The organism is Periweissella fabalis, from assembly GCF_012396505.1.
GTDB classification, from domain to species: Bacteria; Bacillota; Bacilli; order Lactobacillales; family Lactobacillaceae; genus Periweissella; species Periweissella fabalis.
The window spans coordinates 57,672-109,975 of sequence record NZ_JAAXPN010000008.1 but is presented as its reverse complement, the minus strand read 5'-3'; the positions used below and the strand labels follow the sequence as shown (position 1 = coordinate 109,975).

Annotated in this window: 46 protein-coding genes and 1 pseudogene (1 of these 47 only partly in view); 5 read left to right on the top strand and 42 right to left on the bottom strand. The window is 36.7% G+C overall.

Translation table 11 applies throughout. From position 1 onward, the window contains the following. The 14 genes and pseudogenes from HF964_RS07750 to HF964_RS07685 all read right to left on the bottom strand — a co-directional run. Positions 1-314: pseudogene (locus HF964_RS07750) on the bottom strand (hypothetical protein); the annotation flags it as partial. A gap of 15 nt (positions 315-329) precedes the next feature. Continuing rightward, complete coding sequence (smc, locus tag HF964_RS07745) at positions 330-3,881, bottom strand: chromosome segregation protein SMC (RefSeq protein ID WP_168722476.1); 3,552 nt, start codon at positions 3,879-3,881, stop codon at positions 330-332. Positions 3,882-3,888: 7 nt separating this feature from the next. Then, the gene (gene rnc, locus HF964_RS07740; RefSeq protein ID WP_168722475.1) at positions 3,889-4,590 is read right to left on the bottom strand and encodes a ribonuclease III; all 702 of its coding nucleotides are present in this window, start codon (positions 4,588-4,590) and stop codon (positions 3,889-3,891) included. A 387-nt stretch (positions 4,591-4,977) separates the two neighbouring features. Continuing rightward, a complete protein-coding gene (gene acpP / locus HF964_RS07735) occupies positions 4,978-5,229 on the bottom strand; it encodes an acyl carrier protein (protein ID WP_168722474.1) in 252 nt (83 codons plus the stop codon). A gap of 4 nt (positions 5,230-5,233) precedes the next feature. Beyond that, a complete protein-coding gene (gene plsX, locus HF964_RS07730) occupies positions 5,234-6,271 on the bottom strand; it encodes a phosphate acyltransferase PlsX (protein WP_168722473.1) in 1,038 nt (345 codons plus the stop codon). A gap of 28 nt (positions 6,272-6,299) precedes the next feature. Next, on the bottom strand, positions 6,300-8,354 hold the full coding sequence (recG, locus tag HF964_RS07725) for an ATP-dependent DNA helicase RecG (protein WP_168722472.1): 2,055 nt from the start codon (positions 8,352-8,354) through the stop codon (positions 6,300-6,302). 209 nt (positions 8,355-8,563) lie between these two features. Then, positions 8,564-10,240, bottom strand: coding sequence for a DAK2 domain-containing protein (locus HF964_RS07720; RefSeq protein WP_168722471.1), 1,677 nt, complete (start codon positions 10,238-10,240; stop codon positions 8,564-8,566). A gap of 30 nt (positions 10,241-10,270) precedes the next feature. After that, a complete protein-coding gene (locus HF964_RS07715) occupies positions 10,271-10,633 on the bottom strand; it encodes an Asp23/Gls24 family envelope stress response protein (protein WP_168722470.1) in 363 nt (120 codons plus the stop codon). A gap of 202 nt (positions 10,634-10,835) precedes the next feature. Beyond that, entirely contained in the window at positions 10,836-11,036 is a 201-nt protein-coding gene (rpmB, locus tag HF964_RS07710; protein ID WP_168722469.1) for a 50S ribosomal protein L28, read from the bottom strand. 201 nt (positions 11,037-11,237) lie between these two features. Further along, a complete protein-coding gene (locus tag HF964_RS07705; protein WP_168722468.1) occupies positions 11,238-11,900 on the bottom strand; it encodes a thiamine diphosphokinase in 663 nt (220 codons plus the stop codon). Positions 11,901-11,987: 87 nt separating this feature from the next. Then, positions 11,988-12,644 (bottom strand): ribulose-phosphate 3-epimerase, encoded by a 657-nt coding sequence (gene rpe / locus HF964_RS07700; RefSeq protein WP_168722467.1) that lies wholly within the window; start codon positions 12,642-12,644, stop codon positions 11,988-11,990. Between the two features lie 15 nt (positions 12,645-12,659). After that, on the bottom strand, positions 12,660-13,562 hold the full coding sequence (gene rsgA, locus HF964_RS07695) for a ribosome small subunit-dependent GTPase A (RefSeq protein WP_168722466.1): 903 nt from the start codon (positions 13,560-13,562) through the stop codon (positions 12,660-12,662). A gap of 202 nt (positions 13,563-13,764) precedes the next feature. Next, positions 13,765-14,208 carry a GatB/YqeY domain-containing protein gene (locus HF964_RS07690; RefSeq protein ID WP_168722465.1) on the bottom strand — a complete coding sequence of 148 codons (444 nt, stop codon included), beginning with the start codon at positions 14,206-14,208 and terminating at the stop codon, positions 13,765-13,767. Between the two features lie 63 nt (positions 14,209-14,271). Further along, complete coding sequence (locus HF964_RS07685) at positions 14,272-16,098, bottom strand: DUF2207 domain-containing protein (RefSeq protein ID WP_168722464.1); 1,827 nt, start codon at positions 16,096-16,098, stop codon at positions 14,272-14,274. 152 nt (positions 16,099-16,250) lie between these two features. Between HF964_RS07685 and HF964_RS07680 the strand changes: the two genes are divergently transcribed. Continuing rightward, entirely contained in the window at positions 16,251-17,066 is an 816-nt protein-coding gene (locus HF964_RS07680; protein ID WP_168722463.1) for a hypothetical protein, read from the top strand. Between the two features lie 179 nt (positions 17,067-17,245). Here HF964_RS07680 and HF964_RS07675 read toward each other — a convergent pair whose 3' ends face one another. From HF964_RS07675 to zapA, 3 genes are read right to left on the bottom strand one after another with little or no spacing between them, the layout of a single operon-like run. Beyond that, on the bottom strand, positions 17,246-19,621 hold the full coding sequence (locus tag HF964_RS07675; protein WP_168722462.1) for an endonuclease MutS2: 2,376 nt from the start codon (positions 19,619-19,621) through the stop codon (positions 17,246-17,248). Between the two features lie 20 nt (positions 19,622-19,641). Then, on the bottom strand, positions 19,642-20,187 hold the full coding sequence (locus tag HF964_RS07670; RefSeq protein ID WP_168722461.1) for a CvpA family protein: 546 nt from the start codon (positions 20,185-20,187) through the stop codon (positions 19,642-19,644). A 3-nt stretch (positions 20,188-20,190) separates the two neighbouring features. After that, positions 20,191-20,457, bottom strand: a complete 267-nt coding sequence (zapA, locus tag HF964_RS07665; RefSeq protein WP_168722460.1) for a cell division protein ZapA — start codon at positions 20,455-20,457, stop codon at positions 20,191-20,193. A gap of 176 nt (positions 20,458-20,633) precedes the next feature. Here zapA and rnhC point away from each other — a divergent pair, with 176 nt between their 5' ends. Then, complete coding sequence (rnhC, locus tag HF964_RS07660; protein WP_168722459.1) at positions 20,634-21,569, top strand: ribonuclease HIII; 936 nt, start codon at positions 20,634-20,636, stop codon at positions 21,567-21,569. A 170-nt stretch (positions 21,570-21,739) separates the two neighbouring features. Here rnhC and HF964_RS07655 read toward each other — a convergent pair whose 3' ends face one another. From HF964_RS07655 to HF964_RS07640, 4 genes are all read right to left on the bottom strand, one after another. Continuing rightward, entirely contained in the window at positions 21,740-22,189 is a 450-nt protein-coding gene (locus HF964_RS07655) for a universal stress protein (RefSeq protein WP_168722458.1), read from the bottom strand. 18 nt (positions 22,190-22,207) lie between these two features. Further along, entirely contained in the window at positions 22,208-23,575 is a 1,368-nt protein-coding gene (locus HF964_RS07650; protein ID WP_168722457.1) for an Nramp family divalent metal transporter, read from the bottom strand. 230 nt (positions 23,576-23,805) lie between these two features. After that, positions 23,806-24,480 (bottom strand): VIT1/CCC1 transporter family protein, encoded by a 675-nt coding sequence (locus HF964_RS07645; RefSeq protein WP_168722456.1) that lies wholly within the window; start codon positions 24,478-24,480, stop codon positions 23,806-23,808. A 12-nt stretch (positions 24,481-24,492) separates the two neighbouring features. After that, positions 24,493-25,200, bottom strand: coding sequence for a VIT1/CCC1 transporter family protein (locus HF964_RS07640; RefSeq protein ID WP_246220267.1), 708 nt, complete (start codon positions 25,198-25,200; stop codon positions 24,493-24,495). A gap of 102 nt (positions 25,201-25,302) precedes the next feature. On the opposite strand from HF964_RS07640, the gene HF964_RS07635 reads away from it, so the two are divergent. Next, on the top strand, positions 25,303-25,785 hold the full coding sequence (locus HF964_RS07635; protein WP_168722455.1) for a Fur family transcriptional regulator: 483 nt from the start codon (positions 25,303-25,305) through the stop codon (positions 25,783-25,785). Between the two features lie 47 nt (positions 25,786-25,832). Here the strand turns inward: HF964_RS07635 and pyk are convergent, their stop codons facing one another. Both pyk and dnaE read right to left on the bottom strand, forming a co-directional pair. Beyond that, positions 25,833-27,269 carry a pyruvate kinase gene (gene pyk, locus HF964_RS07630; protein ID WP_168722454.1) on the bottom strand — a complete coding sequence of 479 codons (1,437 nt, stop codon included), beginning with the start codon at positions 27,267-27,269 and terminating at the stop codon, positions 25,833-25,835. Positions 27,270-27,371: 102 nt separating this feature from the next. After that, positions 27,372-30,719: a DNA polymerase III subunit alpha gene (gene dnaE, locus HF964_RS07625; protein WP_168722453.1), complete on the bottom strand. Its 3,348-nt coding sequence runs from the start codon at positions 30,717-30,719 to the stop codon at positions 27,372-27,374. A 136-nt stretch (positions 30,720-30,855) separates the two neighbouring features. Here dnaE and HF964_RS07620 point away from each other — a divergent pair, with 136 nt between their 5' ends. Next, positions 30,856-31,038 (top strand): DUF2929 family protein, encoded by a 183-nt coding sequence (locus tag HF964_RS07620; protein WP_168722452.1) that lies wholly within the window; start codon positions 30,856-30,858, stop codon positions 31,036-31,038. Between the two features lie 42 nt (positions 31,039-31,080). Here HF964_RS07620 and pepT read toward each other — a convergent pair whose 3' ends face one another. From pepT to trxA, 10 genes are all read right to left on the bottom strand, one after another. Continuing rightward, on the bottom strand, positions 31,081-32,310 hold the full coding sequence (gene pepT / locus HF964_RS07615; protein WP_168722451.1) for a peptidase T: 1,230 nt from the start codon (positions 32,308-32,310) through the stop codon (positions 31,081-31,083). Between the two features lie 23 nt (positions 32,311-32,333). Further along, the gene (locus HF964_RS07610) at positions 32,334-33,140 is read right to left on the bottom strand and encodes a Nif3-like dinuclear metal center hexameric protein (RefSeq protein ID WP_168722450.1); all 807 of its coding nucleotides are present in this window, start codon (positions 33,138-33,140) and stop codon (positions 32,334-32,336) included. Then, positions 33,137-33,814: a tRNA (adenine(22)-N(1))-methyltransferase gene (locus HF964_RS07605; RefSeq protein ID WP_168722449.1), complete on the bottom strand. Its 678-nt coding sequence runs from the start codon at positions 33,812-33,814 to the stop codon at positions 33,137-33,139. The genes HF964_RS07610 and HF964_RS07605 overlap by 4 nt, the downstream gene beginning before the upstream one ends. A gap of 151 nt (positions 33,815-33,965) precedes the next feature. Further along, positions 33,966-34,220, bottom strand: a complete 255-nt coding sequence (rpsT, locus tag HF964_RS07600) for a 30S ribosomal protein S20 (RefSeq protein WP_168722448.1) — start codon at positions 34,218-34,220, stop codon at positions 33,966-33,968. Between the two features lie 63 nt (positions 34,221-34,283). Beyond that, positions 34,284-34,553, bottom strand: a complete 270-nt coding sequence (gene rpsO, locus HF964_RS07595) for a 30S ribosomal protein S15 (protein ID WP_168722447.1) — start codon at positions 34,551-34,553, stop codon at positions 34,284-34,286. 134 nt (positions 34,554-34,687) lie between these two features. Next, on the bottom strand, positions 34,688-35,704 hold the full coding sequence (holA, locus tag HF964_RS07590; protein ID WP_168722446.1) for a DNA polymerase III subunit delta: 1,017 nt from the start codon (positions 35,702-35,704) through the stop codon (positions 34,688-34,690). A gap of 6 nt (positions 35,705-35,710) precedes the next feature. Further along, positions 35,711-37,957, bottom strand: coding sequence for a DNA internalization-related competence protein ComEC/Rec2 (locus HF964_RS07585; RefSeq protein ID WP_168722445.1), 2,247 nt, complete (start codon positions 37,955-37,957; stop codon positions 35,711-35,713). Next, positions 37,957-38,430, bottom strand: coding sequence for a ComE operon protein 2 (locus tag HF964_RS07580; protein WP_168722444.1), 474 nt, complete (start codon positions 38,428-38,430; stop codon positions 37,957-37,959). The genes HF964_RS07585 and HF964_RS07580 overlap by 1 nt, the downstream gene beginning before the upstream one ends. 76 nt (positions 38,431-38,506) lie before the next feature. Further along, complete coding sequence (locus HF964_RS07575; RefSeq protein WP_168722443.1) at positions 38,507-39,211, bottom strand: ComEA family DNA-binding protein; 705 nt, start codon at positions 39,209-39,211, stop codon at positions 38,507-38,509. Positions 39,212-39,321: 110 nt separating this feature from the next. Further along, the gene (trxA, locus tag HF964_RS07570) at positions 39,322-39,639 is read right to left on the bottom strand and encodes a thioredoxin (RefSeq protein ID WP_168722442.1); all 318 of its coding nucleotides are present in this window, start codon (positions 39,637-39,639) and stop codon (positions 39,322-39,324) included. 181 nt (positions 39,640-39,820) lie between these two features. Here trxA and HF964_RS07565 point away from each other — a divergent pair, with 181 nt between their 5' ends. Further along, a complete protein-coding gene (locus tag HF964_RS07565; RefSeq protein WP_168722441.1) occupies positions 39,821-39,973 on the top strand; it encodes an SPJ_0845 family protein in 153 nt (50 codons plus the stop codon). Between the two features lie 177 nt (positions 39,974-40,150). Here HF964_RS07565 and HF964_RS07560 read toward each other — a convergent pair whose 3' ends face one another. The 9 genes from HF964_RS07560 to pheT all read right to left on the bottom strand — a co-directional run. Then, positions 40,151-40,444 carry a nucleoside triphosphate pyrophosphohydrolase family protein gene (locus HF964_RS07560; protein ID WP_168722440.1) on the bottom strand — a complete coding sequence of 98 codons (294 nt, stop codon included), beginning with the start codon at positions 40,442-40,444 and terminating at the stop codon, positions 40,151-40,153. Between the two features lie 2 nt (positions 40,445-40,446). After that, the gene (gene yihA / locus HF964_RS07555; RefSeq protein ID WP_168722439.1) at positions 40,447-41,073 is read right to left on the bottom strand and encodes a ribosome biogenesis GTP-binding protein YihA/YsxC; all 627 of its coding nucleotides are present in this window, start codon (positions 41,071-41,073) and stop codon (positions 40,447-40,449) included. 169 nt (positions 41,074-41,242) lie between these two features. Next, positions 41,243-42,496, bottom strand: coding sequence for an ATP-dependent Clp protease ATP-binding subunit ClpX (gene clpX, locus HF964_RS07550; RefSeq protein ID WP_168722438.1), 1,254 nt, complete (start codon positions 42,494-42,496; stop codon positions 41,243-41,245). 184 nt (positions 42,497-42,680) lie between these two features. Beyond that, on the bottom strand, positions 42,681-43,982 hold the full coding sequence (gene tig / locus HF964_RS07545) for a trigger factor (RefSeq protein WP_168722437.1): 1,302 nt from the start codon (positions 43,980-43,982) through the stop codon (positions 42,681-42,683). A 233-nt stretch (positions 43,983-44,215) separates the two neighbouring features. Continuing rightward, on the bottom strand, positions 44,216-45,403 hold the full coding sequence (gene tuf, locus HF964_RS07540) for an elongation factor Tu (RefSeq protein ID WP_168722436.1): 1,188 nt from the start codon (positions 45,401-45,403) through the stop codon (positions 44,216-44,218). A 204-nt stretch (positions 45,404-45,607) separates the two neighbouring features. Further along, the gene (locus tag HF964_RS07535) at positions 45,608-46,519 is read right to left on the bottom strand and encodes a hypothetical protein (RefSeq protein ID WP_168722435.1); all 912 of its coding nucleotides are present in this window, start codon (positions 46,517-46,519) and stop codon (positions 45,608-45,610) included. A 69-nt stretch (positions 46,520-46,588) separates the two neighbouring features. Then, on the bottom strand, positions 46,589-48,466 hold the full coding sequence (locus HF964_RS07530; RefSeq protein ID WP_168722434.1) for a ribonuclease J: 1,878 nt from the start codon (positions 48,464-48,466) through the stop codon (positions 46,589-46,591). A 246-nt stretch (positions 48,467-48,712) separates the two neighbouring features. Beyond that, on the bottom strand, positions 48,713-49,870 hold the full coding sequence (mltG, locus tag HF964_RS07525) for an endolytic transglycosylase MltG (RefSeq protein WP_168722433.1): 1,158 nt from the start codon (positions 49,868-49,870) through the stop codon (positions 48,713-48,715). A 12-nt stretch (positions 49,871-49,882) separates the two neighbouring features. Continuing rightward, positions 49,883-52,304: the 3' portion of a phenylalanine--tRNA ligase subunit beta gene (pheT, locus tag HF964_RS07520; RefSeq protein WP_168722432.1), read on the bottom strand. 2 nt of this gene lie beyond the right edge of the window; 2,422 of the gene's 2,424 nt are visible here — the last part of the coding sequence; the start codon is cut by the window's right edge — 1 of its three bases falls inside, at position 52,304; the stop codon is at positions 49,883-49,885.

Here is a 52,304-nt window from a genome sequence, read left to right as displayed (position 1 = left end):
GTTGTGTCTGATTCCACTTCTGGTGTTGTTTCAGTAACCGTTGTGTCTGATTCCACTTCTGGTGTTGTTTCAGTAACCGTTGTGTCTGATTCCACTTCTGGTGTTGTTTCAGTAACTGGCGTGTCTGCAATCGGAATCTTAATTCCCTTTGTAACCTTAACTACTGGTTCTTTATTAAGAATTGCATCCTCTTGAGCTGGTTCACTATTAACTGGTGCGTTATTTACATCAGGTGTTGTCTTTTGAATAGTTTCATCAACTTGTTCAGGATGTTTTTCTGTATCTTTTTTACGGAAAATATCAAATAATCCCATTTTATGTCCTCACTTTTATTGCTTAATATCAGCTAAATTAACGGCGACAAGCTTTGAAATTCCAGATTCTTGCATTGTAATACCATATAACATATCAGCATTAACCATAGTTCCTTTACGGTGGGTAATTACAATAAATTGCGTATCATTTTCAAATGTGTGTAAATATTGTGCAAAACGAGTAACGTTAGCATCGTCTAATGCTGCTTCAGTTTCATCTAGAATAGCAAATGGAACTGGCCGAACTGCTAAAATTGAGAAAAGTAATGTAATAGCTGTCAAAGCTTTTTCACCACCTGAAAGTAATGACATTTGTTGAAATTTCTTGCCAGGTGGTTGTGCCATAATATCAATGCCTGTGGTTAACAAATTACTTGGATCAGTCAAACGTAATTCTGCTTTACCACCACCAAACATCCGCCCAAAAATATCATTAAATTGGCCTGCAACCGCATTAAACGTTGTTTCAAAACGCTTTGAAACCTCATTATCCATCTCAGCCATGGTCGTAAACAAATTATCTCGTGCGGCAATTAAGTCCGCTTGTTGCTTACTTAAAAATTCATGGCGATTAGATACCTCTTGATATTCAGTAATTGAATTAAGATTTACATCGCCTAATTCATCTAATCCTCGTTTAATAAGTTTAAGCTGTGTCTTAATTTCGTCAATTGGCATATTGACTAATTCCAACTTAGCCGCCTCTATTGTCAAATCATACTCTTCGGTTAACTGTTGTTGAGCTTGTTCTAATAGTGCACTATTACGTGCAAGTTGCGAGTTAAGCGTACTTAATTCCTGTTGACTTAAGCTTTGAGTACTTTGAAGATGTTCTAATTGCTGTTCTAAACTTTGAATAGCAATCTCAATTTGGCCTAATTCATCTTTAATAGTCGCTAAGTCGCGAGTTGCCTGTTGATAATCTTGCTGTGCCACAACAAGTTCACGTTGCGCACGTTCACGAGCTTGCTCTAGTTCATCGCCACCCGCAGAAAATAATGCTAAGCGTTGCTCAAGCTGTTGTTGATTTTTATATAATTGTGCCACTTGCTGTTTTAATGAAGTAATATCATTCATCAAAGCAGTCCCTGTAGCTCGCTGACCCGCTAACCATTCTCGCTTAGCAAATATTTGCTCGCTCAAAGCATTTTGGCTTTGAGACAACTTATTTATTTCGTCCTTTGCTAATACAATTTTGGTTTGTAATTTACTGATATTTTCTTCGATAGTTGTTAACCTAACTTTATTATCAGTACCTGTTTGCGTCAAATTATTTATATTATCATCAAAACTTTGTTGCTGCTGTAATAATTGATGCACTTGTTGTTGTAAGTGTTGCTCGTTTTCGTTAGCTAGTTTAACTTTTGAAATTAAAATCTGTGCATTTTCGTTGCAAATGGCTAATTCAGACCGTTTAGCAGTCCCCATTTCCGTCAATTCACCTACTTGTCGCTCAAAGTCTTGTACCGTAGCTTCAGACTTGGCTAGCTCAACTTTCATTGTAGCAACCGCTTGGGTTAATTGTTCAATTTCTGTTTTCTGTTGCAAAACACCATTATTATCATTACGTTGAGCTCCACCTGTAATTGAACCACCTGGATTAATTATTTGCCCGTCAATTGTCACAATTTTAAAATGATGCTGTCCGGCTTGAGCAATAGTTGTTGCACTATCTAAATCGCTTGCAATCACTGTAGTTCCTAGTAAATGGGTCAAAATCTTACTATACTTGTTACCACATGTTACTAAGTCACTTGCAACGCCTTGGAATCCTTCAATATTTGTAATTAATCCCAACTGTTGTGCCGACAAACTACGGCCTTTGATTACATTTATCGGTAAGAATGTTACCCGTCCTAGCCGTTGCTTAGTTAGAAATTGCACTGCATTTTTAGCAACTTGTTCATTTGCGACAACAACTTGCTGTAGTGCACTTCCAAGTGCAACTTCAATTGCTTTACTAAATTCAGCTGGAACATTTAATAAATCAGCAACAGTTCCTGCAATTTCAGGAAACTTTTCTCGATGTCGCATTAAATTACGGACACCTTGATAGTAACCGGTATACTCATTATCCATTGCCTGTAATGATTCTAATCGGGCTTGTGCTTGTTTGGCAACCGCTAGACCATCTAACCATGCTTGGCGATGTTGTTTTTGTTGATTGTGGGCAACTTGATATGCTGCTGTTACATTCTCAAATTCAGTTTGGACTTTTTGTTGCTCAGTTTGTGCGTGTACTAATTGTTGTTCTAATGTTTTTTGTTCCGCTTGTGCATGTGCTAATTTATCTTTAATAGCGGTTAATTGAGCCTGAACATCCGTTCCGTTATTGGTCACTTGCTTTAAATTGTTGACTGCATTTTGTACTTCATTTTGTACTGTTACTTGTAATTTTAATTCTGCCAAATGTGCCGCTTCAGTTTTAGCTACTTCTGCTTGTAATTGCTCAATTCGACTAGTTACAGTTTGTTCACTTAAATCAGCTAACTCAGTTTCAACTTGCTTAATCTTAGCTTGCTGATTACTCAATTCTGCTTTTTTATTCTTTAAATCATTCTCAGCCTGTTTTAAACTAAGTGCCGTTTCTTGTAAACTATTCGTCAATTCTTTTATACTACTAGTTCTAGTTTGTTCACGTTCAGCTGTAATATTTTGCAAGCCGTTTAAACGTTCAGTTGTCTGTGCCAACGTAACTAATTTTGCTTGTATTTGGTCACGCCGTTGATGTAGTAGTTGCTGACTTTGCTTGAGTTGTTTTAATTGTTGAAGTTTATGATTAACATCTTTTTGTTGTTTATCAATAATTGTTTTTAATTGGTCTGCTTTATTTGCATTATTTGCTTGAACTGTCGAATACTCATCAATCTCGATTACTAATCGTGATTTCTCTAGGGCATCATAACGCTGTTTTTGTCCTAAATAATCTTGAGCAATTGCTGCTTGCTGACTAAGTGGTTCAATCCGGCTAGCAACTTCTTGTAAAATATCTTCAACTCGATCAAGGTTTTCTTGGGTTTGCTTAAGTTCCTTTTGTGCACGTTCTTTGTTTTGCTTATATTTATAAACACCTGCAACTTCTTCAATAATTGTGCGACGATCTTCTGCTTTTGAGTTAAAAATTGCTTCAACTCGCCCTTGAGAAATAATTGAAAAGCTTTCACGTCCCAAACCAGTATCCATGAACAATTCAACAATATCGCGCAATCGAACATCTTGTCCATTAATTAGATAATTTGATTCTCCTGAGCGATATAAACGCCGACTAATCCTAATTTCGGTAAAATCTGTTTTTAAGTAGTGATCACTATTATCAAAGACAATCGTAACTTCAGCCCGATTTAATGGACTCCGTTTACTAGTACCACCAAAGATGACATCTTGCATTTTTTCGCCACGTAGGCCTTTGGCTGATTGTTCACCCATTACCCAGCGAATAGCTTCAATAACATTTGATTTACCAGAGCCATTGGGTCCTACAATTCCTGTCATACCTGGCTTAAATTCAATTTTTGTTTTGTCAGCAAATGATTTAAATCCACTGATTTCCAAAGATTTGAGCTTCATATCGTTCCTACTTTTGCGTTAATTGTTGATAAGCTGCTCGTGCAGCTGCTTTTTCAGCGTTCTTTAAAGAACTACCATTACCAGTTGATAAAACTTTACCTTGTACTTCAACAGCTACTGTAAACTGCTGTTGATTATGCTCATCAAGTTCTGATTGACTAAGCTTTTGATATTTAATTTGCACTGCACCATTTTTTTGTAAAAATTCTTGTAACTTACTCTTATAATCGATAAATTGATCATAAAAGCCTGTTTTAATCTTATTAAACATGTGCTGTGTTAAAAAGTTAGTGACAGTTTCTGCACCTTGGTCTAAATATAAAGCCCCAATAAAAGCTTCCCAAACATCTTCAAGTAACGAATCCCGATTACGAGCACCGTTTAATTCTTCACCGTGACCTAATAAAATGTATTCATTAAACGATAATTGCTTAGCTAGCGATGCAAATGAACGCGTTTGAACCATCGCAATTCGAAGTTCAGTAAGTTGGCCTTCGTCCCATGACGGATAATTTTTGTATAGATATTGCGCCGTTTGTAATTGCATCACAGCATCACCCAAAAATTCAAGGCGCTGATAATCATGTCCTTTAAAATTTGGATGTTCATTTAAATAATTTCCTTGTGTAAAAGCTTCAACGAGTAATTTTGAATCGTTGAACTTAATCCCAAATTGTTTTTCTAATTGTGTTTGTAATTTATCTAACACGTACTTAATTCCTCCCTCATTAGGCAGTAAAAATGCAAATAAATGCCATAATAAATTATAACATTAATTACACCCTAATTTCTTGTTAATTAGCTAGTTATCACTAGATATACCTGAACTTGTATCTGTTTTTTAATCGTAATTTGATTCTTTAATATCCACCAAAAGTTCAGTATGTTTAAAAGATAATATGCCAAAATTTGGCTGCTATTGAGAAATGCTAGCAAAAATCCCAGGGGAATTAATTTTCCCTGGGATTTATGTATATTATTTTAAATATATCGGCCTTTTGGAACTATTTTTAGTTACCAATTATTACTAAAAAGTAATTAGACCACAACTCTTGTATATATTTCCGCTAATATGGTAGCTTGTCACAACTTTAACTTAAGCCGTAATCCCTTTTTTGTCAGCAATATAGTCAACCGTATTTTGTAAAGTAACTAATTTTTCAGCATCTTCATCTGGAATTTCAACATCAAAATGATCTTCCAAGTCTAGTACTAATTCCACAAAATCAATTGAGTCTGCATCGATATCATTTAAAAAATTTAACTCAGGTTTAATTTTGTCAGCACTTAAATTGAATTGTTCCATAATTGAGGCACTAATTGTGTTGTAAATATCTTGTTTAGTCATAAAATTATCCTTTACTTTCTTCATTTGCTGTTACTTTAATCACATCAGCATGATTAGCAATATAATCTTGAATTGCTGGAACCAGTCCATTTTGCACCATCGTATGAATTTGGGCGAATGTATTGGCAACTTCTCGTTCTTTAGCAGAACCATGCGTTTTAACAACTGGGGCATTTACACCAAGTAATACTGCACCACCTGCCTTTGTATAATCTAATTTATCACGCATACCACGTAATGCATCTTTGATTAATAGACCACCTAGTTTTGCTTTAATACCACCACCAAGAATTGATTCTTTCAATAAATTAATAATGGTTAGTGCTGTTCCTTCAATAGCTTTTAAAGCCGTATTACCATTTGAACCATCCGTTACTACAACATCAGCAGCTCCATTAAGTAACTCACGAGCTTCAACGTTCCCGATATAGTTTAATTTTGGTGCTTTATTTAGTAATTGCCAGGCTTCTTTATGAACTTCATCACCTTTATCTTCTTCAGTTCCTAAATTCAAAAGACCAACACGGGGGTTTTCAAAGCCAAGGACTTTTTCAGCATAAAAATCACCTAAGAAACCATATTGGTATAAATGTGCTGCTTTAGATTCAGCATTAGCTCCCATATCCATCATTACAAATGAATCATGTGGGCCATCAACTGATGGTAAAACCGTTGCTAAAGCTGGTCGATCAATTCCTTTAATCCGACCAACAATAAAGATTCCTGCGGCCAAGATTGCACCTGTGTTACCAGCTGAAAAGAAAGCATCTGCTTCACCGTTTTTAACCGCGGTGGCCGCTAAAACCATTGATGAATTTTTTTTGCGCCGGATCGCACGTACTGGTTCTTCACCCATTTCAATCATATCATCAGTATGGTGAATTGTTACCCGTGTTGTATCTTTCAAGACCGCTTTAATTTTAGCTTCGTCCCCAAATAAAATAAATTCAATATCACTAAACTGGTCACGAGATTTTTCAACCCCTTTAACAATTTCCAATGGGGCATAATCGCCACCCATTGCATCAACTGCAATTTTCATCGTTTTCTCTTCTCCATTTAACTTAGCACTAATCTAAATTACGATAGCGTGCCATTCTGTTTGATAAATATTGTACCAAAGCTGCGTTCATTTGAACACTATCCCAGTTAGGTTGAGTGATAATTGTAATTGCTTCTTGCTGTGCAATTTCTAACATCTTTAAGTCAGCCACTGGATCACCCACTTTAAAATCAGGCATTCCTGATTGCTTTTGTCCTAGAATATCACCTTGTCCGCGTAACTCCAAATCTTTTTGTGCTAAGACAAAACCATTGGTCGTTTTGGTCATGATATCCATCCGGTCTTTACCATACTGAGTCTTAGGATCTGCAAGCAATAGCGTGTATGATTGCTTATCCCCTCGACCAACCCGCCCACGTAATTGGTGGAGTTGAGCCAGCCCAAATCGATCAGCATCCAAAATTAACATAACCGTCGCATTAGGGACATCAACACCAACTTCAATCACAGTTGTGGCGACTAAGACTTGAAATTCATTGGCCTTAAACTTTTGCATCACAGCATCTTTTTCATCATTTTTCATCCGCCCATGTAATAGACCAACTTTAATATCCGGCGCCAAAAAGTCGGCTAATTCTTCATAAATTGCCGTGGCATTTTGGACATCAAGGGCTTCGGATTCTTCAATCAGTGGTGTGACAATATAGGCTTGTGCCCCAGCTTTAATTTGTTGGCGCATAAAATCAATTGCTTGGTCATACGCATCCGTTTTTAACCATCTAGTTTCAATCGGTTTTCGTCCCGCAGGCAATTGATCAATAATTGACACATCCATTTCACCATATGCCGTAATCGCCAAAGTCCGAGGAATGGGCGTCGCCGTCATGGCTAAAATATCCGGGTTCATCCCCTTTTCACGTAAGACTGCTCGTTGTTTAACCCCAAAACGGTGTTGTTCATCAATAATAGCCAAACCAAGATTATGAAACTCAATCCCATCTTGAATCAATGCATGGGTACCAATAATCATATCAATCTCACCATTAACTAAATCTGCTAGCACTTGGCGTCGAGCAGCTGCCTTTGTCGCACCAGTTATTAATTCCACGCGAATATCGGGTATTGCCGCAAAAAACTTGCCAAAACTTTTGGCGTGTTGTTGTGCTAAAATTTCGGTTGGCGCCATGATGGCCGTTTGCATCCCTGCAGTGGCAGCTGCATACGCTTCAATTGCTGCAACCACGGTCTTACCCGAACCAACATCTCCTTGTAATAAGCGATTCATATGTAAGGGGCGTTTCATATCAAAAGCAATTTCATTAACCACCTTTTTTTGTGCGGCGGTCAATTCAAATGGTAAGGTTTTAATAAACGCTTGCACTTGCTGATTATCAAATTCAATACTACGCCCATGATTCTTTGTATCAGCCATCTTAACAAGTTGTAAATTCATTTGAAATAGGAAAAATTCTTCAAACGCCGCACTCCGACGAGCAGCATGTGCAGCTGTCATATCATTAGGAAAATGCATATCACGAATCATCGTTTGCCGATTAAGTAAACGATATTTTTCTTGTAATGGTATCGGTATTAAATCTTCAATTAGTTGATGATATTTTCCATAAGCTTGTTCAATTAATCCTTGAATTGTTTTAGCTTGCACCGCCTTTGAGGCCGGATAAATTCCTGCCAAACTATCTGTAGTTTGTTGAATAAGTTTCATAGCAGCTAAACTTTGATGGATAGCATCATATGTTCCATAGACTGCAATTTCATTTTCAAGTTTAATTTGTTCTTTTAGCCATGGTTGATTAAAAAAACTAACTTTAATATTTTCTTGGCCAATCAGAATATTAAAAGTTAAGCGTGACTTTTTATATCCCATCCTAATCATAATTGGTTCTGAAGAAACTATACCTTTGAAAGTTACTTTTTCCCCGTCTTGGGTTGCCGTGGGCATTTTTGCTGCTAAATCGTCGTAACGAAAAGGAAAATATTCCAATAAGTCGGCAATCGTAAAGATGCCCAAAGCATTTAATGCTTGTGCTCTTTTTTCACCAACTCCACTTAAAACCGTAATACTATCTTCAAGAGATTCGGGTTTTTTAGCTGACTCACTCATCAATTTCCCTCCTGTTTATGTGTATTTATATTATAACAAACGAACATGCGTTTGAATATTGAACTTCTCAGCTTAAAGCCTAACACATTCAAAATATGACAATAGGTCCCTTGAAGAAAACCTTCAAGGGACCTATTGTCATATTTTTTAGTAGCGTCTGACTTATGTCACAACACTATTTTTAATAATATTTATATAAACTATTAAGCTTATTCAACTGCCACTAAAAATGGGTATACTGGTTGACCACCTTGATGAATTTCAACTTCTAAATCTTCATCAAGTTCAGCAATTGCTTCTGCAAATGTTTCGGCATCAGCTTTAGTTGCATTGTCACCATAAAGAATCGTAATAATTTCTGAATCTTCATCGAGCATCTTTTGGACCATTTGAATACTTGCTGCTTGTAGATCAGCAGCTGAAATTTTTAACTTACCATCAATAATACCAATGAAGTCACCTTCATGGATTTCAAGACCATCAATTGTCGTTTCACGTACAGCGGTTGTTACTTGACCAGATTTAACGGTTAGTTTATTTTCTTCCATAGCAGTAACGTTAGCATCTAAATCATTTAATGGATTATAAGCTAACAATGCTGTTAGTCCTTGTTGTAACGTTTTAGTGTGTACCACTTGAACTGGAATTTCAGCTACTTCTACTGCTTGTTCAGCAGCCATAAAGATATTACCATTGTTAGGTAGTATAATTGCTTGTTTAGCTCCACTAGCTTTAATAGCTGCTAAAATATCAGCAGTTGATGGATTATTAGTTTGACCACCATCAATAATACCAGTTGCTCCAGATGCTAAATACAAATCAGATAGCCCTTCACCAGCCGAAACAGCTAAAATCGCCGTTTCAGGAGCATTTTTAATTTCTTTAGTATCTTCAGTATGTTGTGCATCAATAACTGCTTGTTGTTGATCACGCATATTGTCTACTTTAACTTTTACTAATGAGCCATAATGGGTTCCCCATGATATAACAGCCCCAGGGTCTTCAGTATGGACGTGGATTTTAACAATTTCATCATCATTAATAACTAGTAATGAATCACCCAAATCAGCTAAGTGTGCATAAAATTCATCATAGTCAAAATTATGATCAAACGTTGTTCCCTTACCAATTTGGACCATTACTTCAGTACAGTAACCATATTCAATATCTGCTGGATCAAGTTTAGCTTGGGCGCCTGCATGCAATCCTTTAACCATTTCTTCTAATTCAGCATTATCTGGGATATGAATATCGCTAGCTGTGATCTCACCTGATAAAGCCTCATAAAAAGCTTGCAAAACAAATGCTAATCCTTGGCCACCAGAGTCAACGACTCCTACTTCCTTAAGAACTGGCAATAAATCAGGAGTTGATGCTAATGCTCTTTCCGATGCATCGACTGTTTGTCCCATGACAACTACAGCGTCATCTGAATTTTTAGCTGCATGATTTGCAGCACTAGCAGCTTCACGAATAACTGTTAAAATTGTTCCTTCAGTTGGCTTCATAACTGCTTTATAAGCAGTCTCAGCTCCAGACATAAGCGCATCAGCTAAATCACGAGCTGTTAGTGTTTCTTTACCATCAACTGACTTGGCAAAGCCACGAAAAATTTGCGACAAAATAACTCCTGAATTACCACGAGCTCCCATGAGTAAACCTTTAGCAGTTGCCTGTGCTAATGCACCAACAGTTGTATCAACTGCATCACGTTCATATTGGGCACCACTATTCATAGAAAGTGACATATTTGTTCCGGTATCACCATCTGGCACAGGGAAAACGTTCAATTTATTAATTTTTTCGGCGTTCTCGGTTAACTTTTGTGCGGCAGCATTAACCATTGACCCGAATTCGATATTCGTAATCTTTGTTACAACTTCCAACCTATTATCCTCCTAGAGGGTAAACGAATATTAATCAGCTAATACTCGCACTCCTTGTACAATTACATTCACTTCATTTGCGTCAATTCCAAGCATTGCATTTAAGTTATATTTAACCTTAGCTTGTACACTCTTTGATACTTCTGAGATTTTGGTACCATAGCCAACAACAATATAAACATCAACTGAGATGCCATTTGTTTCTTGGCGCACTACCACTCCACGTGTATAATCAGCACGCTTCAAAATTTGGTTAAACCCATCACGTAAGGCTTTTTTTGAAGCCATCCCAACAACACCGTACTGTTCAGTTGCTGAACCTCCAACAACCGTAGCAATGACATCATTATTAATATCAATTGTTCCGTGTTGTGACTTAATTTTTACCGCCATCTGAATTCCTCCTCAGTTAGCCCGTGTTGATATTAGTTATTTAATATTAACCGCTCAGCATGTAATTTTTCTATTATTGTATATCTATTAAATTTTACCACATTCTTGAAAAATCGACTAACTTGCAGTTAGAAAATATCTATCTATTTATTTTTAAACAACAAAAAAGCCACCAAGATGGTGGCCATTTGCTAAAAAATTATTAAACACGTTCGATTGAACCGTTCTTCAAACCAGCCTTCAAAGTACGTGCTGAAAGGTAAACCTTCTTAGGAGCTGCTCCGTTAATACGAACAGTAACCTTTTGTAAGTTTGGCTTCCAACTACGTGTGCTTGAGTTAAGGGCGTGTGAACGTTTGTTACCGAAGCGAGTACGCTTACCAGTAATTGCATCAACTGCCATGAGTATAACCCTCCTTGTCTATTCTATCGATTCTAGAAATCTAACTTGTTAAATTTCATTACTGGATAATATTATCAGACCTCGAGCAACATTGCAATAAAAAAGTGTAAAGTAAAATAACTTTACAGCTAAATTTTAAAAATTATATTGCTATTGTCCGCTTAAAGGCGATAAATTTAGATATTAAATAAAAAATTTATATTAAAATATTTTTTGTATATCTCGACACTGTATCACCAGCATAATGCCACTTTCGAACTTAAAGTGATTTACATCAGCCGTAAATTCATTAGAGGTCCATGCTTTAGGTGCTACTGAACTCCAATTTGTTAACGGATATAGTTCATCAATTAGGGTTAAATTAGTAACTGGCGTCAAATTCATAAATGCTAGATATTTCTTCCCAGCTTCACGTACAATAGCGTGTTCACCAGGTAAATAAAAACGTAATGAATTACCATTATCAATCATATGCACACGTTCGACAATATTTCTAAATCGTGATTCTGTAACTGTCCAAACATTAGCTAAAAAATGATCAATTCGACCACCAGTTGCCCCATAAATATATATTTCTTGAGCATCAAATTCGTCCATAGCGATGGTTAAAGCTAACTGGGTATCTGTATCATCTTTTTCTGGTCGAGCAATCCGAATATCACGTAATTGCTGATTAATTAGATTTTTTTCATCATTATTTATTGAATCGAAATCTCCAATTGCAATTAATGGTGTTATTCCATGCTCTAACAAACGAATTGCTCCACGATCAACACCTAACCAATCACCTGGAATTTGCTTATCAATTAATTCTTGTGGCCACAGCTCAGTTGGACCACCTACCAAGATATTTAAGCGCTGCATATACCTATTTCCTCCAGGTTTTATGTTAATAAAAAAGGATTGTGGTAAATTTTTTTCTTACCATAACCCCTTTGAATTTATAACGCATTATTTTGTTAAATCTTTCATTGCGGCAATTTTAGCAGCGGGATCAACTTTGTCATAAACATATGAACCTGCAACCGCTACAGTAGCACCTGCTTCATAGGCAGCTTTAACAGTATCTCCATTGACACCACCATCAATTTCAATATCAAAATCAAGACCCATTTCAGCTTTAATTGTAGCTAATTGCTTAATTTTAGCGATTGATTCTGGTAGAAACTTTTGGCCACCAAAGCCGGGATTGACTGTCATAATCAATACTTGGTCAACCATGTGTAAAACTGGCTTAATCAATTCAACTGCTGTCCCCGGATTAATAACTACTTCAGCTTTTACCCCTTTAGCTTTAATCATTTGCAAAGCACGATGAATATGTGGAGTCGCTTCATAATGAACTCCGATAATATCTGAACCTGCATCTGCAAATTCATTAATATACCGTTCTGGATTAACAACCATTAAGTGGACATCTAAAACCATGTTAGTTACTGGTTTTAGTGCTTTTACCCAAGCTGAACCATATGAAATAGATGGCACAAACATTCCATCCATTACATCAATATGAACGTATTCTGCTCCTGCTTGCTCAACAATTTCAACATCACGTTGTAAATTAACATAATCGGCAGAAAGAATTGAAGGTGCTACTTTGATTGACATAATAATGACTCCTATTTATTTTTTATTTTTGCGATAATCTGGTTTTTGGTTAACAATTAAATCATAAAAGGCGCGATAATTAGTATACCGTGACTGCATGAAATCGCCATGTTCCAAACCTGTTTTAACCGCACAGCCTGGTTCATTAATATGCACGCATCCTCGAAAACGGCACTCCACACTAGCAGCTAAAAATTCAGGGAAAAAATGACTTAATTCATTGGCTGGCATTTTAAAGACTTCATAAGATGAAAAACCTGGTGTATCTGCGACCAAACCACCATTTATTTCGTGTAAGCCGACCATCCGAGTTGTATGCCGGCCACGACTAAGTGCTTGCGAAATTTCACCCGTTGCCAAATTCAAATCTGGTAGAATATGATTTAATAACGTACTTTTACCAGCCCCGGTTTGACCCATAAAAACTGCTAGGTGATTCGTAAATTCAGCACTTAATTCGGTTAATGCCTCTGGTGCAAAAGCATCATTAGGTACTAACGTTTGATACCCGATTTTACGATAGCCAGCAGCGACTGTATGTAAATGATCCAATTGTTCAGCTGACAATAAATCAGTTTTGGTAAAATAAATCACTGGTTCGATATTCATTTCTTCAACCGCTACTAATTGGCGATCAAGTAAATTATCTGAGAAATCCGGTTCAGCAGCAGCTGTCACAACAATTGCACGATCAATGTTTGCAACTGGTGGCCGTACGAGACTATTTTTACGGGGATGAACTTCAAGGATATAACCTTCTTCTTGATTGTCACTTTGAAAATCAACATAATCACCAACTAAAGGTGTAATACCACGTTTACGGAAATTTCCACGCGCACGTGTCCGATAAATCGTCCCATCACTAGTTGCGACATCATAATATCCTGCTAATAATTGTCGAATCTGTCCTGTTGCCAAATACTTGCCCCCTTTAAGGTGTTTAATTATTAATACAAAGTTTATTGTACTTTAATTAGTCCTAAATTTCTAGCAAACACCGTACCCAAAAAAACAAAATCATATATCATAATTTTATATTTTATGAAATCAACAAAAGGCCTGAAGAAAAACTTCAAGCCTTTTGTTAGTTATTTAGCTAGTGTCATAAATCTATTAAATATTAACCAAGTAATGCTTTAACAGTTTCATTAACGATTTTACCATCAGCCTTACCCTTAACTTTAGGCATCAAAGCACCCATTACTTTACCAAAATCAGCTTTTGAAGTTGCGCCAACCTCAGCAATTGTATCAGCTACAATTTGTTTAATTTCAGCTTCTGACATTTGAGCAGGCATGTATTTAGTGACAACGGCAATTTCAGCTTCAAGTTGTGCTACTAAATCTTCACGACCAGCAGCTTTAAATTCAGCCATTGAATCACGACGTTGCTTCATTTCGCGAGCAATAATAGTTAATTCCTCTTCATCATTCAAATCATGACCAGCATTGATTTGTTCATTTTGAATTGCAGATTTAAGCATCCGGACAGTTGATAAAGTTTCTTTATCCTTTGCTTTCATTGCTGTTTTCATATCTTCTGTTAATTGTGCTAAGACACTCATTATGCCACCTCATTTTTTAATTATACTTTTAGTTTAGACCAAAATATTGTGATTAGCAAGCATCTAGAAAGCACCACCACCGCTACTAGCACCACCGCCACCAGATGACATCCCACCACCTAAACCACCACTGCTACTTGATCCACTACTTGCAAGGGCTGAACCGACATAAGCATTATTGGTATTAATGGCATTAAATGCTAAATACATTGGTACTAAGTTATCATTCGTCGTATCAGCTGGCACATATTTCGCCAACGCATGCATCACTTCTGCTCCGGCACCTAACACCACCGCATACCCCATGTAGCGATCCCATAAGGTCACATCAGGAACTTGCTTAATATCAAATTCACCGACGTTTTTGAGCATTGAACCAAAATCAAACCAATCTTGGGCAGTTCGCCAATGAGGTGCTTGGTAAATCAGTGTGCGCCGGGCTGCAAAAATAATTAGCCCAATCGCAATTATTACAAAAATCCCCCCACTAATAATAGTAGCCAAATTTACGGTCATATTGGCACTAAATAATAGCAAACCAACATAAAGTACAGCGCCAATTGTTGTTAAAACCGCTGCAAAACCTTTCATACTCTGATAAAAAACATTAGCCTGGGTATCCACAATTTTATTAAGCTGTGCATCTTTACGCATTGTGACACTTAATTCATTTAAAAACTTACCGTAACGTTTAACGACCGAACTATGTGCATGTTTAAAGTCTTTGACCGCAACCTTTGCCCCAATTTGATTGGCATAATCTTCACTAAACAAAATTTTTATGACTAATAATTCAAACGGTAGTAAATGATTATCAAGCTTTAACAATGTAAATTCTAAATTATTAGTGGCTTTACGAGAATTAATAAACTTCCCCATAGCAACTTTTTGGCCAACTGAAAGATAATGTCGAGCCGTTAGGTCCATCATGGTAGCATTAAATGCCCCATTAACATCCACACCACTATCATACAATTGATTAGCAACAATCGCTGGTGCTAGCTGACTGGGCAATTCATAGTTGTGTAATGGAACATAACTACCTAAAGCACGATTGCGACGTTTAACCCAGTATTGCCGTGCATAAATTGCACAGATAATTCCTAACACCACAAAAATTCCCGCCACCCATTGAATAAAAAAGGCGACTCGTTGAGCACGCTTATTATTAGCCATAATTTTAGCTTCAACAGCCTTAAAATGAGTTAACTGAGCACGCTTATTTTGTGGTGCTTGTGCGAGCGTTTGTTGATCAAAATAACTGTGTAACTCAACAGCTTCTCCTGCATTAATTTGGGCCGCTGTTAATTTATAAAGCCCCGTTTGTGCATTGCCAACAAATTTACCAGCACTATTTGTATGCGTATAGGTGCCAAATAACTTTTGTTGCCCACGTGGTAATTGCACCGTAATAGCAACATTATTTAAATCAACCGCCCAATTTTCACCAATCACAAAATTATTAATTTCACCAATATCAGTATACCGTTGAGCAAAATTTGCCAATTGATATTGCACATTTAATTGATATGTTTGCCCAGCTTTAATTGGATAATGGACTTTAAAGGTTTGTGATGTATCCCCATTTATGATTTCTAAACCTTGATTACCACCAATATATTTTCCAATATCTTGGTTATTAACTTTAGCTACTACTGGGCCTTTAAGTTGTAGGCCTTTTTCTAACCCCTGTTTAATTAAAAAGCCATGCATCGCATCATCAAATTTATATGTTAATTGATAATTTAAATTAGCACTACCATCTGAGTTAACGTTAATATGTTCATTAAAATGTGTAATTTGATAATTATCATCGGCATATGCGGTTTTCAAATGAAACATAAACAAACTGACAAGCATGCTACATAATATTAATAACCATTTTTTCATTAACTAACCTCCTTTATGTGTTCTTACTAATATCATACCTAATTTTGTGCTATTAGGCACATGTTATCCTTGCAACAGCGTATCATTTTAAATAAAAAGGTGACCAGCGTATAATGCAAGGTATCAAATATTAGTACACGCAAGGGGGCATCATGCACAAATTTTTACCACTTACGGCAGTCGTCACCGGCTCATTATTTTTATTAGCAAGTTGCGGCACTGCAAATTCAGCAAATAATCAAAGTAGCACCACTAGTAACTCAGCAAGTAGTTCAAAAAGCAAACCCATTCATACGCATAGTTCTTCAGTCACAACGGCAAGAAATAGTTCCCAACAAGCAAATTCTCCTTCAAGCACGACGAGTTCATCACAAACTAATCATCAGGTAGTAGCTAATAACTCAAATACGCCAACCATTAGTCACCAAAGCGTTGCCTTATCTGAAGCCCAACAAGAACAAATTACAGCGCAATTTTTAGCTTGGGCCGGTCAACGTGCTCGAATTGGTGGTATGGCTGTCACTGATTATTATATGGATCATGGGACTGCTGGTTTCGGTGACTTTTTCGTAGCCACTCCTGATGGACTCGTTCAAGTTCAAAACCAAGATAAGCCCGGACCTAGTCATTTCAAAATCCATGCCATTGGTGGAGTGACGTTTTATACTCCATTAGATGGTAATTTGGGAATTCAAAAGGATCTTAAAGGACCATTTGCAGCCGGTTATAGTGCTGTCGCGCGCCCTGATAAACCCATTTCAAAATATTTACTTGGCGACAACGGGACGGTCTATGAATTACAAAAAAACGGTGATCAAGTCGGTCTTTCAACTGGTTTAGGTGAATTTAACGATGATGGTTCATATACCAGTGATAATTCCGTAGCACCTGAAGATCAATTTTCAATTTCTGGTGATACTGCTGCCCAACAAGAACTCCAAAAATTACTCATACCCTATCGCAAGTGAAAACAGTATCGTGATATAGCTCATTTTTAGTAGTACTTCGTTGTTAGCGTGCTTACCGGAAAGCTACTATACTCGATAACACTAAATAACCCCTCGAAGGATATTTCTTCAAGGGATTATTTAGCATGTTTCTTGGTAGCAGCCGACTTCTGCCATGTTTCGTTTTTATTTACTATTAATTATTTCAACGTGACAATCGTAGCTCCATCCCCACCAGCATTGGCATTGGCGTAGTTAAATGTCTTAACTCGTGGATGTGAACGTAATAATTCTTGAACCCCTTTACGAAGTGCTCCGGTTCCCTTACCGTGAATAATTTCAATAGTCCCTAAATTACTCAAAACGGCACTATCAATATAGCGATCAACTTCACCCATCGCAGCATCATAGCGTTTACCGCGCAAATCAAGTGAAGCACTAATTCGTTGGCGCACACCACCTTTAACTGTTGCACGTTGCTTAGGTGCTGCTTTTGGCTTAGCTTCTTTAGGTAAATTTTGTTTTTCAAGATCTTCAGTTTCAACAACCATCTTCAAAATTCCCATTTGCACTTGCCAAGCATCTGCCCCATGTTTTTTCAATAAGACCCCTTGTTGGCCATATGATTTAACTAAGACATCATCGCCTTCTTTAAATTCATGTTTCCGTTTTTCACGTGCCAACACTTTATTTTTCTTAAGATCGACATCTTGGTGTAATGAATTAATCGCTCCTTTTTGGGCAATCAATTCATTTTCTTTCACGTTTTGACCGGCATTAAGTTGCATTTTACGTAAATCGCTAATAATCTTGTCAGCCCGTTTCTTAGTGTCTGCTACAATATGATTAGCTTCTTTTTTGGCATCGATTAATTCACGATCTTTTGCCCGTTCAAACTTATCTTGTTGCGTTTCTAAAGTTGCAGCTCGTTCATTAGCTTGAGCTAATTTTTCATCAAGTTCTGCCACTTTAGTAATCACTTCTTGGCGTTTAGCAACCAAATCGGCAATCATTTCATTTAAGTCTTGTGAATCTTGACTCGTTAATGATCGCGCTTCTTCAATGATATTTTGATCAAGTCCTAGACGTTTTGAAATTTCTAAAGCGTTAGAACGTCCTGGCACCCCAAGCATAAAGCGATACGTTGGCTTTAATGACTCAACATCAAATTCCATTGAGGCATTGATTGTTTGCGTACGATTAAATCCGTACGCTTTCAATTCAGGATAGTGGGTCGTTGCAACCACATAACTTCCTTTTTGACCTAAAGCATCTAGGATTGCAATCGCTAAAGATGCCCCTTCTTGCGGATCCGTCCCTGCTCCAAGTTCATCCACAATAACTAATGATTTTTCATTAGCATGCTTCAAGATATCAATAATGTTAACCATGTGCGAGCTAAACGTTGATAATGATTGTTCAATTGATTGCTCATCACCAATATCCGCATATATTTCATCAAAAATTCCCACTGTCGAGAATTCGTCAGCTGTAATGTAAAGTCCTGATTGGGCCATTGCCTGTAGCGTTGCTAATGTTTTAATCGTGATTGTCTTACCACCGGTATTTGGTCCAGTAATAATAATTGCTTGGTAATCTTGCCCAAGCACGATGTCATTGGCTACAACCTTATTTTGATCAATTAATGGGTGGCTGGCTTGGCGTAAGTTAATATAATTATCTTCACTGACAATTGGCTCAGTTGCTTTCATAGCATATGCATGCATTGCTTTTGCATTTACGAAATCAAAATGCCCCAAAATTACAGCATTGTTTAAAATATCACTCGCCATTGGCCGAATCATGTCTGATAATTCTGTTAAAATACGTTGCTCTTCATGTAATTCTGCTACTTGAGCTTGTCGAAGACGGTTGTTCATATCAACAACTGCTTGTGGTTCAATATATAACGTTTGGCCGGTTTGAGACTGATCATGGACCACACCGCCAAATTTATTACGATATTCAGCCTTTACTGGTAAAACATATCGTTCATTACGCATTGTAATTAAAGCATCAGTTAAATAATCAGCTGATTTACCACGAGTATATTCTTGCATTTTTTGCCGAATTGCTTGTTCAGTAGTGGTAATTTTATGGCGAATTTGTTTTAATTCAAACGATGCTTCATCAGTAATTCGCCCATCAAGTTCAATGGCTGTATTTAAGCGCTTTGTTACTTCTGGTAAAGTGATAATTTTAGACGCCAAATCATATAATCGGAGCAACTCTAGATGCTTATCCTCACGCAACTCATCAAAGAAATGCACCATACTACCAGATGTTTGTAAAACTCGACTAACTTGAGCTAACTCGGTTCCACTTAAATTTGCATCCATTTCCAAGCGCTTCATATGTGGAGTTATATTCATTAACTTAGGTAAAATAATTCCACCGGCTATCCGATAAATTAAAACTGCATCATGCGTATCAGCCAACCATTTGCGCATTAACTCAGGATTATTAGTTGGTTGTAATTTAGATAATTCATATTGTCCTGCTTCAGATGTTAAATATCTCGCCAATTGGGCTTTAATCTTTTCATATTCTAATGTCTCTAATACTCGTTTATTCACAATCTAACCCTTTCATTTAATCAAAGACGGAAATTACCATTTAACCACCATTGATAAATGGCATTTGATAAAATCGGTGTTTGATCTAAAATCGAATTTAAAAATGGAGCGTCAACAAATTGTTGTTGCACCCATGCAATATTCATTACTGATAATAGTTGTAACGCAAAAAAACTAATGATGTACGTTAAAACTAGATTGACAACACCACCTAGTATCGCGTTAATAGTATTTATAATCGGAATCTTTTTAATAAACCGTAAACTCCGTAAAATTGAGTGAACAAAAATACCCCCAATTAAATAAATAATCATAAATCCTAAACCAGCACCTAAAAATTGGCTACCTTGATTAACTAGCTGATTAGGTGCTCCTGGTCGAAAGGCTACGAATGCGTCACCTAAGAATTTAGTTATCACCAACCCTAATGGGTGGGCAAATAATAATGAAACTATACCAAGAATAACGTAACCAATTACTCGCGCAATTGTATTTACTAACCCATATCGATAACCTTGCATAAAGGCCAATACTAGAGCTAGGCCAAAAATAATTCCTAATACCATTGACTATTCTCCATCAATCAAATCTATATTATCCGGAGCGGTTAATTCTTCTAATTCGTTTTGAATCTTCAATTGATCAGAAATCGAATTAAACGCTAGTAACAACGCTTGATCTTGTCGCGATAATTTTGGTGCCAGTTTTTGAATTTGGTCTAGTTCATCATTTAATTTTTTTGTTACTGCGGCCATATGCTCTATGCTACTATTGCCGACAATCGTAAAATCTCGATCCCCTAAGCGGGCCCGATATCTACGCTTTTCATCTGCCATCTTCAAACCGTCCTTTATTATCTTGGTAGTAAATTTATCATCTACTGCACACCTAACTTTAATTATACAAAAAAAAAGACACTTGAACCAAACATAATCATGATAAAATCTGATTTTAACTTGATTTGTTATGTATAATTGGAGTTGTTACCTCAAAAAGAAAGTGAGCTTATATCGTGTCGATTGTTATTCAAACTACAACTAATCAGTTAAGAACTTTCGCTCAGCATTATCCATCTAATACTACCGTACCAGTTGGAGCGATTTTTCGCTATAAGGGATCTGGTGTGATGGTCACTGGTTATAAATCTGGTAAAGTCATGTTTCAAGGTCAAAATGAACTCGCTGAATCGCAAAAATGGGCATCAAACGCATTAACTACTAATAGTATGCAACAAACTAGTCTTAAGCGTGCTAAAACTAATCCGGTGCCCTCTAACTTACCTGATAACCTTGCACAACTAGGAGTGCTTGGCTCTGATGAAGTTGGGACTGGTTCATATTTTGGCCCGTTAACTGTGGTTGCCGTATATGTTGCACCAGACCAAATTACCACCTTACAAAGCCTAGGTATTGCTGATTCAAAAACCCTAACTGATGCCAATATTGCTAGTCTGGCTGAAAAATTAATCAACATGTTGCCGTACCACATTGTTAACATTATGCCGACAACTTACAATCAATACAACCAAACTTTGAATGCCAATGAAATTAAAGCACATGGTCATAATCGAGCTTTAAGTGCTGTTTTAGCTAAAATAGCACCACACATGCCTGATGCAATTTTAATCGATCAATTCACACCTGCTAACACTTATTGGCGTTATTTAAGTAAATTAAATTATGTGGTCAAAGAGAATGTCTACTTTGCAACAAAGGCCGAGCAACTACATGTTGCCGTTGCGGCAGCCTCAATCATTGCGCGTTACGTTGAACTTAAATCCTTGCAAGAACTCAGTGCTCAAGCCCATTGTGAGTTACCCGTTGGTGCGGGTAAGAACGTTGATAAAATAGCTGCTAAACTACTTCATCAAGGTATAGATTTGAGACAATACGCTAAATTACACTTTGCTAACACAAAAAAAGCCTATTCAATCGCCGAAAATAATTGATTTAAAATTTTATCAGTGTGCTAATTTAATTATATATTCAAAACGACTTACCATATTTACAAAATGTATACTAAAAAGGCTGAGGGAATTTTTCCTTTCAGCCTTTTTAGTATTATAAAACTTTATTACATTGGCTTAACTAGTTAAAGCACTTAATATGTAAATTATTTTTAGCGAACGACTAAGACTGATACTGGTGAGTATTTTGCCACATATCCAGCTTGACTACCCATGTATTTTCCGAGTCCTTTTTTAGTTGCCGCAGCCCCAACGACTACCAAATCCGGTTGCACATTTGGGATAACATCTTTAACAATCGTTTCTCCAGGTTCACCTTCAGCAAATACTAAATGAACTTCTTTGACACCTGCTTCAAGTGCTTGTTGCTGATATTCATGCAAGCGTTGTTCAATTTTTGCACGCTTGGCTTTTAATTTTTCTTTATCTAAAGCTTCAAAGACATTTAGCGTGTCTGTTTCTAACACCGTTACAATGTGTAATAGTGAATCATCTTCGAGGGCGTGGCTAACCGCATTTAAAAATGCAAATTGTGCGTCCGCTGAATCATCAACCCCCACTAAAATATTTTTATGCTTTGGTAATGAGAAATTTTCACCCATTTATCATGGCCTTCTTTCCTAAAAGAGTCGAATTAACTGTTGGACAATATTAATAACTAATTGGAAATTCAAAATTGTCAATCCAATTGCTGATATCCAAGCGATAATTGAAATCCAGAGTGGATTAGCATACTCACCCATTACTTTCTTTGAACCAGTAAACCAAATCAATGGAATCATTGTAAATGGCAAAGCAATTGATAAGAAGACTTGTGAATAGACAAGTAAATTATCCATCGCACCTTCTGTACCACCCCAGACAATTGCTGCGATGATAACTGGTACAACGGCAATTACCCGGGTAATTAACCGCCGAGCCCACATTGGAATTTTCAAATGAATGAAACCTTCCATAACGATTTGTCCTGTCAAAGTTCCTGTAATGGTTGCATTTTGACCTGATGCCAACAAAGCAATCGCAAACAAGGTTGAAAGGACTGGCGAGGCAATTCCCTTAGCAATATTATTATCACTCAAGGCGCGATACAAATCCCCAAACGCTTGCAATTGATCACCATGACCAAAGAACAACGCTGCTCCTAAAATAAGTAACAATGCATTAATAAAGGTTGCCCCAATTAATTGAATGTTTGAATCCCACGTAGTAAAACGCAACGCATTTCGTACTTCAGCTGGGTCTTCATGATTAATTGCCCGCGTTTGAGCAATTGATGAGTGGAGATACAAATTGTGAGGCATCACAGTTGCCCCAATAATACCCAATGCTAATAATAATTGATCATGGTGGAAAATTTCGGGACGGGGTAAAATACCACCCGCGATACCGGCAATGCTTGGTTTTGAAAGAATCACCAAGTAAAGGAAAATCCCAAGAATTGATAAAATTAATGTAATAACAATTGTTTCAATTTTACGGAATCCTAATTTTGTTAATAATAATAGCAAGAACACGTCTAATACTGTTAACATCACCCCAACAACTAATGGTAAGCCAAAAAGCAAGTTAAGGGCGATTGCACCCCCAATGACTTCCGCAATATCAGTTGCCATAATCGCCAATTCCGTCATAATCCATAAAACAAACCCGATTGGCTTGTTAGTTCGATGCCGAATTGCCTGGGCTAAATCCATCCGCGTTACAATCCCTAATTTAGCAGCCATGTATTGCATAATCATCGCGATAATTCCGGAAATAATAACAACAGATAAGAGTAGATAACGATACTGTGCTCCCCCAACAATTGAGGTAATCCAGTTACCTGGATCCATATATCCCACGGCAACTAAGGCACCTGGTCCACTAAATGCAAACAGCGTGCGCCAAAAACCAGCATTTTTTGGTACTTCAACGGATCCGTTGACTTCCTCCAAACTCGCTGCATCGCCATCAAGTGCAAACTTGTTTTGTGTTTCTTCTTTCGTCATGAACTCCTCCTTCTTTGAAAGGAAATTCCTAGTACGTGTCGAACAAAGTAAATTACTTTGCAATCTAATGCGCTTCGAGAACATTCGTTGCATAACTCCAATTGCAGACAGACTACGATCTCTTTCAGATATTCTGCATCGTAAATTTCTACGACAACAATAATTATACCGAATAATCAGCATTATTGTAAAATATATTACTAAATCAAAACAAAAATTATGCATAACTTTTAGAAAAGCAAGCCAATTCCATAATGAATAGCAATTGTTATAATACTTATGATTATATTCCTAATAATCGCACGTCGTACAAGTCCCTGTCCAATCTTTGCACTTAAATAACCGATAATTCCTGCTGTTAAAGCGGTAACTACAATAGTCCCCCAAAAACGCAAATCGGGTGGTAAAAAGAGCATGGCAATTAATGGTAGTAAGCCAGCTAAAGCGGCGGACACAAGCGAAGCCACTGCCGCTTCAATCGGATTCATATAGTGACCCAAATCAATATTATATTTAACACTCACAACGGTTGCTAACGGTTGTTTCATTAATAATTCTTCCGCAATAGCATTTGCGGTTGTCTGACTAACACCGCGACTAACATAGTGGTCAGCTACCACGGCTAATTGACTTTGATAATCATGCTTTAGGTTATGTGCTTCTAAAGCCACTGCCGCTTTTTCAGTGTCACTTTGTGAGCTAACTGAAGCATATTCACCCCCAGCCATTGAAAAAGCACATGCCACTAAGTCAGCAAATCCGGCTAGTAAAATTGTAAACCGATTAGGAGTGGCCGCAGCAACACTAAACAACACTCCAACAACTGTTAAAATTCCATCATTTGAACCTAAAACACCGGCCCGAATTGCATTTAAACGTTCATCCATATTTTGTTTTTTAGCCATAATTTCACTCCATTATAATCCTACAAAATAACCCATTAAAAACGTTACCAGCATCGTTATAACACCACTAACAAAGTTACGTAGCATCCCCCGTTTAGGATCAGCATTCCCTAAGCGCGCGGCTAAGTAACCAGTAATTAATAAGGCGATGGCCACCGCAATAAATGTCCCGCCAATATTAAATGTTTTTGGCAACAAGGTAATCGCAACTAACGGTAAAATTGATCCTAATGGAAAGGAAATCATCGAAGCTAGCGCTGCTGCATACGGATTAGTAAAATCATTAATTTCAAATCCATAACGTTCACGAACAACCGTTGCTAACGCATCCCCAGTCATCATTTCTGCCGTCGCTTTTTGGGCTAAAGATACGGAAATGCCTTGTTCAATGTATTTTTGTTCCACAAACTGGTATTCAGCATCATAATTAGCTTCTAAAGCGGTTGCTTGAGTTTGAATAGCCGCTTTTTGGGCGTCTTTTTGCGAATTAACCGATACATATTCACCCATCGCCATTGAAACTGTACCAGCTAGCATCCCTGCTAACCCCGAAATTAAAATTGCAAAACTACTTGTTCGTGCCCCAGCAACCCCAATAACAATGGCGGCCACGGATAAAATCCCGTCATTAGCTCCCATAACACTAGCCCGCAGAATATTAATTTTTTGTGCTAAACTAATCTTTTTTACCTGTTGCATTGGTTCTTCTTTTACATTCATTTTTTACCCTTCTTACGCTATAATAGAGTTAGGATATTCCTTATTTAGAATTATTCTAATTAAAGAGTAGCACTTTTTTATAAAAGTACAAGGTCTATTTACATGAAAGAAGGTCTCGTATTGACTACTCACGAACTCGAAAACGCTCTTGATTTTCTCCGCCAAAAAGGACTTCGGATTACCAGTCAACGTTCGCTTATTTTAAACTATTTAATTACGCAACGCACTCATCCGACAGCAGAAGAAATATTTAATGCCTTGAAAGCGACGGATACTAATCTTAGCTTAGCGACCGTCTATAATACGTTAGATTTATTTATTGAGCATCATCTCGTCGTCAATTTAGCTGGTAACGATGATAAGCAGCACTTTGATTACTTTGCACACCCCCATTATCACGTCATCTGTAGTGTTTGTGGGCGGATTGAAGATGTCTTTGACTTTAGTTTTAATCCACTCTTAGACCACGCCCAAGCGCATACTGATTATCAAATTGATCATGCGGCCGTCGAAGTCTTTGGGGTCTGCCCGACTTGCCAAGCTAAGCAAAAAAATAGCAAAGAAAAAGCCGATTACAAAATGTAATCGGCTTTTTCAATGTTCGCTAAATTAGCAAACATTGCTTTATTTAATTAATCAATCGTTTGGATAGTCATGATGTTAGTAGTACCAGTAGTAGCAACTGGAATACCAGCAGTCACGATGATGTTATCACCCTTCTTAGCAAGACCGCGTTCAACCGCAACCTTCTTAGCCAAGGCAATCATTTCATCTGTGTTAGCAGGTTCTTCAGTAATCACTGGTTCTACACCCCATGACATTGTCAAGGCACGTTGCACGCGTTCACTGAAAGTAATTGCTAAGATGTCAGCATTTGGACGGTGCTTAGAAATCATCTTCGCAGTGTAACCTGAAGCAGTTGCAGCAACGATAGTCTTGATGTTCAAGTTCTTCGCAGCAGATGCAACGGCCGCAGCAACTGATTCAGTAACATCAGTTGCATCAAACAAGTTATCAACCATGCGACCGTTTTTAGCCAATGCTGATTCAGCTTTCATGTTGATGTTAGCCATCATAGCAACAGCTTCCTTAGGGTAGTTACCGTTAGCTGATTCACCTGAAAGCATCGTTGCGTCAGTACCATCAAATACGGCATTGGCAACGTCAGAAGCTTCAGCACGTGTTGGACGTGGTTTTTCTTGCATTGAGTCCAACATATCAGTTGAAGTGATAACTGCCTTACCAGCAGCATTCATTGAACGAATCAAGTCTTTTTGAACCAAAGGAACATTTTCAGGTGGAATTTCGATACCCATGTCCCCACGAGCAATCATTAAACCATCAGAAACCTTTTCGATTTCAGCCCAGTTGTCGATACCTTCTTGTGATTCAATCTTAGGGAAGATTTGAACGTCTTCCTTGTTCTTTTCCTTCAACAACGCACGGATTTCAAGCACGTCTTCAGGCTTACGAACGAATGAAGCCGCAATGAAGCTAATGCCTTGGTCAAGACCAAAACGGATGTCATCAGCATCTTTTTCAGTGATACCAGGTAAGTTAATTGAAACACCAGGTGCGTTAACACCCTTACGTGAACCAAGAAGACCTGGGTTTTGAACAGTTACAACTAATTCACGAGTTGCATCGTCCTTAGCATCGATTTGCATGTCAATACGACCATCATCGAAAAGTACGTGGCCACCGATTTGAACGTCGTCAAAAAGATTTTCGTAAGTAACAAAAATCTTTTCTTTGCTACCAAGCTTTTCAGCAGTAGCATCCATACCAATACGTAATTGGTCACCGGCGTTAAATTCGATCTTACCAGTTTCAGTACCTTGCTTAGTAGTACGGATTTCTGCACCCTTAGTATCAAGTAAGAAACCAACAGTCTTTCCTGTGATCTTTTCAGCTTCGCGAACCGCGTTCATACGGCCGAGGTGTTCTTCGTGATCACCATGTGAGAAATTGAAACGGAAAACATTTGCACCGTTTTCAATCAAGCTAACAATAGTGTCAACATCAGAACTTGCAGGTCCAAGTGTTGCAACAATCTTGGTCTTTTTCATGACGTAACATATCTCCTTAGATATAACTATAAATTTTCATTCCTTGTGTATGATAACACATTTTATCGATAAATATGAGCCTTCTTGATTAAAAAATCAGACTTAATTATCCTTAAAAATTACGTTTCCTTGTCCTAACAATGATGTAAGCGATTCCATCAATTGTTGATTTTTTTTAAGCCACCACTCCTTTGACATTAAAATTTTACGATTATCGATTTCATAAACTAAAATAACTGGATTATCACCATGATTTGCCTGTAAAATTTGCCGTAATTCATTTTCAATTTTAAGTCGATTTTTATCTTTAGCTAGCTTCAAAAACCACTTTCCTTGCGGTTTTTCACTTATATTATTATCATTTTTTAGTATGACTTCACTTGCTAATTTCATATAATCAGCTATAACTTGTATCTCGCGTCCTTGCTCGACTTTCCCTCTTAAAACATATACTTTTCCCAGACTAATTTGTGCTTTAAATTGGTTATATACTTGTGGGAATAAGGTTATGCTTAACTCACCAGTTTGATCAGTTGCTGTCAGAAATGCCATCTCTTTACCAGTTTTAGTTCGAATTACATGTATTTTTGTGATTAAAATCACTAGATTAACCTTTGCATTAATTTGCAACTGATTAATTGCTGTTATGTTTATCTGTTTAGCTAAGTGCCGATATTGGGTAACTGGATGTGCTGAAACGTAGATTCCTAATGTTTCAATTTCCATTGCTAATTTTTCAGATAATTTAAAATCTGGTAACTTAGCGATTTTAGGAGCCATTGTAGCAAATAATGACATTGAACTACCCGATAAACCAACTGCCTCTAAAATACCGTTTAGTGCTTGTAGCAATTCTTTACGGTTGTAACCTAAATTATCACATGCACCAGCTTTAATTAATATTGTAAACATCTTCTCATTACGCCATTTATCATTTAAACGACTAATTAAATTGGGTAAACTTTCAAAACGACCATGAGCATTTCGTTCATTCAATAATTCATTAATAAAATCACTCCGCAATCCTTTAATAGCAGATAATCCAAATCGAACTGCCCCATCCGCACTAATAAAATCATGATTACTACGATTAATGTCTGGGCCAACTACTGTAATCCCAACTTGTCGAAGCTCTTGTATGTAAACTCCTAATTTGTCAATGTTCCCTGTGTTGGCGTTAATTAAGGCAATGAAAAATTCACGAGGAAAATGAACTTTTAAAAAAGCTAATTGATATGCCATTTTTGAATATGCAATAGCATGCGAACGATTAAATCCATAGTTAGCAAATGCTTCAATATAATCATATACAGTCACAGCAACAGCTTGGGCATGCCCTAATTTAATAGCTCCTTGAATAAATTGTTGCCGTAAGACATTAATCTTTTGTGCATCTTTTTTACTAATTGCACGCCGAAGCATATCAGCTTGAGCCAAACTAAAACCAGCTAATACTGAAGCAACTCGCATAACTTGCTCTTGGTAGACAATAATCCCAAAGGTTGGTGCCAAAATAGGTTGCAAAATAGGATCAGGATAGGTAATTGGTTCTTTACCGTGTTTACGTGCTACAAATCGTGAAATATTTTCCATTGGTCCTGGTCGAAAGAGTGCATTAACGGCAGCAATCATTTCAAAAGAATCTGGTTTTAATTGCCGTAACACTTTTTTTATTCCTTCCGATTCAAACTGAAAAATTCCATTCGTTTTAGCATTTTGAAATAAGGTCAACGTTTCTTGATCATCAAATGGAATTGTAGAGAGATCGAATTTAGGGGATGTCTCATGAATTAACTTAAGCGTTGTATCAAGAAGTGTTAAATTACGTAAGCCTAGGAAATCCATTTTAAGGAGTCCTAGAGCCTCAACTGGATTCTTAGGTAGTTGAGTCATTAACCGCTTATCTGGTCCATTTTGGACTGCTACAATGTCTGTTAAAGGTTCTTGTGAAATCACTACTCCAGCTGCGTGGGTACTATAATTACGTGGTAAACCTTCCAATTGTTGAGCTACATTTAATAATAAAGCACCATTAGGCAAATCATTAATAATATTTTGAAAAGATCGTGATTTTTCAATGACACTTTTTAATGTAATATGTGGTGCATTTGGGAGAGCCTTTGCTAATTGAGATAATTGAGGTTGTGTATAACCAAAAACTCGGCCAGTATCACGAATAACTTGCTTGGCAGCTAAAGTACCAAATGTAATAATTTGAGCTACATGGGTATGACCGTATTTATCATGTACATAATTCAAAACCTCTTCACGACGATTATCGGGTAAATCTAAATCAATATCTGGCATTTGTGCTCGATCGGGATTTAAAAATCGTTCAAATAATAAATCATATTTAATAGGATCAACGTCTGTAATCATTAATGCATAAGCGACTAATGATCCTGCAGCTGATCCACGGCCGGGGCCTGTTTGAATTCCTTGTTGGTGTGCCCATTTAATAACATCCCATATTATTAAAAAGTAATCATTGAACCCCAATTGGTTAATAATTGTCAATTCATGGGCTAAACGTTTTTGATATTTTTCATCAGTTAAACCACGTTTCTCTAATCCTTTGTGACTAATTTCAGCTAAATAAGCCTGCGTTTGTATTCCCACTGGCAATGAAAATACCGGCAACTGCGGTTGCTTGAAGTTCAACTCAACATTAATTTGTGAAGCCAACCGTGTATTATTTTCAAATACCATCTCTAAGCCTGCTTGCTTATAGGCTAACTCTATTTTGGCAACTGGCTTCAAGTAATTAGCACCCATTTCGCTACGTGCCTGGCCTAAATTACTCAAAACAATATTAGCATCAATTGCTTGTAAAACTTTACTTGCGAAAAAATCATTAGCTGCTACATAGTAAACTGGTTCATCCACAACTAACGGAATTTTCACATTCACACTAAATTCCTGTAAATATTGCCGATGTGTCAGTGCTTGGCTTAAGTTGATTCCTAAATAAACGGATTCGGTATCAAATAACTGCTTGAATTGCTTAGCAACCTGCTCTGCTAATGTTACTTGACCTTGTTGTAGTAACTGATCAATTTCACCACCTACTGGGCTAATAGCAATTAAATCACTTAAATAATTTTCAATCACTTCAAAATTAGCATCAGCTGGATTAGCAAGTGTCATCTTATATGATGATATTTTCATCAGATTTTGATATCCGCGGCTATTCTTCGCAATTAAAATAATTGAACCTATTGTGCTTTGATTAACAAGGCCATTTATTTTTAAAGTTAAACCTAAAATTGGTTTCATATCTGCAGCAATGGCAGCATTATAAAAGTCAACAACACCATACATTACATCAATATCAGTTAACCCAATATTTTGATAACCAAGTTCTTTAGCTTTGATTACTAATTCTTTAGGGGTGGTTGGACTTTTTAATAAGCTATATGCACTTAATGCTTGAATTGGAAAATAACTCATTTTAATCCCCCTTTCATTTAACGAAGTATTCTCTAGAGTTGATACTGTTATTATAGCAAAAACATTTACGCTTGCATTTAAATATAGAGAGCGTAAACTAATAGTGAAATAATGAATAAACGAAAAGGTGTATATTATGAAATACTTTATGGGTGCTTTTTGGGCATTGATTTTCGGTGAAATTATTGGTTATATTGGTCATGCTCTTGAAGGTGGTGCATACTCACCTGCCTTCATCGCCATCTGGGCCATTTTTATTGGTCTTGCCGGTGCGATTATCTTTTCAAAAATTTCAACTGGTGCCAACAAACAACAATAAAAAAAGTTCGGGATAACCCGAACTTTTTTTATTTACTAGCAATTAGTCAGCAATATTTAATTCTGAAATCTTTAATAAAGTGTCAACCGCTTGTTCCATAACTTGTGCAGAAACAAATTCGAACCGTGAGTGCATGTTTTCACCACCAGCAAAGAGGTTTGGTGTTGGTGTGCCAAGGAAAGTAATCTTAGAACCATCAGTCCCACCACGAACTGGTTCGATTAATGGCTTAATATCAAGCGCCTTCATCGCATTGGCTGCTAAGTCAACTGAACGCATGTCATCTTTTAAAACTTCACCCATGTTAAAGTATTGATCTTTGATTTCAACCTTAATCCGGTCACTACCAAAGTCAGCATTCATCTTGTCAGCGATTGTAAGAAGTAATTGCTTACGTTCTTCAAACTTTTGACGATCGTGGTCACGGACAATGTAACGAATAGTAGCGGCTTCTGGTGAACCACCAATTTGCATGGCGTGCCAGAAACCTTCAGTTCCTTCAGTGTGTTCTGGACGATCATGTTCTGGTAAAGCTGCATGGAAATCCATCACAACTTGAATTGCATTGATCATTGTGTCTTTAGCTGAACCAGGGTGCACATTTTTACCTTGCACTGAGATTTTAGCATCGGCCGCATTGAAAGTTTCCCATTCCAATTCACCTAATGGACCGCCATCAACAGTATAGGCAAAATCAGCACCAAATTCTTTCGTATCAAAGTTATCAGCACCAATACCAATTTCTTCATCGGGACCAAAGGCCACTTTGATGGTTCCATGCTTAACATCCGGGTTAGCAATCAAGTATTCCATGGCAGCAATAATTTCAGCTACCCCAGCTTTGTCATCAGCACCAAGTAAAGTGCTACCATCTGAAGTAATTAAAGTGTGACCTTCATAGTTCTTCATGTTAGGGAATTCAGCTTGGCTTAAAGTCCATTCATCACTCAACTTAAGATCTGACTTACCGTCATAGTTTTCGTGGATTTGTGGTTGCACGTTTTCAGAATTGAAATCGGCCGTATCAACGTGTGAAATAAAACCAATCGTTGGTACATCTTTATCGATGTTACTTGCTAACTCAGCAAAAACATAACCATCTTTCATAGTTCGCACATTTTGCAAACCAATTGTCTTTAATTCAGTTGCTAAATCTGCTAAAAACGCAACTTCCTTAGGATCGGATGGAACAGTCGTTGATTCCTCGTTTGAACGAGTGTTAACTTTCGCATATTTGATAAAACGTGGTACTAAATTTTCGTATTTAGCCAATTGCTTATACCTCTTTCTTTGACTTAAACAAATCGGAATGGATCCGTGTTTATATTAGATTGTACTACATCTAATTCCCATTCGGCGTCATTTGACCAATCTTTAATAAATTGTTGCATTGCAGTTTTCATCCAAAATTCCATATGATGTCCAGGATCAATTACTGATATTCCACTTACCAAAATATCATGAGCCACATGATAGCTTACATCAGCCGTCACTAGCACATCTGCTCCTTGACTTTTAGCTTCTTTATAGAATTCTGAACCTGCCCCACCAATAATCGCCACTCGTTTAATAAATTGATCAGTATCTGTCGTTATTAACCGCACATGTTCAACTTTAAATGTCTGCTTCAATCGATTAGCAAAATCCTTTAATAACGTTGGCGCTGGTAAATTTCCAATGCGACCCAAGCCAATCCCAGGTTGATTTACTTCTGGATTTAGCGGGGTTGTTTCTGGCAAACCAATAATTTGGGCTAACCAATCATTCATCCCATCACTAACTTTATCAAGATTCGTATGAGCAGCATAAACCGTAATGTTATGACGTAATAAATCTGCATACATCCGATTTTGAGGATTTGTTAAATCTAAGTCATAGGCTGGTTTAAACATCACCGGATGGTGCGCTAAAATAAAATCTACACCTAATGAAATTGCTTCTTGAACAACTTCTGGACGCACATCTAAAGTTGTCATAACTTTATGAATTGGCTTCTTCAAATCGCCAATTTGTAGACCACTGTGATCCCAACTTTCAGCTAACTCTAATGGTGCAAATTCCTCAAGTCGCTTAACAAGTTCATATCCACGAATAACTGTCATTTTAATACTCCTTGAATTACTGTAATCTCAGCCTTAGTTGCAGCAATCCGATCTTCGTGTAATGGTGTTGCCGCTTGCAAGAAACCTAAGACCTTTTCCTTACGTGCTAATTCATGTTCCCATTTTGCGCGCCAAACTGATGATTGTGTAGTACTTAAATATGGCCCAAATTGCTTTTCACGATCTGATAAACTCATCTTGCCAGGAACTGCTTTAATTAACTCATATGTGTGCTTATCTTCAGTAATAATATCTTCAGCAATAATTTGATAATCATGTGCTTCTAACCATTCACGAACAGTGGCTTCATCTGTATTAGGCTGTAATATTAAGGTATCAAATCGAGGGCCAGCATCCAAAATTTTACTAATTAAAATGCCTCCCATTCCTGCAATAACTACCGTATCAATGGCATCATCGGGTTCGATTGCCGCTAAACCATCAGCTAATCGCACAATAATTTTATCTTGAAAACCTTGTTTATTGACTTCCGAAGCCGCATTTTTCATTGGTCCAATTGCAACCTCACCAGCCACGGCAAAATCAATTTTTTTATTTAAGAGTAAATTGACTGGTAAATAGGCATGATCTGAGCCGATATCTGCAATTCGTGCACCATTTGGCACCATTTGTGCAACTGCTGCAAGGCGTTGCGATAATTTATGTCCATCCATTATGTGTATCCCTGATTTCTTTCTAATTTCTACTTAAAATAGTATCATTAAATTGAAAGTCTGAGCAACTGGAATAGGTAATTAAAATTATTTATTGCACAAAAAAAGTTCTACGATGAATTAAATCATCATAGAACTTTTTAAATTGCAATTACTTGCTCAACTTAGCAGCCAAACGTGACTTATCACGTGATGCTTTGTTCTTTTTGATCAAACCCTTGCTCACAGCTTTGTCGATTGCTGAAGAAGCAACAACATATAAGTCTTGAGCATTGTCAGCACCGGCAGCAGCAGCAGCAACGAACTTCTTAACTTGAGTACGGTATGAGCTCAATTGAGAAGCACGGCGAGCTTGCGCTTTTTCGTTAGTGCGGACACGTTGGATTGAAGATTCAATAACTGGCATTGATAATTCCTCCTGGTCTTTTTTCTGTTAGATAGCAGTTACTTTGTGTTATTAATAAAAATATTAACGACGCAAACCAAGTGCCTTAATCAATTCACGGTAACGTTGAACATCTGAGTTACGGAGGTAACGTAATAAGTTACGACGGTGACCGATCTTCTTCATTAAACCACGTTGTGAGTGGAAGTCGTGCTTGTGAATTGAGAAGTGAGCGTTCAATTCGTTGATGTCTTCAGTAAGGACTGCAACTTGAACTTCAACAGAACCAGTATCGCCTTCGTGACGACCAAATTGCTTAATAAGTTCGTTCTTACGTGCTTGTGAAATAGCCATGGGTTATTTCCACCTTTCTTTATTTATTCCAAAAACCGAGTAAATCGACGGTGAACCGATAAACTAAGTAAAAGGCTGTGCTCTTTAGCACTTTTATAATATTACACGTCTTGCTTTAGTAATGCAAGAAAAATTTATTTATTTACAAAATTAATCATAAATAATTCAAATAACATCTCTGGATTTCGACTAGTACTTTTTAATTGCTTCTCTAGATCAAATAATCCTAAATATGCTTGACTTAAGTCTTGTAAACTAAAACGCTTGCTTGCTTGATTTGCTAATTTAACTCGATATGGATGTACCTTAAGTTGAGTTGCTAACTCCTTCTCATTACGTACTTTATTCATCAAGCCTTTAACTTGTAGTAATAATCGAAACTGTCCAATTAATAATGCATTCATTTTAAGTGGTTCCTCACCATTAGCTTTAAGTTCATGGTATAGAGCTAATGCATTACTCGTCTGACGTGCTAACACTGCTGTCACCAAATCAAAAACATTTTCAGTCAATGATTTAGTAACTAATTCTTCAACTGCCTTTTGGTTAATTATCTTTTCTTGATAACAATACAAATAAAGTTTACTCAATTCTTGCATTATAATTGTTAAGTCGGCATTTGTTCTTTGAACTAAAGTATCCAATGCACGTCCTTCAATGTTAAATCCATGTTCTTTAACATCCGTAGTAATAAAGGTTTGGATTTCACGTTCTGAGATTTTTCCAAAATCAAAAATTGTTGCTAATTTAGTAAGCATTTTAACAACTTTTTTACGTTTATCCAGTTTTTCATATGGTGCCAAAAAAACTAAAATGGTATTTGGCTCTGGATGTTCCAAATATGCCATCAATGCATCTAAGTTATGATTAGCACGTTGCTTTTTAGTTTCTCCAGTTAGGAAGAGTGGCTTTTCTAAAATTACTACTCGCCGTTCACCAAAAAAAGGAATATTTGCGGCATCAGCCAATGCTGTTTCCAAATCAACTTCATCCATATCATAACTTGCATAGTTCATAGCTTGCTCTTCAGGAGCTATTAACTCCTTAAAAGCTTTACGAATTCTTTCTATAAGATATAATTGTTCGCTCTGTACGAGATATACTGGTTGAGGCGAATTTTTTATTTGGTTAATTAAATCATGTATGTTCATTAAATATTACTCACTTTTCATTTTCGACCAGTTGTCACTAAACTGTGACCATTCATATTTAATCATACCATCTCTAGCTGTACTAAAATATGGAATTTTATTTTGAGCTAAATTCATTAACGTTTCTTCATGCGGGTGATGATACCGATTATTTCGTCCCGCTGAGATAATTGCAACTTTAGGCTTAAGTGTTTCTAAAAAGTCTTGACTACTACTCGTCTTACTGCCGTGATGACCTAATTTAATGACATCAACTGGTTTAATTTGTTGCAATGGCAATCGCAATTCATTAGCACGATCAAGATCACCCATGAATAAAAAACTTAATCGACCAAATTTACCAAGTGTAACTACCGAATCTTCATTTTTACCTTGACCATTTTTAACTGGCCATAAAACTTGTAATGGTAAATCAACGACTTTTTGGCCTGCATGAATACCTACTAGCTTAACGTGATATTTTAATGCTAAATACTGATATTTTGGCATTTTTTCCATACCTTGTCCAACATATAACCAATGGACCTTAAATGCCTTTAACAAAATCTCAATATCACCGGCATGATCAGCATCAGCATGCGTTAAGATAATTTGCTTAATATCGGCAATTCCTTGTTGCATTAAATATGGTACAAGAAACATTTCTGCATTTGACTTAGCTTGCTTAATTCGTCGCTGCCAATTATGTTCAGTTGGAATTGCTAAGCGACCACCTGTATCAATTAGCGTCACCTGGTGATTAATAGGCGTCTGAATAACAATACTGTCACCTTGACCGATATCAACAAATGTAACTGTACCATGAAACGGAATTTTAATACTAATGAATCCAATAGCATATACTGTCAATAATACCATCCATCCCCGGCGACTTTTAAAGTTTTGCATTAAATACAAGGTCATTCCGGTTGCTAATATCGCTAATATCGAATTAAATTGGCCAAAAATAATATTACCTGGCAACTTACTTAACCACATAATTATATTTGCCAATAATGTAATTAAATAATCCACACCTATTGCTAACGATGGTACGATTGGAAAGGCAAGTACACCGATAGTAGTTAATGGCACGATTAGGTGAGTAAACAATGGAATAAAAACAAAATTCGCTAAAAAAGCTAACAGATGCGTTTGATATGTTGTATGCAGTAACAGTGGCAATGTAATTAAATTCATCATTAAAATTTCTTGCCAAAATTTTAATCCCTGTACAAAAACTAATGCTAATAAGTAAGATAATTGCCCCCCAAGCATCCCCAAAATACCAGGTTCAAGCCATACACCTATTAATAAACTAATGCTCCAACCATCTAGTGGTGTAAGATTTTTTTTCATTATTATTAATAACTGCGCCAACATTCCAATTATAATTGCCCGAATCAATGATGGTATACTACCAGAAAAAAGGTAATACATTGGTAAAATAATTAGCATTAATATCGCCGTTATTTCACTTGGTAATCGTATTTTCCCAAGTAACCATGTAATCATGCTTATCAACATCGTTACTTGAAAACCAGAAATACTAAACAAATGAAGTAAACCTAATTCACGAATACCTTGATTATCTTGATAGAAATCAGGCCTAATATAACCTAAAAGTAGTGTTTCACCGTAATAACGCAATGACTTTGGCAATTTATCAAAATAGTCTAAAACTTTTTGGCGTGCTTGATGAATCCAACTAATTATATTCTCAGGATTTTTATTAATTTGAATTGCTACCAACTGTGCTGCATTCAAAGTTGCATTGATCTGCTGTAAAGCATAGAATCTACGACTGTCAAATTGCCCACTATTAGTTGCTTGATCAATCGGTTTTATACTCCCCCTGACAGTAAGTGTAATTTGGCCAGTAGCTTGACCCAAACGTTGTTTTAACATTTCATCTGGAATAATAGCATTAATTAATATTTTAGTTTTTGTATGTGGTAACAGTGCCGTTGTTTTCAAAACATTACCATCAATATCGATTTGGTCAACCCATACCGTGACTTTAATATCTACTATTTGTTTAGTTTGCTGTTGAGCTTGTTGTTGTAAAAGATTATTTTGCTGTACAAAATTGTTAAGCAAGCCATAAAAAAATCCACAAGTAACCAAGGTAATGATTAATACTTTGGACTCTTTTAGTAAATAAATACGAACTAATAATGCAAATAAAAAAACAATTACCCACCAATTATTCTCGAGGACAGCGGCTGATATCGTAATTGTAGCTAACGCTGGGAATATCCAACGTTGTGTCACTAGTTAGTAAATTTAGCTAAATCCACAGCGTCCTGTGAGCTTGAAGAAAAATGCACTTGATTTAAGGTAACTTTTTTTAAATTAATCAAATGCATCGCGAAATCATCATTTCGATAATTACGAAGATAGTTTATTTTTTTAATCCCTGCTTGTAAAAGCATTTTTGTACAATTTGCACATGGAAAATCAGTTACATAAACTTCTGCTCCATCAACTGGAACACCATATTTTGCACATTGCAGCAACGCATTTTGCTCAGCATGAATTGTGCGAATACAATGACCATCAACAATTAAATCACCATCATCAATGCAGTGTGCATCCCCCTCAACTGATCCATTATAACCACTAGCAATTAATCGGTTATCTCGGACTAACACTGCCCCAACTGATAAACGATTACATGTCGAACGTGATGCTAATGCTACTGCTTGTAACATGAAATACTCATCCCATGAAATTCGTTCTTGCATGCTTCTTCCTCCTATAAAATTAAATATTGGCTCTATTATATCAAACTAGATCTTTTTTAGGGATAATCCCAAATAATTAGACTGCCAAATAAGGTTTAAGTTTTAGGAAAGTTTTTTCTCCAAATCCATCAACTTGCTTTAAATCTTCAATTACTTTAAAACTGCCATGTTGTTGGCGATATTGTAATATCGCTTCAGCTTTACGTTCTCCAACGCCCGTCAACGTTTGAAGGTCCTCTTTTGTAGCTGAGTTTAAATTTACAACTTTATGTATATCGTTTACATGGCTACTTTCATCACTTACATTTCCAGAGTTATTACTGGGTTGTTGTGTACTATTATTAGTGTGATTTGCTTGAAATTGTGCAGGTATTTTTTCTCCTTTACGGGGAATGTAAATAATTTGTTGATCTTTAACTACTTGTGCTAGATTAACTTGAATAAGATCAGCTTCAGGCAATGCACCACCAGCTAATCCTAAGATAGTTTCAACACGACCATCGTTATTGATTTTATATACCCCAGGATTTCTAATGGCACCTTTAACATCTACATAACCACGGCCTTGTCCCTTATCCACAGTATTATTAGCACTAGTCTGTACTGATGAACTTTTTACCTCACTAAATTTACTACTAGCCAATTCTTTAAAATCATTACGTGGCTGGGCATTAGTATGATTTTTATAACTACTAACTAAAAAACTTAATGCTATAAATATAATAATTACAGCTAAAATAAGAAATCGTTGCCTCTTCTTTACTACTTCCCACCATTTCATATTCGTAATACCTCCTATTTGCAAGATACATTACGAATTTATTTTTAAATAAACAAAAAAAGAATCAAAATCTTGAAGATTTTGATTCTTTTTCCAATGTGTACTTTAACTTAATCGATATATTGATCTAAAACTTGAGTAAGTTGTTCTTTTGAATGGTAACCAATGATAGTTTCGACAACTTCCCCATCTTTTTTGATAAGTAAAGTTGGAATTGACATAATTCCAAACTCTTGTGGAGTTGCTTGATTAGCATCAACGTCCATTTTGTTAAAAGTAACTTTATCACTTAATTCTTCTGACAAAGCATCAATAACTGGGCTTTGCATGCGACAAGGTCCACACCAAGTAGCCCAAAAATCAGTAAGTGTCACACCAGTTGCGGTATCTTTTTCAAATGTTGCATCTGTAGTTTCTAAAACAGCCATTGTAAATTCCTCCGTTTATATCCTTTGATTGAATATAATTCTAACATCGATTTATATTTTTATCTAGTACTTTGCTTACAAAAAATTAGTAATTTTTTGTAATAGATTTTCAATATCATTTATTGCAAAAAAATGCTAAACTTAGGTTAATTAGTTAATTTTTAAAGGAGTGTAATTTAATATGGCCTTAACTGTAAAACGCGAAACAAATTTTGATAAAATGCTTGGTGATTTTATTACTTTACCACTTGATGATGGTGACAAAGATGCAAAAAATAAAGCACTTGGCCGTAGCGATAAAACTTCAAGTGATACATCTGAAAAAAAAGCTTAGTTACTGATAAATAATATAGTAATTTTAAATATCCGTGAAAAATATTCCAAAAGACAGATAATTTCATAAAAACAAAAAAAGACTGAATTTTTGCAAATAATTCAGTCTTTTTTAGCTTGTGTCACACTAACTTTTTGCTAATATTTCTCGATTTCTGTCATAGATCTTTATTATATTTTAATTTAATTGATTATCAGGATAACGCTTATTTAAAGCTGCCAGATTTTCTTGTGCAGCCGCTTCAAAATCAATATCAGCCCACTCCGCAATTTGTGATAAATACCATAATGCATCACCAATTTCGTGTGTTAGTGCATCTTTATCTAATTGAGCTCCCTCAAAACTATACCGCTTCATCATATACGTAATCTGTCCTGTTTCAGAAGCAAGTCCTAAACCTAGATTTGTTAGAACTGTTTCCGTTCCAAATAATGTTCGATTAGCGGCCTTTTGATAATCATTAAATTCCATAATTAATTAATCTCCTTAGTAGCAGATTCGACAACCACTTCATCTGTCATCCGATCTTCAATCCATTCCCACACAGCATCTTTACCGTCTTTAGTCACAGAAGAAAACATCATAAATTCACTTTTTGAATTATCAAATTGTAACGCCTTCTTAATAGTTGATTCAGCTTTATTCCATTTGCCGCGTGCAATTTTATCAGCTTTGGTAGCTACTACTAAGACAGGAATATCAAAGTATAATAGCCAATTATACATGTTTATATCATCTTCTGATGGAGCATGTCGAGCGTCAACTAAACTAATTACTCCACGTAATTGTGAACGAGTACTTAGATACTCTTCAATCATAAAGCCCCATTTTTCTCGTTCAGCCTTAGATACTTTAGCATACCCATAGCCCGGTACATCAACAAAATAAACTTGATCTTCAACATTGTAAAAGTTTAACGTTTGTGTTTTTCCTGGCTGTGATGAAGTTCGAGCAAAACTCTTACGATTAATTAAAGTATTAGTAAGCGAAGACTTACCAACATTTGAACGTCCAACCAATGCAATTTCAGGTAATTCATTAGTTGGGTATTGTTTTGGCCCCACTGCACTAATAGTTAAGGCAACATTGTGTACATCCATAATTTTTCTCCAATCTATATTCTAAATTTTGACTACAACTAATATCAATTTAAATCAACCTATCTAGTATACCAGACAATCTTACCATATTTGCTAAGATTTACTAGCAAACACAAAAAGCTGGCAATTATTCATTACCAGCTTTTAAATTAAGTACTCAAAAAATACTTTAATTTTGTGTGCTTGCCAAAATTAACTGTGGCTCAGTATGTTGATTAACCGTCTCTTCATCGACAATGACTTTTTTAATATCATCACGACTAGGTAAGTCAAACATAATATCACGCATTACTTCTTCAATAATTGAACGTAATCCACGTGCACCAGTATTTCGGGTAATCGCTAAATGTGCCATGGCATGTAACGCTTCACTTGTAAACTCAAGTTCAACATCTTCCATCCCAATTAAAGCCACATATTGCTTAACTAAAGCGTTTTTAGGTTCTGTTAAAATTCGAACTAAATCATCTTCATCAAGCTTCTCAAGAGCGGTCAAAATCGGTAACCGTCCAATGAATTCAGGAATCAAACCAAATGACATTAAATCTTCTGGAATAACTTGTTGCATAATGGTTTTTTCTTCTAATGAATGTAATTGTGCTAATTTATTTGAATCAGTTCCAAAGCCAATTACTTTATCACCTAAACGCTCTTTAACCATTGTTTCAATACCATCAAAAGCACCGCCAACAATAAATAAGATGTTGGTTGTATCAACTTGAATAAATTCTTGTTGTGGATGCTTGCGACCACCCTGAGGCGGAACATTTGCAATTGTACCTTCAAGAATTTTTAAAAGAGCTTGTTGAACCCCTTCACCAGATACATCTCGGGTAATTGAAACATTCTCTGATTTTTTTGCAATCTTATCAATTTCATCAATATAAATAATTCCACGTTGGGCGCGTTCAACATCATAATCAGCATTTTGCAAAAGTTTTAGTAAAATATTTTCAACGTCTTCACCAACATATCCTGCTTCAGTCAATGTCGTAGCATCCGCAATTGCAAATGGAACATCTAAAATACGTGCTAAGCTTTGTGCCAAGTATGTCTTACCTGAACCGGTTGGTCCAATAACTGCGATATTAGATTTTTGTAATTCAATATCGCCTTCACCGACCAAGGTATCATTAATACGCTTGTAGTGATTATAAACTGCTACTGCTAGCGTCCGCTTAGCATTTTCTTGACCAACAACGTACTTATTTAATGCATCAACTATTTGGCGTGGCGTCGGTAAATCAATTACCTCTTCTGCTGCATCATGACGGACTTCTTCATCAATGATTGATTTTGCAAGAGTAATACATTCATTACAGATAAAGACCCCTGGCCCAGCGATTATCTTTTGCACTTCATCTTGTGATTTTCCACAAAATGAACAGATGATTGGTCCCATCGGATCAGTCGTATCGAGCATTGGCAATGCCTCCTATCAAAAATTCGTTATTTAAATTGTACCATATCAATACTATTCTTCACTACTAATAAAAATTTTAGTAAAAATAAATTGACTTTTTATTATTAAAAACCCCACACGTATATAGATAGTGTGGGGTTTTATTTATCATTATCTGATATCAAGAACAGAAGCTAATTTTTAATTATGCTTCTTCCTTAGCTGAATCAACGATTAAATCAACAACCTTTTTGATTGCGATATCGTGTTTCAACATTGCAGGAGTCAATGCTTGACGTACGGCTTCTTCATCGATACCGTATTGAGCAGCTAAATCTTTAACTTCAGCATCAACTTCAGCATCTGTACCTTCAACCCTTTCAGCAGCAACGATTGCTTCCAAAACAAGGTTTGTCTTAACACGGTTTGCTGCACCTTCTTCAAATTGCTTGTGCAAGTCTTCTTGTGTAGTTCCAGTTAATTGGAAGTACATTTCAGGGTTAATACCTTGTTGTTGCATGTTACCAAGGTATTGATCCATTTGACGGTGTACATCAGCATCAATCATTGCGGCAGGAATATCACCACCAACAACAGTTGCGTTATCAACAGCCTTAGTAATTGCAGCTTCTTCGATAGCATCTTTAGCAGCTTGTTGCTTAGCTTCCTTCAAGTTAGCCTTAGTAACAGTCTTCAATTCGTCAAGTGAGTCAACATCTTCGTTAACATCCTTAGCAAATTCGTCGTCTAAAGCAGGCAATTCTTTAGTCTTAACTTCGTGAAGCTTAACTTCGAATAAAGCATCTTTACCTGCTAAGTTTTCAGCTTGGTAGTCTTCTGGGAATTTAACGTTTACGTTTACATCTTCACCAGCTTTGTGGCCAACAAGTTGGTCTTCAAAACCAGGAATGAATTGACCTGAACCTAATTCAAGTGAGAAGTTTTCACCTTTACCGCCATCAAAGTGTACGCCATCAACTGAACCATCAAAATCAATAACAACAGTATCACCGTTTTCAGCTGCTGCGTCTTCTTTCAAGACTAATTCAGCTTGAGATGCACGCAACTTTTCAATTTCAGCATCAACTTCCTTAGCAGTTACACGAGTGCTTTGCTTTGGAACTGAAAGGCCTTTGTAATCGCCTAATTCAATTTCAGGTGCAATTTCAACATCAGCATGTAACTTCCAAGGTTGACCCTTTTCCATTGAATCTGCATCAATGTTTGGTTGACCAACTGGGTTAATACCAGTTTCAAGAACAGCGGCTTCATAAATATCACCTAAAACAATGTTCAAGGCATCTTGGTATAATGATTCTTCACCAAATTGCTTGATGAAGATTGCCTTTGGCATCTTACCCTTACGGAAACCTGGAATATTAACTTGACCCTTTACTCGATCAAAAGCCTTGTCAATACCATCAGTGTATACTTCAACTGGGATTTCAAAAGATAATGTACCTTTATTTCCATCACCCTTAGTAAATTGTGCGTTTGTTGCAACCATGTGTTAATTCCTCCAATAAATGAATTGCTGCAGCTAATTCATTGTTTTCAATGTTTAATACATACGAATAATAGTTTAACATACTAACTATTATATGCAAATATAAAACCAGTAATAGACTGATATTTCAGCACTTTTTTGTTAGTTTTATATAAAAAAAGGATTTGCATAAAATGCAAATCCTTTTTAAAAAGTTGTCCTTGTTAAATCAAACAACCGATTAGACTAAAATATTAGTCTTCGATTTCTGAAACAACACCGGCACCAACAGTACGGCCACCTTCACGAACAGTGAATTTAAGACCCTTTTCAATGGCAACAGGGCTGATCAATTCAACAGTGAAAGTAACGTTATCACCAGGCATAACCATTTCTACACCTTCTGGCAATTCGATAACACCAGTAACGTCAGTAGTGTGGAAGTAGAATTGTGGACGGTAGTTTGAGAAGAATGGAGTGTGACGACCACCTTCTTCTTTAGAAAGAACATAAACTTCAGCCTTGAAGTTCTTGTGAGTTTGGATTGAACCTGGTTTAGCTAAAACTTGACCACGTTCGATATCTTCACGTGAAACCCCACGGAGCAATGCACCGATGTTATCACCAGCTTCACCCATGTCCATAGTCTTACGGAACATTTCAACACCAGTAACAGTAGTTGAAGATGCTTCTTCCTTCAAACCAACGATTTCAACTGCGTCACCAACTTTAACTACACCACGGTCGATACGACCTGATGCAACAGTACCACGACCAGTGATAGTAAATACGTCTTCAACTGGCATCAAGAATGGCTTGTCAGTGTCACGGTCTGGAGTTGGGATGTATGAGTCAACAGTATCCATAAGTTCTTCGATAACCTTAACTTGTTCAGCATCACCGTTAAGGGCAGCAAGAGCTGATCCACGGATAAATGGAACATCGTCACCTGGGAAATCATATTCGCTAAGTAATTCACGAACTTCCATTTCAACAAGGTCGATAAGTTCTTCATCATCAACAAGGTCAGTCTTGTTCAAGAATACGATAAGGTAGTCAACACCAACTTGGTGAGCCAAAAGAATGTGTTCACGAGTTTGTGGCATAGGACCATCAGTAGCAGCAACAACAAGGATGGCACCATCCATTTGTGCAGCACCAGTGATCATGTTCTTAACGTAATCGGCGTGTCCAGGGGCATCGATGTGAGCATAGTGACGTGCTTCAGTTTCGTATTCGATGTGAGCAGTGTTGATAGTGATACCACGTTCACGTTCTTCTGGAGCAGCATCGATAGCAGCAAAGTCAGCTTGTTGAGCCAAACCTTTGTCAGCCAATACCTTAGAGATAGCAGCAGTTAAAGTAGTTTTACCGTGGTCAACGTGTCCGATAGTACCGATGTTAACGTGTGGTTTTGTGCGTTCATAATGTTCTTTAGCCAAAATGAAAATCCTCCTAAAATTTGCAAAGCGATTGATTCATCTCAATCCTATGCATTCAATTATACTACAATCCATCAAGAACTCAAACAAGAAAATTGAAATTTCTCATTGATATCTTTTGGAAAGCCTTAATCATTATATAAATACCATCTAACTTTGTAAATAAAAACATCTTGTAAAAATCAAAATCATTAAATTTTTTAATTAATTACCAATTTGAGCAAATAAAGCATCAAATTTCAACAGCCAACGGACATCATTTTCATTCAGATCTGGTAGTTCTTCACCGCGAAAACGAGCAATTTGATATTTAGTCCACATCACTGGATCGGTTATGACTTGTTCTACAAATGGAAAAGCCGCCCGAATTCTTAAAATAATATTTTGCTCTAAGCCCGCTAAAGTTACTGGATCACTATTTTCAAGCTCTTCGTATAAAGTATCCTGAATTATAAAGGCTGTTTTAGTTGCTAATGGTGGTACTAATTCACTGAATTTACGGGTATATACAATATTGTCTAACCATAAAAAGCTAACTTCTTCTTTAATCTTTAATGTTAAAAATGAAGCTAAAATTGTGATTCGAACTAAATCACTAACATCTTCATCCAATAATAAATTACGCGCAATTAAAAGATGTTCACGTAAAGGCAATTGTAAGCCTGTTTGATAACTATGATATTGAGTTGCAAAATCATGCATCCCCAAATATTTAAATTCTCGTGCTCGAGCCTTGAAGGTTGCTTGTAGAATCAAACGAGCCTCATCTTCCTTTATTATTAATTCTTGTTGTGCATGCTGCCATAGTGTAGGATCAGTTATTTTATTGATAATTTCATGACATAAAATATAATTTTGATTTTTACTAAAAATTAAAATTATATTATCAATATCGTCACTAGTCCCCAGGTACTTTTCAACATAATCCAAAACATATTGCTGCGCTAGCTGAAACTGTTCCAACCGAACAGCTAAATTTACAAGTTGGCGATTAACATCCAGATTTTGTCCTAATTGATAGAGCTCTTCATATAGGGCTAGTGCTTGCGACCAAGCGCGTTCATCAACGGCCTGTTGTGCTTGCAATAATAATAAATCTTGTCTATTTTCTTCCATGTTAAGCTAGCCTCCTATTTTAAACAAACAAAAGAGATTGACTTGCATAAATCAATCTCTTCGCCATCATTAATTATTTGATGTTTCATTTGTCCCTTGTGCAGGTTTTGGTTTTCGCCGACGTGGTTTCTTTGCCTTTTTAGGCTTTTCAATACCAGTGTTTGACACCTTACTTTCTACCTTAGGATTAATTGGCAACTTTTTAGCCTTTGCTTTGGTTTTTCCTTCACCACTCTTACTTGTCCGATTATGACGTGCCAAGCGACCACCATTTTGGTTAACCTCCATAATAACTGGAAGGATAACCGGACGGCGACGGGTTTGTTCATAAAGGAAATGGCTTAGATTATCACGAACAGCAGTTTTCAAAGTTGTCCAATCAAAATCTTTTACATTGGCGAGATTATCCAAAATTGTCTTTTCAACAATATCACTACTATCACGAATTAAATCACGAGATGCTTTAACGTAAACAAAACCACGTGAAGTGATTTTAGGCTTAGCAACAATTTTCTTACGACGGCGATCGATTGTTACTACTGCAACAAATACCCCATCTTCTGATAAAACTTTGCGATCACGTAGAACAATATTACCAATATCACCGATTCCTGAGCCATCAATCATGGTATTGTTTACCTCAAACGAACCGGCTAGATACATATTTTCACCATCATATTGAAGTTGATCACCTTTTTGAGTGATAAAAATATGATCTTGAGGAATTCCAACTTCCATCGCTAATTGCATTCCTGTGTTTAAAACGCGATATTCACCTTGAACAGGTAAGAAAACCTTTGGACGCATAAAGTTTAACATCAATTGCAAATCATTGCCGGATGCATGTCCTGAAGAACGTAAATCTTGCGAGATAGCCTTAACATTAGCCCCTGCTTTGAATAACATATCTCGAGTTCGGGCAACATATGCTTCCATAGCTGAAGATGGTGTTGTCGTAATGAAAACAAGATCGCCTGTCGCAATTTTGATATGCCGATCATCTCCATTTGCCATACGTTGTAAATGTTTAATCGGTTCACCCATGCGTCCAGTTTCCAAAATAACAGTTTCTTCAGGATTTAACTTACGTAAGTTTTTAAATGATACAAACAATTCATTTTCTGGAATCGGTAGTTCAATCATTCGTAATTTCAATGCTGTACGAACAACTTTTTCTAAGTCATTGCCTGATAAAACAATCTTACGGCCAGTAGCGTATGTAGCATTAATAATTTGTTGTACACGTTGTACATTTGAAGCAACCATTGCTACGATGATACGGCCAGTGTGATTTTGAAAAGTATCCAAAATATAATCTTCGATAACTGATTCATTAACTGAAGCCCCCACTGATGCCACACCAGCTACATCCGCTAATAGCGCAAGAACCCCATTTTTACCAATTTCACCTAATCGTGTTAAATCAGTACGATAGCTATCTTTAGCAGTTTGATCAAATTTAAAATCACCAGTATAAACAATTTGACCTTCAGGTGTTTCTAAAACGATTCCTAATGATTGCGGAATGGTGTGTGTGGTGCTAAAGAATGATACTTTGATATCTCCAAAGTCAATAATTGAATTTTCATTTACAACATGAAAATCATCAAATTCTTTAGTTAGTTCTTCAGCTTTAACAGCTAATTTAGCTAAAGCTAGTGTTAATTCTGAACCAAATACTGGTACATTGATTTGGGCCAAAAGATATGGCAATGCCCCAATTGCATCAGCGTGACCATGTGTTAAAAAGACCCCTGCAATTTTATCTGCGTTATCAACTAGATATTGAAAATCAGGAATTACAACATCAATCCCTAACAATTCATTTTCTGGATATTTTAATCCAGCATCAAATATAAAAATTTCATCATTATATGTGACTGCATACATATTTTTTCCGTTTTCGCGTACTCCTCCAAACGGAATAATTGATAATTTATTCGTCATTGTTTACCTCTAATTTTTTTGTGAGTTCGTCTCACATTTACTCGCACAAAATATTCTTGTAACAATTTTATCATAATTTTGCACCTATAGACACTCAAACGTTATTTATAAACATAAAATCAAAAAAGGATCTATAATATAAGCCGCACACCATCCAGAAATATAATAAATATATCAAACTTTTAAACCATGTTTTAGTAACAAACTACTATTCGAAAGGAACTATATAATAACCTCAATTAACTTTTATTTTGTATTATTATTTTGTTCAACTAGTTTTGCGTTTAACGCATCATGTTCTTGAATTGTTTGTGTAAAGTAAACTTTTCCTGTTTTTAAATTAGCAATAAAGAACAAATATTTCTTATCACGATCAATTGGATGCAAGACTGCCAAAATTGACGACAATGAAGGCGAGTTGAATGGTCCCGGGCCAAATCCTTGATATTTATACAAATTATATGGCGAATCAACCTTTGTATCTGCAATTGAAAGATTAGTTTTATTTGTATTCAATGCATACTTAACTGAAACATCTGAACCTAGAGTGATTTTATCATCAATTCGATTCAAAAATACTCCAGCGACTGTACCACGGTCATGCGGTGTCACTGCTTCACGTTCAACGAGTGAAGCTAATGTTAAAATTTGTTGCACAGTTAATTTTTGCTTCTTAATTTCAGCAAAATATGGTTGCAATACTTGATTGGTCTTAGCAACCATTTGAGTTGTAATTTGTTCAGGTGTCTTGGCAGCACGAACATCATATGTTGCTGGATATAAATATCCTTCTAATTTGTATCGTGTTGGAGCATTAATTGCTGACCCAAGTAAATCAGGATACTGTTTAGCTAACTTCTGTAAATAGGCTTGATCATTAAGCGTTGCTAGCCAATCTTTTGCCGAAAATTTAGTTTGCTTCGCTACATTATGTGCAAATTGAGCTGCATTTTCCCCTTCACGCATTAGCACAAAACCCGGCTGTAAGTCATTACCATTAGGGGTTAAGGCTCCAGGTTGTTGAAGATGTTTAACAATTGTTTGAATGCTCATTTTAGGTGATAACGTAAAATAGCCTGCGTTTAAATTATTAACATTATTTAGATCAACATAATTTTTAAATGCACTTGCATATTTAATCACACCAGCTGCTTCTAATTGTTGTCCAATTGCATCAGCATTGGCACCGCGCGGCACTTTAATTTCAATGGTTTTAGAACTATTTACGTCCTTAGCAGTAAAATCACTACGTTGGTGTAAGTAATTACCACCAATACCTAATAATATTAAAATTACTAAGCCAATAATTCCAATAATTACCCAACGAATTTTACTGCCATGTCCCTTACTTGGTTTTACCGAGTTACGGCTCAAAACCTCATCGAGGTTATTATTATTATTCAAAGTAAATCACCCCTAACGAATCTCAGCTGTAAGTTGTTCCTTTAATGCTGTCACCACATTAGTAAAGGCCGCGTTAATTTCTTCCTCAACTAATGTCTTATTTACATCTTGGTATGTCAATGTAAACGCTAATGATTTTTTACCTGTTGGTACATTATCACCTTGGTAAACGTCAAATAAATCAATATCAACTAAATGTTGACCACCATTTTCACGAATCACAGTCGCAATTTGTGCATATGCTGTATTTTCATCAACTAAAATTGCAATATCACGACTCATTCCTGGAAACTTAGAAATTGGTTGATAACCACGATCATTTTTTGCAAGATCTAATAACAATTGTAAATCAAGTTCAAAGACATAGGTAGCCTTAATTTTGAAAGCCTTAGCAACTGCTGGATGAACTTGACCAACGAAACCTACCACTTGTTCACCAACTAGCACTGCAGCCGTTCGGCCAGGATGCATTTCTTTAAAGTCGGTACTTGCTTGGTAAGAAATCGATGCCACAAAATCAAATTGATTCAAATAAGCCGCTACTAAACCTTTAGCTGTGTAAAAATCAACTTCTTTAGCCTTACCTTGCCAAGTATCACGACCAAACTTGCCAGTAATAGCTCCCGCGATATGTTCAACTTCAGTCGGACGAACTGCATCTCCAAAACGATAAAATACACGACCTTGTTCATATAAAGCCACATCTTGTTGTTTTCGGGCCACATTATAAGCCACATCATCCAACAAGCCCGTAACTAAGCTCATCCGGGTAGCAGTGCGTTCTTGAGTCATTGGGTAGTCTAACTTAGTAATGTTAGCCATTGCATCCAATGTGAACATTTGAGCCTTTTCATCAGTCGTTAATCCATATGAAATTGCTTGGTTCAAACCAAGACTTTCAAGGAAATGCCGTGACTTACGAATTACTTGTTGCTTGTAAGTCAATTTACCAACTGTCGCAGTGGTAACTGGCAATGTCGCTGGAATGTTATCGTAACCATACATCCGGGCGACTTCTTCAATTAAATCAGCAGGAATGCTAATGTCCCAACGTCGACTTGGAATGGTCACAGTAAAGGTTTCATCCGTAACTTGGGCTGGAAATTGGAGCTTAGCAAAAATAGCAGTAATATCAGCCACATTTAAATTCAATCCTAAAACGTGGTTAATCCGTGATAAAGTCACTGCTACTTCAACATTAGCTTTAGCAGTATCAGTTGCTACTACTACACCTGGTTGCACTTGACCATTACCAAGTTCGGCAATTAATTGGGCAGCAAAATCAAGGGCTTCTTCAGTAGCATTCCAGTCAATGCCACGTTCAAAGCGTTGCGAAGCTTCTGAATGTAAATCATGCCGACGAGCAGATGAACGAATATTACGAGGGTTAAAGTTAGCTGCTTCAAGCACAATAGTCGTTGAGGTCGCATCAATTTCAGTTGATTGCCCCCCCATGACACCTGCAAGCATAATTGGGGTAGCACCGTCCGTAATGACAATATCTTGGTCAGCACGTAAATCACGTTTTTCACCATCAAGGGTCACTAAGGTTTCACCAGCAGTCGCTAAACGAACACCCAATTGTTTAGTTGTTAATTTATCATAATCAAAAGCATGCATTGGTTGGCCAAAAGTCATCAAAGCATAGTTAGTAACATCAACAATGTTATTAATTGGGCGCATGCCAACATTCCATAGCTTACGTTGTAACCACAATGGCGAATCTTGCACCGTAACGTTTTCAATCATGCGTACTTTATATTTGGGTGCTAATTGTTTATCAGCTGTCGCACTAATTAATTCGCTCGTTGCTTTTGAACCATTTTCAACTAATTGAACCGTTGGTAATGTTGGGTTTTGATCTAACATGGCCCCAACTTCCCAAGCCGTACCATTCATTGACAACATGTCGGCACGGTTAGGCGTAATGCCCATTTCAAAGATGAAATCATCCATTCCTAAAGCGACTAAGGCATCATCCCCAGGTTTAACATCGTCATTTTCATTGAAAACCCAAATACCGTCTTCAAAATCTTTAGGTGACACTTTTTCATCAAAGCCAAGTTCTTGTAAGGCACATAACATCCCATTTGATGCCACCCCACGCAACTTACCTTTTTTAATTTTTTGACCATTCGCAATGCGTGAATTGTGCTTAGCTAAAATAACTAATTGACCTTCCGCCACATTGGGGGCACCAGTAACAATTTGAATTGGTTCATCTTCACCGGCATCAACTTGGGTAATTACCATATGGTCTGAATCTGGGTGTGGCACGACTGATAAAACTTTGGCAACAACAACCCCACTCATCCCAGCACCAGGTTGGGTGACATCTTCGACTTCAACTGAAGTTCGTGCAATCCGTTCTGCTAAAACATTAGGATCACCCGTAATTTCTAGATATTCTTTTAACCAATTAAGAGATAATTTC

Coding starts and splice junctions, on each gene's coding strand:
- smc (WP_168722476.1), bottom strand. CDS start 3,881: ATGAAGCTCAAATCTTTGGAAATCAGTGGATTTAAATCATTTGCTGAC.
- acpP (WP_168722474.1), bottom strand. CDS start 5,229: ATGACTAAACAAGATATTTACAACACAATTAGTGCCTCAATTATGGAA.
- plsX (WP_168722473.1), bottom strand. CDS start 6,271: ATGAAAATTGCAGTTGATGCAATGGGTGGCGATTATGCCCCATTGGAA.
- recG (WP_168722472.1), bottom strand. CDS start 8,354: ATGAGTGAGTCAGCTAAAAAACCCGAATCTCTTGAAGATAGTATTACG.
- HF964_RS07715 (WP_168722470.1), bottom strand. CDS start 10,633: ATGGCGGTAAAAATTAAGTCACAACACGGAACAATTGATATTAATAAT.
- rpmB (WP_168722469.1), bottom strand. CDS start 11,036: ATGGCAGTTGATGCAATTACTGGTAAGCGTACTCGCTTCGGTAACAAA.
- HF964_RS07705 (WP_168722468.1), bottom strand. CDS start 11,900: ATGCAGCGCTTAAATATCTTGGTAGGTGGTCCAACTGAGCTGTGGCCA.
- rpe (WP_168722467.1), bottom strand. CDS start 12,644: ATGTCAATCAAAGTAGCACCTTCAATTCTTTCTGCCGATTATGTTAAT.
- HF964_RS07690 (WP_168722465.1), bottom strand. CDS start 14,208: ATGAGTGTCTTAGCACAATTAACAGAAGATATGAAAACAGCAATGAAA.
- HF964_RS07685 (WP_168722464.1), bottom strand. CDS start 16,098: ATGAAAAAATGGTTATTAATATTATGTAGCATGCTTGTCAGTTTGTTT.
- HF964_RS07680 (WP_168722463.1), top strand. CDS start 16,251: ATGCACAAATTTTTACCACTTACGGCAGTCGTCACCGGCTCATTATTT.
- HF964_RS07670 (WP_168722461.1), bottom strand. CDS start 20,187: ATGGTATTAGGAATTATTTTTGGCCTAGCTCTAGTATTGGCCTTTATG.
- zapA (WP_168722460.1), bottom strand. CDS start 20,457: ATGGCAGATGAAAAGCGTAGATATCGGGCCCGCTTAGGGGATCGAGAT.
- HF964_RS07655 (WP_168722458.1), bottom strand. CDS start 22,189: ATGGGTGAAAATTTCTCATTACCAAAGCATAAAAATATTTTAGTGGGG.
- HF964_RS07650 (WP_168722457.1), bottom strand. CDS start 23,575: ATGACGAAAGAAGAAACACAAAACAAGTTTGCACTTGATGGCGATGCA.
- HF964_RS07645 (WP_168722456.1), bottom strand. CDS start 24,480: ATGGCTAAAAAACAAAATATGGATGAACGTTTAAATGCAATTCGGGCC.
- HF964_RS07640 (WP_246220267.1), bottom strand. CDS start 25,200: ATGAATGTAAAAGAAGAACCAATGCAACAGGTAAAAAAGATTAGTTTA.
- HF964_RS07635 (WP_168722455.1), top strand. CDS start 25,303: ATGAAAGAAGGTCTCGTATTGACTACTCACGAACTCGAAAACGCTCTT.
- pyk (WP_168722454.1), bottom strand. CDS start 27,269: ATGAAAAAGACCAAGATTGTTGCAACACTTGGACCTGCAAGTTCTGAT.
- dnaE (WP_168722453.1), bottom strand. CDS start 30,719: ATGAGTTATTTTCCAATTCAAGCATTAAGTGCATATAGCTTATTAAAA.
- HF964_RS07620 (WP_168722452.1), top strand. CDS start 30,856: ATGAAATACTTTATGGGTGCTTTTTGGGCATTGATTTTCGGTGAAATT.
- HF964_RS07610 (WP_168722450.1), bottom strand. CDS start 33,140: ATGACAGTTATTCGTGGATATGAACTTGTTAAGCGACTTGAGGAATTT.
- HF964_RS07605 (WP_168722449.1), bottom strand. CDS start 33,814: ATGGATGGACATAAATTATCGCAACGCCTTGCAGCAGTTGCACAAATG.
- rpsT (WP_168722448.1), bottom strand. CDS start 34,220: ATGCCAGTTATTGAATCTTCAATCCAACGTGTCCGCACTAACGAAAAA.
- rpsO (WP_168722447.1), bottom strand. CDS start 34,553: ATGGCTATTTCACAAGCACGTAAGAACGAACTTATTAAGCAATTTGGT.
- holA (WP_168722446.1), bottom strand. CDS start 35,704: ATGAACATACATGATTTAATTAACCAAATAAAAAATTCGCCTCAACCA.
- HF964_RS07580 (WP_168722444.1), bottom strand. CDS start 38,430: ATGCAAGAACGAATTTCATGGGATGAGTATTTCATGTTACAAGCAGTA.
- HF964_RS07575 (WP_168722443.1), bottom strand. CDS start 39,211: ATGAAATGGTGGGAAGTAGTAAAGAAGAGGCAACGATTTCTTATTTTA.
- trxA (WP_168722442.1), bottom strand. CDS start 39,639: ATGGCTGTTTTAGAAACTACAGATGCAACATTTGAAAAAGATACCGCA.
- HF964_RS07565 (WP_168722441.1), top strand. CDS start 39,821: ATGGCCTTAACTGTAAAACGCGAAACAAATTTTGATAAAATGCTTGGT.
- HF964_RS07560 (WP_168722440.1), bottom strand. CDS start 40,444: ATGGAATTTAATGATTATCAAAAGGCCGCTAATCGAACATTATTTGGA.
- yihA (WP_168722439.1), bottom strand. CDS start 41,073: ATGGATGTACACAATGTTGCCTTAACTATTAGTGCAGTGGGGCCAAAA.
- clpX (WP_168722438.1), bottom strand. CDS start 42,496: ATGCTCGATACGACTGATCCGATGGGACCAATCATCTGTTCATTTTGT.
- tig (WP_168722437.1), bottom strand. CDS start 43,982: ATGGTTGCAACAAACGCACAATTTACTAAGGGTGATGGAAATAAAGGT.
- HF964_RS07535 (WP_168722435.1), bottom strand. CDS start 46,519: ATGGAAGAAAATAGACAAGATTTATTATTATTGCAAGCACAACAGGCC.
- HF964_RS07530 (WP_168722434.1), bottom strand. CDS start 48,466: ATGACGAATAAATTATCAATTATTCCGTTTGGAGGAGTACGCGAAAAC.